We start from the raw sequence: 54,624 nt of genomic DNA on the forward strand, positions 1-54,624 counted from the left end.
GTGAACGCGCGGCCCGCGGCGTAGTAGTCCGACGCCGTCTTCGAGTTGCGGCTGGCCCGGAACACGACGAACAGCGTGACCACCACGAAGAGGCCGAAGATGGTGATGTTGAGTACGGGGCTGCTGCCCTCGACTCCGGCTGCGAGGGTCATTTGGTCTCACTCTCGAGGTCCGTGCGGATCTTCTCCGCGATGGGGTCGAGTTTCTTGTTCGCGTAGCGGACGTAGAGCCCGGTGATCACGAAGGTCGAAACGAACTGCAGCAGACCGAAGACCAGGCCGACGTTGATGTTGCCGACCAGCTTCGTGCTCATGAAGCCGTGCGCGTAGTCGGCGAGCAGCACGTAGAGCAGGTACCAGGCGAGGAACAGCACCGAGACCGGGAACACGAACCGGCGCAGCCGCGCACGCAACTCCTGGAACTCGGGGCTGTCGTGGGCTTTGTCCCAGTCCGTTTCAGGCGGACTGGGAGCGTTCGTTTCGGTACTCATCGTGCTCTCCTTGGGCCGCGAATGTGTTCCGCGACACGTTAAGGAGAGGTCAAGGCGACCGGAACCTTCAGCGGTTCAAACGTCTGCCGAGACGACGAACGGTCGACGAACGGTGGTCCGACCACGACGAAGGGGTTTCGGCTGTGCGATCGTCCAGATGCAGCCGCAACATGGCGGCCGTCGACCACGCGGGTGGCCTGCCCCGCAAGGAAACCACGATCATTACGCCGAATGCCAGCGGAACCGACCACGGCGCCGGCTGCGACACCAGGATCGCGGCCAGCCCGCTCAGGCTCGGGACGAACAGCGCCACCAGGATCGAGCCCGAAGACGCGACGAGCCCGGCGAGCACGCCACTGATCGCGCCCGCGGCGGTGAGCCGGTTCCACCAGATGCCGAGTACCAGCAACGGGCAGAACGTCGACGCGGCCACGGTGAAGCCCCAGGTGACGAGGACACCCGCGTCCAATCTGGCGGAGGGCAACGCGAGCAGGACCATCACCGCGGCCGCCCCGAGCACCGACCAGCGCAGTCTCCGCAGGCCGCCGGGAGCCAGGTCGTACGCGACCGCGCCGGAGATCACCAGCAGCAGCCCGAGCGAAGTCGCCAGGAACGCGGCGAACGCGCCCGCCGTCAGCAGCCCGGTGAACAGCGATCCGGCCCAGCCGTCGTCGACCTGCGCCGGCAGCGCGACGACGACGGTGTCCGTCGCGCCGGAGACGTACAGTTCGGGCACCAGCACCCGGCCGAGGACGCCGTAAACCCCTGGGAACAGGTAGAAGACGCCGAGCAGGGCGACGGTGATCGCCGCTGTCCGGCGCGCGGCGCGGCCGTCCGGGCTGGTGTGGAAGCGCATCAGGACATGCGGCAGGCCCATGGTGCCGAGCATGGTGGCGATCAGGATCGCCCACGTGCCGAGCAGCGGATAGCCATGGTCGCCGAGGTCGAGCAGCGGCCGTTGCCAGTCCGGGCCGCCCAGCGGCGCGCCGCCCCGGACGGCGGGAACCGGTGTGCCTTCGGCGAATTCCAGGGTCTGCCCGCTCCTGGCCACCAGTTCTCCCGGCGGCACGACGTGCTTTTCCGGGGTGAGCAGGGTGGTCGGCTCGCGCAGGGTCAGTGTCACGTCGATCTCGAAGGACAGCCGGGTGTCGCGGGCGAAGTGGGTGAATTCCACCGGGTGCGCCGAAGCCGACCGTTCCTCCGGGGAGACCTGGGAGACCAGCCAGATCGCGGGAATGAGGAACAGCAACAGTTTCAGCACGAACTGGAAGGCCTGGACGTAGGTCGCCGCGCGCATCCCGCCGAGCGCCAATGTCGCGCTGACGGCGGCGCCCGCGATCACGACCCCGACCCAGTACGGCGTGCCGCCGACAGCGGTCAGCACCAGCCCCGCGGTACGGAATTGCGGTACCAGGTAAAGGGTTCCGATCACGAGGACGACGACAGCGGCGAGGCGGCGCAGGGCGGGGGAGGCCAGCCGGGCTTCGGCGAAGTCCGGGACGGTGAGCGCGCCGGAGCGCCGCATCGGCGCCGCGACGAGCACCAGCATCGCGATGTAGCCGGCGGTGAACCCGACCGGGTACCAGAGCGCGCCGATGCCGTCCTTCACCACCAGCCCCGCCACCCCGAGGAACGACGCCGCGGACAGGTATTCACCGGAGACCGCGGCCGAGTTGACCAGCGGCGAGATCCGGCGCGAGGCGACGAGGAAGTCCGACGTCGTACGCATGGCCGCGACGCCGCGCAACCCGATCAGCAGGGTGATCAGCACGACCGGAGCCACCGCGAAAGCCGCGACCACTAGTCGTCCTCGATCTTTTCCGCGCGGCGCAACTGCCACCACGAAAGCAGCGCCATCGCCGGATACGGGAGGATCGCGATCATCAGCCAGGACAGCGGGATATCCAGTAGCCGCACCGAATCCAGCCCCGGGAACACCCCGAACACCAGCGGGAGCCCGAACACCAGCCCGAACATCCCGGCCAGCGCGGGGAGCCCGCGACGGCGCTGGGCGCGGTAGAGCGCGTCCGCGCGTTCGGCGTCGCCCGCGGCCAGCCGGGGGACCCGCCAGCGTCCGCGCGAACGGCGCCGCGAATGCGCGAGCCGGGTCTGCGGGCTGGTGACGGCGACCCGTTTGACGCGGCTCACCGGCGGCTTCCCCGGCCGAGTTCGCCGCGTTGCGCGGCGGCGAGCAGCCGGTCGCGCAGGTCACGCGCGTGGCGGCGGCTCACCGGCACGTCACCGGCCTCGGTATGCGCCAGCAAGCCGCCGGTGGTGTCGCTGCGCAGTTCGAGCACCGCGTCCACGGCGAGCAGGAAACCCCGGTGCACGCGGGTGAAACCCGTGCCCTCCCAATACTCTTCGAGCCGGGAGATGGGCATGCGCGTGACGTGGACGCCGGATTTCGTGTGCAGCCGGACGTAGTCGCCGTGCGCCTCGACGAACTGGACTTCGTCACGGCGGACGTATCGCGTGCGCCCGCCGGATTCCACCGGCAGCGCGGACATCGCGTCCGGCGCCGGTTTCGGCTCGCCGTCCTGGTCGCCCGCCATCCGGACCACTTTGGACAGTGCGGCGGACAGCCGTTCCGCGCGGACCGGTTTGAGCAGGTAGTCGACGGCGCCGATGCCGTACGCGGCCACGGCGTGACCGTCGTGCGCGGTGACGAACACGATCACCGGCGGCCGGTTGAGCCGCGCCAGCAGCGAGGCGAGTTCCAGCCCGTCGAGCCCCGGCATGGAGATGTCGAGGAAGACGGCGTCGAAATGGTCACCCTGCAACAGCTTGAGCGCGTTCAGCGCGTCACCGGCGGCGACCACCTCGGCGACTTCCGGTGCCTCGCGCAGCAGGCTGCACAGCTCGTCGAGGGCGGGCGGGACGTCGTCGACCGCCAGCACCCGCAGCCCGTTCGTCACGGCAGCACCCCCGGCTGGAATCGGGGCACCCGCACCACGACCTTGGTGCCCGCGCCGGTCTCGGTCTCGACCGTCAGTCCGTACCACGGCCCGTAGACGCTGCGCAGCCTTCTGTCCACATTGGCCAGTCCGACGCCGCCGTCTTCGCCGCGGCCCGCCAGGATCGCCGCCGCGCGTGCGGGGTCCATGCCGACACCGTCGTCCTCGACGCTGATCACGCAGTCGTTCCCTTCCGCCATTCCCTGAACCTGGATGAACCCCGCTTCGGCGCGTGGCTCGATCCCGTGCCGGATCGCGTTCTCCACCAACGGTTCCAGCACGAGGTACGGCACCGCGACGGCCAGCACCTCCGGCGCCACCCGCACCTGCACCCGGAGCCGCTCGCCGAGCACCGCGCGCTGCAGCGCCAGGTAGGTCTCGATGGCGCCGAACTCGTCGGCGAGCATCGTGTACTCGCCGTGCCGGGCGACGCTGTAGCGGGTGTACTCGGCGAAGTCGAGCATCAGATCACGGGCGCGATCGGGGTCGGAGCGGACCAGCGAGGAGATCACGGTGAGGGCGTTGTAGACGAAATGCGGGGAGATCTCGGCCCGCAGCGCGCGCAGTTCCGCCTCCGCGGCCTGCTCGGCGGAGGCCTCCAGCCTGCCGCGTTCGAGTGCGTGGACGACGAGTTCGGCGGCCTGGCGGGCGACGGCGGTCTTTCCTTCGATGACCAGGAGGACGCCGGCGAGTTCGTCGTGGACGTGGAGCGGCAGCGCCACCAGCCCGGGCCCGGACACCGGCGTCTCGGAGTGGAGCACCTCGTCGAGCGCCGAGACCACCACGTCGTCCGCCGCCGGGCGGCCGGACCAGATCAGCGAGCCGGAAAGGTCGGTCAGCGCGAGGCCGGGGACGCCGAACAAGCGGCGGAGGCCGTGCGTGGCGTGGCGCGCGCGGGGCCCGGCGAGGCCGTCCATGAGATCGTCGGAGACGCGCTGGGCGGCGGCGAGCACCGGCACCGGATCCGCGCTCGCGGCGGGACGCCAGGGCAGACGCGTGCTCATCGGCCACCTCCCTCCGCGACGTCGAGGACTGGATCCTAACGTCGGTGCGGGGTTTCGGCGGTTACGCTCCGGGCATGGTCACTGGGGATGCCGTGGTGCTCCGGCTGGACGTCGTGATGCGCCGGCTCGCGTGGGCGGGGTTCGTGGTGTTCGGCGGGGGCGGCGTGGTGGCCGTCGTTCTGTCATTGTTCTCCGGCTCGGTCTCCGGAGTGGTGTTCAGCCTGCTCAGCGTGGGTTTCGCGGGGTTGATCCTGCTCGCCCTGCGGCGCTCGGCCGCCTTCTTGACGGTGTCCGCTTCGGGCTTCGAGGTGGCGGGCCGGTTCGCCGTCGGGTGGACCGAGGTGCGGCGGCTGCGCGTGTGGCGGGAGAAGCGGCGGGTGGGGCGGTGGATGCACTGGTGGCACTACCGGCTGTCGTGGACCGGTTCCGGTCCGGAGAACCTTCTGGAGGACGGCGAGTACGTGTACGCGCTGGGTCACCTGGGTGGGGGCGCTGCGCTGTACGGAGCTCTCACGCGCTTCGCTCCGGCTGGGGTGCTCGAGTTCGCGGAGTGAGCGGGTTCCAACACGGCCCCTCGCGTGAGATGAAGGGGCCTTTCATAGCAAATTTTGCTATGAAAGGCCCCTTCATCTCACGCGGGGGAGGCTGGTCGAGCTGCGGGAGTGAGCGGGACCGCGGACGCCAGGAAAGGACCGTTCCTTGCAAATTTTGCAAGGAACGGTCCTTCCTGACAGTGCCGAAGCGCGTCAGCAGCTCTGCTTGTAGAAGTACTGCGCGTTCGCGTCCATGTTCGCCTTGGTGATGGAGTGCAGTGAAGCGGTCAGGTTGCGCGTCACCGGCTTGCCCTCCAGCGCCGCGATGGCCTGCTGCACGCCCTGCTGCCCGATGGCGGCCGGGTCCTGCGCGATGAGGCCCTGGTACTCGCCCTTCTTCAGGCCCTCGATCTCCGACGGCGACGCGTCGAAGCCGATCAGGTTGACCGCGCCGATCTTGCCCGCGTTCCGCAGGCCGGTCGCGGCACCCTCACCGGTGTTGAGGTTGGTCGCGAAGATGCCGATCAGGTCCGGGGTGGACGCCAGCGCGGCGGTCACCTTGGACGCGGCCTGGTCGGGCTCGTTCTGGGTGAACTGCACGCCCGCCGACTTCAGGTTCGGGTAGTTCTTCAGCTCGTCCTCGAAGCCCTTCGCGCGGGTGTTCGTGGTCGAGGTGCCCGCGATGGTGTCGAGCACCAGCACCGAACCGGTCTTGCCCGCGGCCAGTTCCGCCATCGTCTTGGCGGCGAGCTTGCCGCCCTCGGCGTTGTCCGAGGAGATCGACGACTCCGCCACGCTGGTGTCCTTCAGCGCGGTGTCGACCTCGATGATCTTCGCGCCGCGCGATTTGACCTGCTGGATCGGCGCGAGCATCGCCTGCGCGTCGGTCGGCGCGATGAGCAGCGCGGCGGGCGGGTTGGAGCCCAGCGCGTTGACCAGCTGGGTCTGCATGGCCGCGTCGAACTTCTGCGGGGCCTGCGTGGTGAGCTCGTAGCCCGCTTTCTTGGCCTCGGCCTCGGCGCCGCACTGCATCGAGATGTAGAACGGCTCGGCCTGCACGCCCGGGATGAGCGACAGCTTCTTGTTGTTGGTCTTGGCGCCGGAGTCACCGGAGGGCGACTCGCCGACCGTGCCACCGCCGCAAGCGGTTAGCAGGAGAGCGGCGGAGACGGCGACGAGCAGGGTCTTCTTCATGGGGGATAGCACCTCTTTGTGCGTAGGGATCAGCGAGAGTTGCGGCGACGACGGCGCCGCTGGTCGAACCAGACCGCGGCGATCAGCACCGCGCCGACCGCGATCATCTGCCAGAAGTCCTGGACCTGCGTGATGTTGAAGCCCTTCTTGAGCACGGCCGGGATGAACACGCCGATCACCGTGCCCAGCACCGAACCGACGCCGCCGAAGAGGCTCGTGCCGCCCATCACCGTGGCGGCGATGGCGTTGAGGTTGTCGGTGGTGTGCGCCGAAATGGTCGTCGACGCGTAGTACGCCAGCGACAGGAAACCGGCGACACCGGCGAGGAAACCGGTGAGCGTGTACACCTTCAGCAGGTGCGCGGTCACCCCGATGCCCGCGCGGCGCGCGCCCTCGGCGTTGGAGCCGACGGCGTAGGTGTAGCGGCCGAATTTGGTGGTGTGCAACAGCCAGGCGCCGATCAGCGTGATCACCACGGCCACCAGAACCAGATTCGGCACGCCACCGAACGACGTTCCGTAGCCGAGCGTCTTGTTGAGCTCGGTCGGCACGCTGCGCACGTCGGACCCGTTGTTCAGCAGGTACGCGGCGCCGAGCGCGGCACCCATCGTGCCGAGCGTGACGATCAGCGGCGGGATGTTGGCCACCGCGATCAGGAAACCGTTGATGAGCCCCCAGATCGTGCCCGCGACGACAGCCGCCACGAGCCCGGCGGTGATGACGCCCCACCCGGCTTTCGTCGCGTCACCGTCCGGGCTCAGCGCCTCCATCGTCTTGCCCGCCACCATGCCCGCGAAGATCAGCACCGAACCGACCGACAGGTCGATGCCGGAGGTGATGATCACGAACGTCATGCCGACCGAGAGCACCAGCAGCACCGACGTCTCGATGAGCAGCGTCTGGAAGGTGAACAGCGTCGCGAACTCGGCGGGCGCGATGGCGGTGAACACGATGATCAGCGCCAGCAGCACCAGCGCGATCCAGAACGTGTTCGCCCCGATCAGCCGCTGTCCCAGCGAACGCTTGCCGAAGCCACCGTCCACCGAGGTCTGGATTTCTGGGTCGTTCTTCGCCGGAGTGGACACGGTCATGCCGCCTCCTCTTGTACGAGGGCGCCCGTCATCGCGGCGACCAGGTCTTCCAGTTTCGTGTCGGAGCCGGTGAACCGGGCGACGCGCTTGCCGAGCCGCAGCACCTCGACGCGGTCGGCCACCGACAGCACCTCGGGCATGTTGTGGCTGATCAGCACGACGGCGATGCCCTTGTCCCGCACCTTCTTGATCACGTCGAGCACGCGTTCGCGCTGCACGACGCCGAGCGCGGCCGTCGGCTCGTCCATGAACACGACCTTCGAGGCCCAGACGACCGACCGGGCGACGGCGACGCTTTGCCGCTGCCCGCCCGAAAGCGAGCCGATCGGGACGTCGGTGCTCTGCAGGGTCACGCCGAGCCGCTGGAACTCCTCCACGGCTTGACGCTTCATCTCGGCCTTGTCCAGCATGCCGAGCTTGCCGAGGATCCCCTTGCGGTGGATCTCCCTGCCGAGGAACAGATTCGCGGCGGGGTCGAGTTCCGGTGCGACCGCGAGGTCCTGGTACACCGTCTCGATCCCCATCCGCCGCGCCGTGGTGGGGGATTCGAGCACCACCTCGGATCCGTCGAGCAGGATCTTGCCCGACGTCGGCTGTTCCGCGCCGGACAGGCATTTGACCAAAGTGGACTTCCCGGCGCCGTTGTCGCCGATCAGCGCGGTGACCTCACCGGCCCGCGCCTGGAACGAAGCGCCGCGCAGCGCCTCCACCGAGCCGTAGCGTTTGACCAGGTTCTGTGCGTCGAGCAGGAGTTCGCTCACGATCGCTCCCTCTTCTCGGGGGCGGGCGGACGGCAGCGGATGATCGTGACATCACCCTCTACAGTGGATTGCCCGGCGTCGTGCGGGACCACGTAGGTCTCGCCCTTGCGCAGGGCGTACTCGCCGCCGTGTTCGGTGCGGAGCGTGCCCGAACCGTCCATGACGACCAGCACCGCGAACGACGGATCGAGTGACAACGTTGTCGACCTACCGGAAACGGCGGGACGGAGCTGGTCGGCACGGAAGAACGCGTCACTGCCGTCGGCGAGGAGGTCCACAGTGGACGCTTCGTCGGCCGCGGTGCGCTTGACGATCGAGCCGAGCCGTTCTTCGTCCCAGCCCGAGGTGTCCAGGGTTTCGATGGCGGTCTCGAAGCCGATCCCGAGGTGTGCCTTCTCTGGGTTCGCCAGGAAGTCCCGCCATTCCAGGGTCAGCGAGAAGTCGGTCGGCTGCTGGAGCTCGACGACGAACACGCCTTCGCCGATCGCGTGCGGCAGGCCCGCCGGGATGTACACCGTGTCGCCGGGGGTGACCGCGACACTGTTCAGCGCTTCGAGCATGGCGGGCGCGTCCTGGCTGCGGGCCCATTCGTTGACCGTCGCCTTGTCGACGGTCTCCTTGAATCCCGGGTAGACGCGCGGGTCGTCGCCGTAGGTGCCGACCACGATCCACGCTTCGGTCTTGCCGAAGTGCGAGTCGAAGTGCCGCTTCGCGAACGAGTCCGACGGGTGAAAGTGCACCGGCAGGCGCTGGCCCGCGTCGAGCAGCTTCACCAGCAGGCCGGTCGAATCGCCGAGCGCCTCGACGTGTTTGGCGCCGAGCCACGCGGACGGGTTCTCGCGGACGGCGTCGCGCAGCCACACCCCGCTGGGCAGCTTGGTCAGGCCGTTGGTCTCCTGGCCGAACATCGTGGTGGCCGAGCCGACCCAGTCTTCGGGTCCGAATTTGGACTCCGACGGGGCGCCCCGCAACGCGGCGATGGCGTCGCCGCCGCGGTAGAACTGCGGCGGCTGGTTCGCCGGCAGGCGGATCGGTTCGAGGTGGCCGCTCATGAAGGGGCGACCTCCCCGGAACCGCGGGCTACGAGATGCACGGGCAGGACTACCTTTCTCGGTGCGGATTGATCTCCCTGGACCCTGGCGAACAGCAGTTCCGCGGCCGCCCGGCCCAGCGCGCTCACGTCGTGCGCGATCACGGAGACCGGCGGATCCAGCAGATCCGCCAGTTCGAAGTCGTCGAAGCTGATCATCGCGGGACGCCGCTCCGCGTGCGCCAGCGCGCGCAGCAGATGGACGGCGACCCGGTTGTTGCCCGCGATCACCGCGGTGGCCGGATTCGGCCCGGTGAGCAGCCGTCGCACGGCGTCGCCGACGCTCTCGGCGGTCGGCGTCCGCATCACGACGAGGTGCTCGTCGAAGGGGATCCCGTTGCGGACACAGCCTTCGCGGAAGCCGCGCAGGCGTTCTCCCGCGGTGAAGATGTCCGGGCTGTCGGCGAGGAACGCGATCCGGCGGTGGCCGTGTTTCGCGAGGTGGGCGACCGCTTCGACGGTGCCGCCGATGTTGTCGACCAGCACCGTGTCGGCCACGATGTCGCCGGCGGGCCGGTCGAGGAACACCACGGGCGTGCCCGCGCGCATCTCGGGGACCAGGTAGCCGTGCTGCATCCCGGCCGGGACGACGAGGATGCCGTCGACGCGACGGGAGCAGAACTCCAGGACGAGTTCGCGTTCGCGGTCGGAGTTCTCCTCCGACGAACCGGTCAGCACCTGGCGGCCGAACGAGGTCGCGATCCGTTCGACGGCCCGGTTGAGCTCGGAGTAGAAGGGGTTTCCGACGTCCTCGACGATCAGACCGATCGTCCCGGTCGTCGAGCCGCGCCGCAGGTTCCGCGCACCGAGGTTGCGCCGGAACCCGAGCTGCTCGATCGCCGCCATGACGCGCTCCGCGGTGTCCGGATGGACGGCGGGCTCGTCGTTCACTACCCGCGAGACGGTCTTGATGCTCACGCCCGCGAGGCGGGCCACGTCACTCATCGTGGCCCGTCGGCCGGTGGTGCGGTGGCCGCTGTCCGGTCCGCTGGAAGACAACGTTGTCATAGTGGCCGGAATTGAACGCCAGCGACGCGATGATGTCAATGCCCGATTCGCGTCACCCCGGTTTTCCGAGGTCGAACCGTTACGAGTCGGGTGCCGACAGGTCGCTGTCCGGAATCGGACAGGGTTTGGCGGACCTCTTGACCAACCGGTCCGTTCTTGTCGAAGGTGGGCAGGCAGCGACAACGTTGTCAGGAGGCGGCCTTTCCCATGCCTGCACGCACTTCGACCCCGCGTCGCCGGGTTGCTCACCGCGCTCGTCGTTCCCGCCGGGCTGGTCACGCCCGTCGCGGCGGCGGCACCCGGTGGCGACCCCGTGGACGCGGTCAACACCTTCATCGGCACCAAGGACGACGGCAACACCTTCCCCGGCGCCTCGGCCCCTTTCGGGATGACGCAGGTCAGCCCGATCTCGTCGCATTACGCCGGCTACCGTTACGACGACACCGCGATCCGCGGCTTCGGGCATTTCTTCCTGTCCGGCGCGGGCTGCTGGGAGCAGGGCGGCCTCGTGTCGTCGCTGCCCACCGCCGGCGCCGTCGGCCCGGGCGCGGCGTTCGACACCGCCAAGCCCGAGACGTTCGACCACAAGAAGTACGCCTCGCCGTACACGCACGAGGGCGAGGTCGGGAAACCCGGCTACTACAAGGTGCGGCTCACCGGCTACGGCGGCGTCGACGCGGAGACCACCGCGACCACGCGGACCGGTGTCGAGCGGTACACCTTCGCGAAATCGGGTGACGCAAACGTTTTCGTCAACGTCGGGCAAGCCAACGACAAGGAACCCGTGACGGCGAGCCAGATCCGCGTCGTCGGGGACCGGACGGTCGAAGGCATGGTGGAGTCGCAGGCTTTCTGCGGCGGCAAACCGTACAAGACCTGGTTCACCACGACGTTCGACAAGCCGTTCAAGTCGTTCGGCACCTGGTCGCCGACGGGTGGTACGCCGGGCTCGAAGGAGTCCGCGGGCGGTGAGGGCCTTCGTGGCGCTTGGCTGACCTTCGGCGTCGGACAGGTCACCGCGACGACGGCGATCTCCCATGTGGACGCTTCCGGCGCCCGGCTCAACCTGGCGGCCGAGAAGGGCCGCTCGTTCGACGCGGTCCGCGACGGCGCACAGCGCGCCTGGCGCAAGGAACTGTCCTCAGTGGACATCAAGGGCGCGTCGAAGGACGACCGCACGGTGTTCTACACCTCGCTCTACCACGCGCTGCTCCAGCCGCTGACCGGCAACGACGCCGACGGCCGCTACCGCGGTTTCGACGACAAGATCCACCGCGCGCTGGGCTGGACCTATTACGAGTTCTTCTCGTTGTGGGACACCTATCGCACGCAGAACCAGCTGCTCGCCCTCTTGCGACCGGCTCGGGCGAAGGACGTCGCGAAGTCCGTGCTCGCCATCCACGACCAGGGCGGCTGGCTGCCGCGCTGGGCGTACGCGAACCAGGAGACGAACACGATGACCGGCGATCCGGTCACCCCGTTCCTGGTCGACCTGTGGCGGTTCGGCGCGCTGTCCGGACAGGAACTCAAGGCGTACCAGGCGCTTCTGCGAAACTCGCGGGAGATCCCGCCCGCGTCCTCGCCGTTCCAGGGCCGCTCGGGGAACGCGAGCTACCAGAAGGACGGATTCGTCCAATACGACAAGGACTTCCCGAAGAAGGGGCAGGACACCGATCCGAACCACGGCGCTTCGGCCACGTTGGAATACGCGCTCGCGGACTGCTCACTGTCCATCATGGCCGCCGGGCTCGGCAAGAAGGACGACGCGAAGGCCTTGGCGGACAAGGGACGCGGCTATCGCACGCTGTGGGATTCCTCGGTGACCGACCGCGGCTTCACCGGCTTCTACCGGCCCAAGCTCGAAGGCGGCGAATGGTTCAGCCCGGCGGGCAAGCCGTTCGATCCGCAGAGCCAGGACGGGTTCCACGAGGGCACGTCGTGGCAGTACCAGTGGCTGACCCAGCAGGACGTTCCCGGGCTGGTCGAACGCATGGGCGGCAAGGAGAACGTCGGCAAGCGGCTCGACGACTTCTTCGCATACGGGGATCTGGTCAAGGACCCGGCGAAAACCGTGCGCGAGGAATGGGTCGTCGGTCCGTACAACTACTACAACCAGTTCCGCTACAACCCGAACAACGAGCCCGACCTCCACTCGCCGTGGATGTACACGCTGACCGGGCAGCCGTGGAAGACCTCGGCCGTGGTGCGCGCGGCGCACACGCTGTTCACCGACGCGCCGAACGGTGTCACCGGCAACGACGACCTCGGGACCATGTCCGCGTGGTACGTCTTCAGCGCGCTGGGGCTGTACCCGGCGGTGCCGGGCACCGGGCAGTTCGTGCTCAACGCGCCGCGGTTCGAGAAGTCGGTGGTGCATCTGGAGAACGGCCGTGACATCACGATCAAGGCCCACGGCGCCGACGCGTCGAAGCTCCAGTACGTCCAAGGAATGGGATCCGGCTCGCAGAAGGCCTACGTCGGCTTGGAACAGTTGACGCGGGGGACCACTTTGGACTTCAAGCTCACGGACAACGCCGCCGAGGCGACGTGGGCGACAGGGCCCGAAGGGGCGCCGAAATCACCCTGCGCCGGGTGACCCGAGTGGTTTAGACCGGTTCGTTCCGGGGGTCGTGAGGAGCATCACGGCCCCCGGTGTTCCGGTGAGGGCCGTCACGCCTCACACTGGTATTACCACGTCCGACAGCGCTGTTGACGTTCTTGGCGAGTCCGCCTTGGACAGTGCTCGTCGGACGTAGTCATGTGCACACACGTAGTGGTGAGACCCCACAGGAGGAGAAAGTGTCCAGCAAGGCCGCTCTAGTATTCCGCGTGGCCGCGGTAGCCGAAGCCCTCTCCTGGGCCGGGCTGCTGGTCGGGATGTTCCTCAAGTACGCCGTCAAGCTCGGCGAGGGCGGCGTTCCCGTCCTCGGCATGGTGCACGGCGTCGTGTTCGTCCTCTACGTGCTGGTCTCCCTGTCCGTGGCGAAGCCGCTCGGCTGGCGCCCGAAGACCCTGATCCTCGCGCTGCTCTCCAGCATCCCGCCGCTGTTCACGTGGCTGTTCGAGTCCTGGGCGCTGCGCAACGGCAAGCTCGACGGCCCGCAGCGGCTCACGCACGGTGGTGTCGGCCTGTTCGACCGCACTCCGGAAACCGCCGCCGTCTGATCTTCGGCAAGTACATGAAGGGTCCCTTCATTGCGTCTAGCGCAATGAAGGGGCCCTTCATGTACTTGCGGGTTTATTCGGTGAAGTCGCCGGTGGCCTTGCGGACCTTGGTGAGCAGGTCGGTCAGCTGCTCGGTCTGCTTGCCGGTGAGCCCGGTCAGCCCGAAGTCGATTTCGGTGACCGCCTTCGTGGCCTCTTCGCGCCGTGCGCGGCCTTCGTCGGTGATCTCGACCAGCGTGGTCCGGCGGTCGGTCGGATGCGGCACACGCTTGACCAGGCCGTCCTTCTCGAGCCTGTCGACGATGTTGGTGACACTCGTCGGATGCAGCTGGAGCCGCTCGCCCATCACCCGCATCGGCAGGTGCGACGCGCGGGCGAAGGTCAGCAGGACCAGCGCCTCGTACCGGGCGAAGGTCAGCCCGTGCGGTTTGAGCGCACCGTCCACCGCGGACTGGATGATCTGTTGCACGCGCATGATCCCGGTCACCGCGGCCATGGTTTCGGACGGCCCGATACGGGCCTCCCACAGCTGCGCCGCGCGGGCGATCGGGTCGAACGGCAACGGACGGCTCATGGCGGTCGAAGTTACCAGCGGGTACCCGTGCCACGCCGCACGACCGGGTGTTATGCGTGGGAAAAGTGTCTGAACGAGGAGCAGAAGATGATCGTGGCCTTCAGTGTCAGCCCGTCCGCGGCCGAGGAAGACGGCGGGGTCAGCGAGGCCGTCGCCCGCGCGGTGAAAGTGGTGCGCGAGTCCGGCCTGCCGAATTCGACCAACGCCATGTTCACCAACATCGAGGGCTCGTGGGACGAAGTGATGGACGTCGTCAAACGCGCCGTCGAGGCCGCGGGCGAGGGCTCGTCACGGGTCGGGCTGGTACTCAAGGCCGACATCCGGCCGGGTTACGAAGGCCAGCTGACCGCGAAGGTGGAACGCGTCGAGAAGCACCTGAGCGAGTAGGTCAGGGGAGCGGCGGGGTGAAGGACACCAGCCACAGCTCGCCCTTGACCGCGATGGCCACCGCGTAACCGAACGCGCTGCCGTCGGCCAGTTTCCCGCTGACGGTCGCCGAAGTCGGCGCGAGATCGTCCGGCGCGAACTTCACCGTGACGTCATGGGCGCCGCGGCCGGCCAGCGCGTCGATATAGGACTTCGCGAAGTCGCCCGCCGACGCGGGCGGATAGTCGATGAGTTCGGAGAGGGCCTCGACGTCGCGCTCGTTGAGTGCGGCGGTGAGGCCGTCCCGGAGTTGTCGCGGGCTGCCGACGCCGGGGTCGGGTTGATGGGCGATCAGCACCGTGATCACGCTCACCCAGACGATGGCGACGGCGATCGCGACGGCCACCGTCGCGGTCCTGCGGGTCGGAATGTCGATCACCCCCTCGTGGCGAGCCTGCCGGAACGGAACCGTCCTGCCAAGCGGGCAGCCGGGGGCATGCGGTGAAACCCTCGGGGATGCGTGCCAGGATGGAACCGTGACACACCCACGCGGATCAGCATCGAAGACGGCGGCCCTTTCCGCCGCGCTTTCCGGCGCGGTCGACCTTTCCGCGCTCAAGGCGCGTGCCGAAGCGCCGCAGAAACAGCCCCCGGCCCCTCCGCGCCCGGCGGACGGTGCCGCACCCGGCGCCCCCGCCGCGGGTGGCGCCGTGATCGACGTCACCGAAGCGACCTTCCAGTCCGAAGTCGTCGAACGATCCATGCGGCAGCTGGTGGTCGTCGACCTGTGGGCCGAATGGTGCGGCCCCTGCAAACAGCTCAGCCCCGTGCTGGAGCGCCTCGCCGCCGAGTCCGGTGGCGCCTGGGTGCTCGCGAAGGTGGACGTCGACGCGAACCCGCGTATCGCGCAGCTCTTCGGCGCGCAGTCGATCCCGACGGTCATCGCCATCGGCGGCGGCCAGCCGGTCGACGCGTTCTCGGGCGCGCTGCCCGAACCCGAGATCCGCAAGTGGCTCGGTTCGCTGCTCGACGCGCTGCGCGACCGCCTCCCCGGCATCAAGGCCGCCGAGGAGAACGGCGGCGGCGTCGAGGTGCCCGAGGACCCGCGGTTCACCGAGGCCGAAGAGGCCTTCGAACGCGGTGACTTCGAGGCGGCACAGGCGGCCTACGAGCGCATCCTCGACGTCGAGCCCGCGAACGAGGAGGCCAAGACCGCGCTCGCGCAGGTCAAGTTCACCGCCCGCGCCGAGGCCGCCGGCCCGGACGCCATCGCGAAGGCCGACGCGAACCCGGCCGACCTCGACGCCCAGCTCGCCGCCGCCGACCTCGAGGTCGCCGGGCAGCAGCCCGAGGCGGGCTTCGCGAGGCTGATCGCCGTCGTACGGCGCACCGCGGGCGACGAGCGCAACAAGGCGCGCGAACACCTGGTGGCGCTGTTCGACCTGTTCGACTCGGCGGACGAGCGCGTCATGAAGGCGCGACGGGATCTGGCGAGCGCCCTGTACTGAGGTCGGGGTGGTCGGCCAAGTGTCAGGAAGGGTCGTTCAGGACGAAAAGTGTCCTGAACGACCCTTTCCTGACACTCCACGCTCAGGGGCGGGCCGGTCGTGCCCGGCTCGGGATCCGCAACCCCCGAACGACATGAAAGGCCCCTTCATTGCGAAATTTGCAATGAAGGGGCCTTTCATCTCACTTCAGGGGCCCGTGACCGGACCGATCAGCCGTACTGCGTCGAGCACACCGAGGAGCTCTCCAGGTAGCCCTTCCGCAGCGCCTCGACCCGCTCGAAACCGTTGTCCACGCGCTTGCCGTTGACGTCGGCGGAGACCAGGCTCTCCGGGCTCAGCAGATCCGAGATGGCCTCGTCGAGGTCACCGGCGGAGAGCCGCAGCGTCGCGCCGGGCACGGTGCTGGCCTTCGCCCACGCGCCGACCAGGCAGGCGGTGCGCAGTCCCGCGTTCGCGTTGTCGATCGACGCGCCGACACCCTTCTGGATGCCCATCGCGTACCGGGACGCGATTTCCGAGAACGCGGCGAAGTCGCCCTTGCCCTCGCTGTGCCCGCTTTCCCATTCCGCCTGCTGGTCGACCGGCTGGGCGAGTTCACGCAGCTTGGCCATGTCGATGCTGACGGTGTTGTTCGACGGGCAGTACGACGCGGGCGGGGTGCTCGGGCCGCCGGGGCAGCTGCCGTTGCCGTCCTCGGTGATCTCCGGGCCCGGGACACCGGCGCCCTCGAAGGCCTTGTCGAGGCTCTTCTTCAGGATCCCGATGACCTCGGCGTCGAGCTTCTCGTCGCCCTTGCCCTTGTCACCCTTGTCGAACGGGCGCTCGGTGATCCGCGCCTTGATGTTCTCCTCGTTCATCGCCGCGCATTCCTTCGGGCCCTTCTCGAACCCGACCTGGAACGCGTACGTGCGGTCGAACGCCGTGCCGTGCGCGCCCTGTTTGGTCGCGCTGGTGCCCGCCTGGTCGCGGATCAGGAACAGCGACGCCATGACCTGGTTGAGGCCTTCGGAGGTGGAGACGCGGTAGAACTTGCTCTTGTCTTCGGCGACCCAGCGGAAGTAGCCGCCGGCGAAGCAGTCGGCCTGCTGCTCCTTGACGATCGACGGGGTGTTCTTCTTGATGTTGGCCTTCTCGGCGAGCCGGTACTGCACGGCGTGCCCGAGTTCGTGCGCGAGCACGACGGCGCCCGCCATCTTCCCGAACCGTTCGCGCAGCATGGGCAGCAGCACGCCGCGGTCCCACGCCACCAGGTCACCCGGCGGGCAGTAGAACGCGTTGACGAGCTTCTTGACGCTGCCGCATTCGGTCTCTTCGTCGTCGGTCTTCGCGCTGTAGGACAGCAGTGACTTCAGCGGCTCGTACGGCTGGCCGAAGTCACGCGGCATGACCTCGGTCCAGTAGGCCTGCGCGTCGGCGATCGCGGCGATGGCGAGCTGGTCGTCCTCGGAGCCGTCCTCGTTGCGGACCTGCAGATCCGGTTTGGGCGCGCCGGGCTTCAGGCCGCTTTCGAAATGCGTGACCGGCAGGCCGGCGATGTCACCGGCGCCCGGCTGGCTGCCTTCCTTGCCGGTCGAGCTCCCCTTGTCGCTGCAGGCGCTCAGCCCGAGGGCCAGCACCGTCACGACCGCGATCAGAGCCGGGCGTCGATAGCCCCGCGCTCCCCCTTGGATCATGTTCACTCGCTTGTCGTCAGGGCCCCGACCGGGCCGCGTACTCCGGCAAGCAGGGACCCTACCCAGCGCTTATGGCCCGCGTGCAGGTAATCCCCGAAGTGGGTCTTGAGCGGGGCGGGGACCGTGGCGATATGGTCGCTCCTCATGAGAGCAGTCCGCCGGTTCACCGTCCGCGCGAGCCTGCCGGAGTCGCTCTCCGGCCTCGGTGACCTCGCCACGAATCTGCGCTGGACCTGGCATCCGCCCACACGAGACCTGTTCGCGTCGATGGACGCGGAGCTGTTCAACCGCGTCCGCGATCCGCTGCGGATGCTCACCGCGCTGCCACCGGCCCGGCTCGACGAACTCGCCGTCGACGACGCCTTCCTCGCCCACGCGCGCGGGGCGGTCGCCGATCTGGACCGGTACCTCGCCGAGCCGCGCTGGTACCAGAAGCAGGACGACGCCGACCTTCCGCCGGCCGTCGCGTACTTCTCGATGGAGTTCGGCGTCACCGAGGCACTGCCGAACTACTCCGGCGGCCTCGGCGTGCTCGCCGGCGACCACCTCAAGGCGGCTTCGGACCTCGGCGTGCCGATGGTCGGCGTGGGGCTGCTCTACCGCGCCGGGTACTTCCGGCAGGCGCTGTCGCTCGACGGCTGGCAGGTCGAGCACTACCCGGTCATCGACCCCAACGCCTTCCCGCTGGAACTGCTGACCGACGGCGGCAAGCCGGTGCTGGTCGAGGTCGCGATGCCCGCCGGGCGCACACTGCACGCGCAGATCTGGAAGGCCCGCGTCGGCCGGATCCCGCTGCTGCTGCTGGACACCGACACCGAGGCCAACGACGAGGACCTGCGCGCGGTCACCGATCGGCTGTACGGCGGCGACGCCGACCATCGCATCCGGCAGGAGATCCTGGCCGGGATCGGCGGTTTCCGCGCCGTGCGGCGGTACTGCGAGCTGACCGGGCATCCGCAGCCGAAGGTGTTCCACACCAACGAAGGCCACGCCGGTTTCCTCGGGCTCGAACGGGCCCGGGAGATCATCCAGGCCGACGGGCTGGCGTTCGACGAGGCGCTGCCCGCCGTCCGCGCCGGCACCGTGTTCACCACGCACACCCCGGTCAGCGCCGGCATCGACCGGTTCCCCGTCGACCTCGTGCAGCGGTACTTCACCGACGGCAGGCTGGTGCCGGACGTCGACCCGCGCCGTGTCCTCGCGCTCGGCGCGGAGGACAACCCCGGCCTGTTCAACATGGCGCATATGGGACTGCGGCTCGCGCAGCGCGCGAACGGCGTCTCGGCGCTGCACGGCCGGGTGTCGCGGCGGATGTTCTCCCGGCTGTGGCCCGGGTTCGACTTCGACGAGGTGCCCGTCTCCTCGGTCACCAACGGTGTCCACGGGCCGACCTGGGTGGCGCGTGAGCTGAGCGCGCTGCTCGGGCGCAACCACGAGGAGCTGGGCCTCGACGGCGTTCCTGGCAGGCCGCTGCGGGACGGCGTCAGCGACGAGCAGCTGTGGGCGTTGCGTCGTGAGCTGCGCGAGAAGCTGGTCGCCGAGGTGCGGCGCCGGGTGCGGGCCGCGTGGATGCAGCGGGGCGCTTCCGCGCTCGAACTCGGGTGGACCGACACGGTCTTCGACCCGGACGTGCTGACCGTCGGCTTCGCGCGCCGCGTGCCGACGTACAAGCGGCTGACGCTCATGTTGCGCGACCCGGAGCGCCTGCGCGCGCTGCTGCTGGACGAGCGGCGCCCGATCCAGCTCGTCGTCGCGGGCAAATCGCATCCGGCCGACGAGGGCGGCAAGCAGCTGATCCAGCAGATCGTCCGGTTCGTCGACGATCCCGAGGTCCGGCGCCGCATCGTCTTCCTGCCGGACTACGACATGTCCATGGCGCGCTACCTCTACCGCGGCTGCGACGTCTGGCTGAACACGCCGGTACGGCAGCTGGAGGCGTGCGGCACCTCGGGGATGAAGTCCGCGCTCAACGGCGGCCTCAACCTGTCCATCCGCGACGGCTGGTGGGACGAGTGCTACGACGGCAGCAACGGCTGGGCGATCCCGACCGCGGACGGCGTCACCGATCCGCTGCGCCGCGACGAACTGGAGGCCGCGGCGCTCTACGACCTGCTCGGCCACCAGATCGCGCCGTTGTTCTACGACCGTGACGCGGGTGGTGTGCCCGGCGGCTGGCTGTCGATGGTGTGGCACACGCTGGAGACCCTCGGGCCGCGCGTGCAGGCCTCGCGGATGGTGCGGGAGTACGTCGAATCGGGTTATCTGCCCGCTTCACGGATGGTCGCGGAGGCCACGGACGACGGCTATCGCGGCGCGTTGTCGCTGGCCGACTACCGGACCAAACTCGACGTCTCGTGGCCACGGGTGCGGATCTTCGACACCGAACTGCTCGTCGAGGACGCCGCGCCGATGGTCACCGGCACCGAGGTGACCATCCGGGCCCGGATCGACCTCGCCGGCCTCGAACCGTCCGAAGTGGACGTGCAGGCCGTCGTCGGGAAGGTGGGCGACGGGGACGAACTGAGCGATCCCGTCACGGTTCCGATGTCGGGCGACGGGATCGGCGCGTTCGCGGCGCGGCTGAAACTGCCGCATCCGGGCTCGATCGGCTATACCGTTCGCGTGCTGCCGAAACACCGTCTGCTGGCGACGCCGGCGGAACTGGCCAAGGTCGTCCACGCGTAAGCCCTCGTCAAGCCGGTACCGAACAAAAGAAACCGCCGATTCTCGATTTCCGCCGAACAATACGGAGCGGCCCGGTGAAATAGACTTTGCCGGGCCGATCCTGAATGGCGGAGGAATGGTGGCTTCGGCTAAGGAAACGAGAACGTCGCGCAGGGCCAAGGACCGGCTGCACCATATCCACGCCCGCGCCGGGATCCGGCAGGACGAGCTCGGCCGCGCGCTGGGCCCGGAACTGCGGGAGATCTGGGGCATCGCCGAGGACGCCGAGCCCGGCAGGGTGCGCGAGATCGTCCTTCTGCGGCTGAACCGCGTTCTCGAACGGTTCGCCGATCCGCTCATGCCCGAGATCGTCTGGACCGCCTACAACCTCGGCGTGGATCCGGTGGACGGCGGGGCGGGGATGGTCGGCCGGATCAGGACGATGGTCGGCAGCGGCCGCGTCGCGGTCTCCGAGCGGACCTGCACCCGGCGGTTCTACGACTTCCTGGGGAGCGTCAAGAACAGCCTGGACGGTTTCCAGGAAGACCTCACCGGCGAAGACTTCCGGCTCGCTTCACGGTGGATCGCCGGGAACGTCCGGCCGGAACGGGAGCAAGCCGACGGCGGTCTGCGCGACCCCGTCCCCTCGGTCCTGCGGATGTTCCTCGACGGGACGGTGTGCGGCCCGGCCGACGAGGCGGGCGCCCCGGTCCCGGCCCGCCTCGGCGCGCACGGCGACTGGTTCTGCGTCTTCACCGACGAGCGTCTGCTGGCCGAGTACCGCGCGGTCACCGGCGCGGGCTGGTCCCGGATCCGGCACCGGACCGGCCGCGATGTCGTGCTCGCGGCCGCCGGCCGTGACGTGGCGACCGGGGTGCTGGTCAATCCCAGGCCCACGCGATCCGCCGGGATCCACGCCGCGCTCCCGCTCTCCCCGGACTCGATCGCCCGGCTGGCGATCCGCCGTTAGGGAACGGCGGGCGTGCCGCCTTCCCGGATCGGGAGGCCCGCCGAACGCCAGGCACGGAACCCGCCTTCGAGATCGGTGGCGCCCGGCAGGCCGAGCCGCCGCAGATCGGCGGCGGCCAGGCTCGACGAGTACCCCTCGTTGCACACGACGATCACCGTCGAGTCCGGTTTCACCTGCGGCAGCCGCCACTCGCTGTCCGGCGCGAGCCGCCACTCGAGGTGGATGCGCTCGACGACCACCGAGTCCGGGATCTCGCCCTCTTCGGCCCGGTTGACGTGCGGGCGGATGTCCACGATCAGGGCGCCGTCCCGTTGCAGCCGCAGTGCCTGCTCGGGTGCCGCCCGGTCCAGGCCGGACCGGGCGGCGGCCAGCAAGCTGTCGATTGCGCTCATGCCTGCTCCTCGTAGTGGGTCGCTTTGCGTCGCATGAGCAGGCGCACTGTGTTGATCGATTCGCTCGCAGGCTCGCTCATCGGCCCAGTATCGGGGCCAGCGAGGGGATCTCGGCGGGGACTTCGGCGAGCGTGCCGTATTCGCGGGTCGCGACCAGCGGCGGCGAGTAGGCGTGGACGCTGGCGGCGGGCTCGGAGCCGATGCCGGTCACCTGGTGCGCGCGCCCCGCGCCGAAGCCGATGCCCTCGCCCGCGACGTGGGTGCGGCGCCGGATCGGGCCGCCGGGATAGCGGTATTCCTCGCCGATCTCGCCCTGCAGCACGGTGAACGAGCCGGACGCGCCGCCGTGGTCGTGCGGTTTGGTCCGCTGACCGGGCAGCCACGACAGCAGCCACAGTTCGACGCCGTCGGTCAGCGCGAGCCGCGCCCACCAGCGCTGATCCTCGTCGAAGCGCAGCAGGCCGCGCAGGCCCGAGGTCAGCTCGGTGGTGACCGTGGAGGTCAGCTCGGCCAGTTCACGGGGTGTCCAGAGCAGGCGCTCGGGATGCAGTAGTTCCGGTAGCAGCGGGTCGATCAGCTGCGGGTGGATCTCGAAGTCCTGGTCGGGAGTGATGGACGTGGTCACGGTGAGGCTCCTCGTGGGATTCGCGGGCGCGGAAGCAGGGCCGGGCGCGGCGCGACACGGGGTGCCGTCGGAAGAGGGGACTCAGCCGTGTCGCGCGGCGGTACACCCGCACGAGGCGACGAGGAGCAGGTCGATGGCCCGGCGGCGCCAGAAAGAGCCCCCGATGACGGGGAAGGCGGCGGACTCGGACCTGATCACGCCGCCGATGGTGCCACAGCCGCCGATCCCAAGGCGCTTCGTCCCACTTCCTGGACCAGCCGCTTTCTCCCGACCGGCGGCCCGGTGCACACGCGCGCGCGTGTGCGGACACAATGGGCGCGTGAGCGAGCCGATCCAGCCCAGCGAACTTGACGACCTCGTGGTGAGGATGACCGGTGTCGGGGTCCGCCGAACAGGCAACGACCTCCTCGCCGACCTCGACTGGACCGTGGAACTGGACGAACGCTGGGTGGTGCTCGGCCCGAACGGCGCGGGCAAGACCACCCTGCTCCGGCTGGCCGCGGCCGAACTCCACCCGACCTCGGGAACGGTCGACCTGCTCGGCGACCGCATCGGCAAGGTCAACATCTTCGAGCTGCGCCCGCGGATCGGGTTCACCTCGGCCGCGATCGCGCAGCGTGTGCCGGGCGAGGAACGTGTCGTCGACGTCGTGGTGAGCGCCGGTTACGCCGTCGTCGGCCGCTGGCGTGAGGAATACGACAGCCTCGACACCGACCGCGCCCTGGAGCTCCTCGGCGCCCTCGGCATCGCGCACCTGGCCGACCGCACCTTCGGGACGCTGTCGGAGGGCGAGCGCAAACGGACGCTGATCGCCCGGTCGCTGATGACCGACCCGGAGATGCTGCTGCTCGACGAGCCCGCCGCCGGACTCGACCTCGGCGGCCGCGAGGACCTCGTCGCCCGCCTTTCGGAGCTGGCCCTCGACCCCGAGGCCCCGGCCATGGTGCTCGTCACCCATCACGTGGAAGAAATCCCGCCGGGATTCACCCACGCGCTGCTGCTGCGCGACGGCCGCGCGGTCGCCTCCGGTCTCGTGGACGACGTCGTGACCAGCGACAATCTGTCCAAGACGTTCGATCAGGACCTGCTGCTCGAACGGTCCGGTGATCGCTTCTTCGCCCGTCGCCGCTGACGGGTCGTACTGACCGGTAGCCTGCAATCTGTCTTGGACGGTTAAGGAGGACGGCGTGGGAGAGTTCGTAAGTCTCGAGGTCGAAGGCGGGGTCGGCACGATCCGGCTGGACCGCCCGCCGGTCAACGCGCTGAACAACCAGGTGCAGGCCGAGCTGGCCGAAGCGGCCCGTGAGGCCTCCGAGCGCGACGACGTGCGTGCCGTGATCCTTTACGGCGGTGAGAAGACCTTCGCGGGCGGCGCGGACATCAAGGAGATGGCCGAGCGCACCTACCCGGAGATCGCGAAGTTCGGCGCGGCGCTGACGGCATCGCTGGCCACCATCGCGAACATCCCGAAGCCGGTCGTCGCGGCCATCACCGGCTACGCCCTGGGCGGCGGGCTCGAACTCGCGCTGACCGCCGACCGCCGGATCGCCGGCGACAACGTCAAGGTCGGCCAGCCGGAGATCCAGCTCGGTGTCATCCCCGGCGCCGGCGGCACGCAGCGCCTGGCGCGGCTCATCGGCCCGAGCAAGACCAAGGACCTCGTGTTCACCGGCCGTTTCGTGAAGGCCGAGGAGGCACTCGCGCTGGGCATCCTCGACGAGGTCGTCGCGCCGGACGACGTCTACGCCGCCGCGCACAAGTGGGCCTCGCAGTTCGCGAACGGCCCCGCTGTGGCGCTGCGCGCCGCGAAGGCCGCCATCGACGGCGGTCTCGACACCGACCTGGCGAACGGTCTCAAGCTCGAATCCCACCTCTTCGCCGCGCTCTGGGCGACCGAGGACCAGCGCAACGGCATGAAGTCGTTCATCGAAAACGGCCCTGGCAAGGCCACCTTCGAGGGGAAGTAAGCGCGATGACGCAGGTGAACGATCCGGCGCCGAATCCGCACGCCACCGCCGAAGAGGTCAAGGCCGCCTTCGGCGACCCCAAGCTCGCCAACGTGCTCTACCACGACTGGGAAGCCGGGACCTACGACGAGAAGTGGTCCATCTCCTACGACGAGCGCTGCATCACCTACGCGACGGACGTGTTCAACGCCGTCGCCGGTGAAGACGGCCAGCCGTACCCGACCGCGATGGAACTGGGCAGCGGCACCGGTTTCTTCCTGCTGAACCTGATGCAGGGCGGGGTGATCAAGAAGGGTTCGGTCACCGACCTCTCGCCCGGTATGGTCCAGGTCGCGCTGCGCAACGCCGAGAACCTCGGCCTCGACGTCGACGGCCGGGTCGCCGACGCGGAGCGGATCCCGTACGAGGACAACAGTTTCGACCTCGTCGTCGGGCACGCCGTGCTGCACCACATCCCGGACGTCCGCGCGGCGTTCGCCGAAGTGCTGCGGGTGCTGAAGCCGGGCGGGCGGTTCGTCTTCGCGGGCGAGCCGACGAAGGTCGGCGACTTCTACGCGCGCAAGCTCGGCCAGTTCACGTGGTACCTCACCACCAACCTGACCAAGCTCCCGGCACTGAACGGCTGGCGTCGCCCGCAGGAGGAACTCGACGAGTCCTCCCGCGCGGCCGCGCTGGAGGCCGTGGTCGACATCCACACCTTCGACCCGTCCGACCTCGAGTCGATGGCCCGCGGCGCGGGCGCGCAGGACGTCCGCGCGGTGACCGAGGAGTTCGCCGCCGCGCTGGCGGGCTGGCCGATCCGGACCTTCGAAGCCGCCGTGCCGCAGGAGAAACTGACCCTGCGCTGGCGTCTGTTCGCGTACCGGCTCTGGCTGCGACTGTCCGCTTTGGACAAGAAGCTGCTCGCCAAGGTGCTGCCGCGCGAACTGTTCTACAACGTGATGATCACCGGTACCAAGCGATCGTAGGTTGCCGTACCAGTTCACCCTCGACGACGTCGCCTTCCTGCGCTCCGGCGCGGGAAGCGCGGCGCTCGCCGAATGCTCTTCCCTGCCGCTGACCGACAAGACCCGCATCGCCGACGTCGCCGCCGTGCGCCGGATCGCCCCGGAGCACGCGGCCGCGGTACTGGAAACGGTGGTGCTGAGGCGCAAGTCGTCGGCCAAACTGGACTCCGCGGACTCGTGGCTCTTCACCGGTGACGCCCTTCAGCAGGCCAGCGCCACACTGGTCGCCCGGCACCGGGCTTCGCGGCTCGCCGGTCGTGACGTCCACGACGTGACGTGTTCCCTGGGCGCGGACCTGATCGAGATCGCCCGCGTCGCCTCCCGGGCACTGGGCTCGGATCTGGACGAGGTCCGGCTGGCGATGGCGCGGTACAACGCCGCCGAGGCCGAGGTCTCGGTGGGCTTGCTCAGGGCCGACGCGTTGCGGCCGGTCAGCCGCGATTCGGTCGTCGTCGCCGATCCCGCCCGCCGCGACTCCGCCGGACGCCGGGCGTGGAAGCCCGCCGATTTCCTGCCGCCGTTGGACGGACTGGTCGAGTCGTACGCGGGCCGCGAGCTTTCGGTGAAATGCGCGCCGGGTCTCGATTTCTCCATCGCGCCGTGGGCGGACGAGGTCGAACTGGTCTCTTTGGACGGTCAGGTTCGCGAGGCCTGCCTGTGGCGCGGCGTGGGCTCGACGGTGTCGCGCCGCGCTACGGTGTTGCGTTCGGACGGTACACAGTGGACGGTCACCGACGCGGATCCCGACGAAATCCCCCTGCGTGAGCCGGGTGAATGGATCGTCGACCCCGACGGCGCCGTCGTCCGGGCCGGACTCGTGCGGCATTACGCGGCGCGACACGGCCTGTGGCAACTCGACGAACGCATCGCGTACCTGACCGGCGACGTCCCGCCGCCGGGAATCCGGGCGTTCCGGGTGTTCGAGCACGGACCGTACAGCGAGAAGAATCTGCGCGCAGTACTGAAAAAGCACGATATCGGTCGATTGGAAATCCTCGTCCGCGGTCTCGACATAGACCCGGATGCGTTGCGGCGCAAGCTGAAACCTCGCGGTGGCGAAGAAGCGACTTTGGTACTGACCAGAATCGGTCGTTCCGGAGTAGCGTTCCTTTGCCGCGCACAGCTGACGTGAGGAGCATTTCCATGAGCCGGTTCACCGGTCTGCTGGAACTGGCCGCCGCCGCGGCCGCCGGGGCCGTTCTCGCCGGCGACGCCACCGCCGTCGCGAACACCGGCGACGTCGTCGGCAGCGACGGCAAGCACCGGTACTCCGACGGCAGCCGGTTCGTCTCCGACACCGAACGTCAGGTCGAGGACGCCAAGCGCTACCTCACGCGCAGGCTGGACCGCGGCGTCGAGAAGCCCGCCGTCGTGTTCGACGTCGACGACACCGCCGAGGTCACTTACGGCTGGGAAGCCGACGACGACTTCGGCTTCGACCCGGTGAAGCAGCAGGAAGCGATCGACAAGGGCACGTTCGTCGCGAACAAGCCTGTGCTGGAACTGGCGAACTGGGCGGCGCAGCGCGGCGTGAAGATCTACTTCCTGACCGGGCGCGACGAATTCCAGGGTCCGCAGTCGCTCAAGAACCTCGCGAACGAGGGCTACCCGGCGCCGGCGGGGGCGTTCTTCAAACCGACGACCACCGCGCCGGACTACCTGCCGTGCGGCCTGACCTGCACCACCGTCCAGTACAAGGCTGGCACGCGGAAACACATCGCCTCGACCGGCGCGACCATCCTCGCCGACTTCGGCGACCAGTTCAGCGACCTCGAAGGCCTGCCCTGAGGGGAATATCCGCGCGGGCGGCGTCGCTGTGCCCGGTATGTCTGACAAGAAGGTGTTGAAGCCCAGCGCGGCCCACCCGATCACGGTGGAGCCGAACAAGGCGCGCGTGGTCGTCACGGCCGGCGGGAAGGTCGTGGCGGACAGCGCGAACGCGCTCACGCTGCGGGAGGCGAACTACCCGCCCGCGCAGTACATCCCGCGTGCCGACGTCGACTTCGGCGTGCTGGAGCGGACGGACCACTCGACGTACTGCCCGTTCAAGGGCGACGCGGCGTATTACAGCGTCCGCACCGGCGACGGCGTCGCCGAGAACGCCGTCTGGACCTACGAGGCGCCGCACGACGCGGTCGCCGAGATCAAGGACCACGTCGCGTTCTACCCGTCGAAGGTGGACGCGATCGAAGAGCGCTGAGCCGCTTCACGGCAGCTGGTTGATCCGGTCCCCGTCGGCCGCGAGCGAGGTGTCGGATTCGATCCGCCAGACCTCCAGCCCCGGTGCCTTGACCAGGGCGTCGACGAGGGCCTCCTCGCCCGCGACGACGGTCGAATCGAAGTCGACCTCGGTGGCCACGCACCAGGCGCGGTCGTCCGGCCAGAACAGGTTGGGCGACTGCGCCTCGAACCAGTTCGGCCGTGGCCGCCAGCCGAGTTCCGCCGCGGACGCCAGCGGTCCCTGGAAGAGCAGGTAGTCCCGGCCGGCGTGCCGCACGCGCGGCGCGTCGAGATGCTCGCGGGACAACGTCGCCTCGTCGGCCCAGCCGTAGCCGTCCCAAAGGCAGAACCAGGCGTCCGAAGTGGCTGTGTGATCGCCGAGAACGGCCAGCAGCGCGGTGAGGCTGTGTGAAGGCAGCGTGCCGCGTCCCGGTGGGGAGCCGCGCCAGCGCGAGCCGGTGAGATTCACCGGATCCGGGGAGCCGACCAGCGCGTGCCACTGCATGGCGCCATGGACGCGCCGTCCCGTTTCGGCCGCGGCTTCGCTCCAGCTCGACCAGCCGCCGCGGTCACGCTCCGCGGGGTGGCAGACGCGGGCGTAGGCGGCGTAGCCATGGGGGACCGCGCGGCCGGCCGCGCCGAACGCGCCGCCGAGCCTGGAGAGGATCCAGTCGGCGGGGGACGGGTCGAGTACCGGTCGCAGCACGGCGGCAAGTCTCCAGCAAGATCATGTGCGGCGCATCTTGTCGGTGGGCGGGGGCATACTGCCGGACGTGGGTGTTCCGCTGCGTCGCCGTTCTGGTCGTTCGGTGTACCGCGAAAGCACGCCGGCCGCGGTCGTGGCCGGCGTGGTCGAGAGCGTCTGGACGGGCGTGGTGGGCGGTAGCCGTCCGCTGAGGGTGTTCCCGGACGGCTGCGTGGACCTCGTCTGGGACGGGCGAAGGCTCGACGCGGTCACCACCGTGCGCGGAGTGCTGCGGCACGAGCTGCCTTCGGCGGACTGGACCGCCGGGCTCCGCCTGCGATGCGGTGCCGGCGGCGCGGTGCTGGGCCTGCCGATGACGGAGCTGGCGGCGGGTGCCACCCCGTTGCGCGACCTATGGCCCGCTAGGGCGCGCCGCGCGGAATCCAGGCTGGCCGAGTGCGGGACACCCGGCGAGGCGCGGGCGGTGCTGGAAGCACTGGTCGCCGACAGACTGAGGGACATCGAGCCGGACGGGCTGTCCGTCGCGGCCGCCCGCGCGTTGCGTGCGCCAGGCGCTCGCGCCGACAAGGTGGCCGTGAAACTGGGAGTGAGCGAGCGCGGCCTCCGGCGGCATGTGCGGCACGACGTCGGCGTCGGCCCGAAGGAACTGCAGCGGGTGCTGCGGTTCCATCGGTTTCTCACGCGGCTCGAGGCCGTCGTACGGCACGGCTCCTCGCTTGCCGACGTCGCCGCCGAGGTGGGTTACGCGGATCAGTCCCATCTGGGGCGGGAGTGCCGCCGGCTGTCCGGCGTTTCGCCCGGCGCGCTCGTACGATCCTGGACTGGCCGAAACGTTCCAGACTGAGACGGCCCGGCGAGGCGAAGATCGGGAAGTGCTCGAACCTTTCCGCGTCACCATCGACATCCGCACGGACGACCTCGACCTCAACGGGCATGTCCGCGGCCCCGCTTATCTCGCGTACGCCGATCACGCGCGCTGGGAATGCGTGTGGGCGGCAGGCGTGGACCCGTTGGCGCTCAAGGCCGGGAACCTCGGCCCGGTCAACCTCGAAACGACGATCCGGTTCCGCCGTGAGCTCCGTGCCCGCGCGCGGATCGACGTCCTGACCCGGTTCACCTGGGAGCCGGGCAAGGTGTCACGGGTCGTCCAGGAATTCGTGTCGCCGGACGGCGCCGTGGTGGCGGAGGTGGAAAGCCTTTCCGGCCTGCTGGATCTCGAACGGCGGCGGCTGGTCCCGGATCCTGGATCGCACTGGCGGAAGTACGCGGCGCGACCGGAAATCCTCGGCCTGCCTTGATCAGCCGGCCGCCCGCTTTTCGTAGAGGCTGGTCGGCCATTTCGCCTCGGGCGGGTCGGCCACGTGCTCGAAGCCCGCGCGCTCGTAGAGCCCGCGCAAGGCCGGATTGTCCCTCGTGGTCGCCACGCGGACGAACGCTTTGCCCCGTGCCACGGCCTTCTCGCCGACCCAGTCGATGATCCGGAACCCGAGCCCGGCTCCGGCCGCCTCCCGCGCGACCGCGAGGCGGCCCGCGTAGTAGGCCGGTTCCGTGGTCTCGCCCCAGAGTTCAGGCTCCGCCTCGGTCACCACGCAGGTCGCGATCGGCTTGCCGAGTCCGATGACCAGCAACGCTTCGCCCGCCTCGATCTGGCCACGCACCGATTCCCGCGGGAAGCGTGGTGGCCATTGACGGATTCCGCGTCCCGCCAGCCAGGCGGCGGCCTCGGCCAGAAGGTCGAGTACGACGTCCTCCTCACCCGGGCGGGCCGGGCGGATGGTGATGCCCGGCGTGAGTGGCTCGGGGCCGGTGATGATCGGCATGCCTCGATGATGCCCTGGCGATGGTCGGAGGAGGAAGGTGCTTACGGCCTGCCGGCTCATAGGGTGCCCGCGTTTCCGTTGCGGTGGCCCGTATCCGGCGGAATGGGATGCTCCCAATGTGGCATTGGGGACGCTCACCGTCCCCAATGCCACATTGGGAGCACTGCTGAGAAAGCAGCGAAGCGCTGTGCTAACGTCGTCTTCGAGCCCCGTATGGGCCTACGCACGGAGGTAGCGGCTACTCAGCCACCAGAGATCGGCACACACCGTCTCTCGCATTCAGTTCATCCCCGCGTCGTGGGATGACGCCTCCATGCGGTGCGCTCCAAAACCGGGCGTGCCAAGGCTCGTGTGCTCTTCTTCCGGTACTGGTTCCGCGCCTCCTGTCGACACATCGACGGGAAAGGACCGCATTGACCGGCTTCAACGACCAGGTGATCGAGGAATTCAGGCGTGACAAGGGAAAGCTCGGCGGCATGTTCGAGGGGTGGAAGCTGATCCTGCTCACCACCACGGGCGCCAAGAGCGGTAAGCGGCGGACGAATCCGTTGGGGTACCTCGAAATCGACGGCAAGACCGTCGTGGTCGCCTCCAATATGGGATCTCCGGCCCATCCCGCGTGGTATCACAACATCCGTCGCGACCATCGGGTCACGATCGAGACGGGTGCCGAGACCTACGAGGCGATCGCGGCCGTTCCGGCGGCGGCGGAACGTGACGCGTTGTTCGCGCGGGTCGTCGCCGAGGAGCCGGGTTTCGCCGAGTATCAGGCGAAAACGTCGCGCGAGCTGCCGGTCGTGATCCTGCACCGGATCGACGACCGGGTGCGGGGGATGGGGGACTTCCTGGTGGAGGTCCACGACTGGCTGCGCGAGGAGCTCAAGACGCTGCGCGCCGGGGTGGACGACCTCGTGGCCGGCCGCGCGGAGTCGCTCACCATGGAGGAATCCTTGCGGGCGCACTGTGTTTCGTTCTGCGAGGCGCTGACCAAACATCATACCGGCGAGGACATGGGAGCGTTTCCCATGCTGGCCCAACGGTTTCCCGCGCTCGCGCCGACGCTGACGAAGCTCGGGGAAGACCATGCCGTCGTCGCGGCCTTGCAGAAGCGGATCCGCGAGCTCGTGGAGGGCTACGTCCACGGTGAGAGTGACCCCGTTCGCCTGCGCGACGACTTCGACGAGCTCGCGGGGAGGCTCGAAGCGCATTTCGCTCACGAAGAGCGAACGGTCGTGACGGCACTCAACGTGACGGCGCCCGGCTGATCGATGCGGACGCCCTGGGGTTTCGGCCCCGGGGCGTGTATCGTAGTAGGTGGCGGCGCCTTCACAGCGCGACGCCGATCCGGCACGAGGCGGGTGGAATTCGCCCCCGGCCTCGCCGAAGACCGCGAACCAGCGGTCCCTCCGAAAGGTTTCACAGTCAAAACTCACAGCACCGACAGTGCGCTGTTCAGCCACCCGCTCGACACCGAGGTCGAGCGGCAGGACCCCGCGACCCCTCAAGGGGAGCGATACATGGATCTTTTTCGCGAACCTTCTTATCCCACACCGGAACCTTCGGCCGACGCCGTTCGTTGACGGAGCAGACCAACGTTTTGGGTGTCGTGTTGTCCAAGCACGCTCGCACAGAATTCGTCGCGGGCGTCGCCTTCTCTGCGTCGCGCCGTGACACCGGCTGACACAGCCGGTACCAATCCTGGCACTCGACAAGAAGCGACGATATGACTTCAGTTCTCAACCCCCCGGACAGCGCAGAGCGGCAGGCGCCACAGCCCCTGTTGTCCGGGGAGCAGAGCAACACCGAAAACTTTCTCGTCAAGCTGTTCGCGGTGGTGCCCCTGCTGGCACTGGCCGCTTCCGTCCCGTTCGCGTGGGGCTGGGGGCTCGGCTGGGTGGACCTCGGCCTGGCCGCCGGGTTCTACTTCCTCACCGGCCTCGGCGTGACCATCGGTTTCCACCGCTACTTCACCCACGGCGCCTTCAAGGCCAACCGCGGCCTGCGGATCGCCCTCGCGGTCGCCGGCAGCATGGCCATGCAGGGCCCGGTCATCGGCTGGGTCGCCGACCACAGGCGCCATCACGCCTTCGCCGACCGCGAGGGCGACCCGCACTCCCCGTGGCGGTTCGGCACCACCCCGGCCGCGCTGGCCCGCGGCTTCTGGCACGCCCACATGGGCTGGCTGTTCGACCGTGAGAAGACCAACGCGCAGCGGTTCGCCCCCGACCTGCTCGCCGACCGTGACATCGCCCGGATCGATCGCCTGTTCCCGCTGCTCACCGTCGTGACGCTGCTCGCGCCCGCCGTCCTCGGCGGCGTGATCACGATGTCGTGGTGGGGCGCGGTCACCGCGTTCTTCTGGGCGAGCCTGGTCCGCGTGGCGCTGCTGCACCACGTCACCTGGTCGGTGAACTCGCTGTGTCACATGATCGGCGACCGCCCGTTCGCCGCTCGCGACAAATCCGCGAACTTCTGGCCGCTCGCCATCGCCTCGATGGGTGAGTCCTGGCACAACTCCCACCACGCCGACCCCACCGGCGCCCGGCACGGTGTCCGCCGGGGTCAGCTCGACATCTCGGCGCGGCTGATCTGGCTGTTCGAGAAGGCGGGCTGGGCGACGGACGTCCGCTGGCCGAAGGCCGATCGACTCGGCCGCAAACTCAACCCCGGCCACTCCCTGTCACTGCGCAGGTCCCCGAAGCGGGCCTGAGCCCGTCAGCGGATGGCGCCCGTGATGGCGTCGATCAGTTCCGGCCCGTCGGACAACGCCGGGTCGTTGTGATCGGCGCCGGGGACTTCGACCGTCCTCGCGCCGGCGGCCCGTGCCACGTCACGGCTCTGCTGTGCCGGGACGATCGAGTCCACGGCGCCGAAGACGACGGTCACCGGCGCCTTCACGCGCGCGACGTTGTCCCTGGTCGGGAACTCGTCCCGCAGCAGCCACCGGACCGGCAGGAACGGATAGTGCAGCTGTCCGACCGACGCGAGGTCGACGAACGGCGAGCGCAGCACGAGCGCGGACGGCGGACGTTCGACGGCCAGTTCGGTGACGACCGCGGAGCCCAGGCTCTCGCCGAAGTAGATCAGCGGCACACCGGCCTCGCGGACCAGGAAGTCCTGTGCGGCGCGGACGTCCAGCTTGAGCCCGTCCTCGGACGGCTCGCCGGGATTGCCTCCGTAGCCGCGATACTCCAGTAGCAGCACCGAGAGCCCGCGTGCGGTCAGCGCGCGGGCCATCGGCGCGCGGTACGCCCGGTTCCCGGCGTTGCCCGGTGCGACCAGCACGGCCGCCTTCGCGCCGTCGACCGGGAAGTACCAGCTCGCGAGGCTCAGTCCGTCCGAGGTGGTGAGCGTGACGTCCCTGCCGCCGGGCAGGACGCCGGCGGCGCCGAGGGGCGGACCTGCCTCGGGGAGGTAGATCAGCTTGCGCTGGAAGGCGAACATGCCACCGAAGACCACGCCGACGAGGGTGACGGCCACCGCCAGCGCGAGCAACACCTTTCCCCGTGCGGTACTCAGGGCTTCGCCGGGGGGAGGCCGAATTTCGCGAACAGGTCCGCGTCGATGAACGAGGTGATCTCGCGGATCCGATCGCCGCGGAGGGACAGCACGTTGATCGACCAGCCATGGTGGACGGCGTCGGGTGCTTCGCCGAGGTAGCAGGCGACGGCGGGCTGCCCGTTGGCGGTGACGACCTCGGTGCGCCAGCTCGGGCACCGGCCGATCGGGACCTCGACGGCGAAGCGGGACACGGCCTCGATGCCGCGGTACCAGTGCGCGAACGGCGGCATGGACCAGGTGACGTCCTCGGTCAGCAACGCCACGAGCGCGTCGGCGTCGCCGCGGTCCAGCGCGGAGGCGAAGCCCGCGGCGATCTCGCGGACCCGGGGATCGTCGAGCTTCCGCAGGGTCTGCTGCCGGTCGGACGGCGGGACCTTCTCGGCGACGATCGCCCGCGCGCGTTGCAGCGCGCTGGTCACCGCCGCCACCGAAGTGTCCATTGTGGACGCGATTTCGGCGGCGGAGAAGCCGAGGACGTCGAAGAGCAGCAGGGCCGCCCGCTGGTTGCCAGGCAGATGCTGCAGTGCGGCGACGAACGCCAGCTCGACGGCCTCGCGTTGCTCGTACCGGACGTCCGGCCCGCTCCCGCCGGGATACGGGCCGAGCCACGCCACTTCGGTCACCGGGGCCTCTTCGAACACCACTCGCTCGCTTGACGGGCCGAGGTCCATCGGCAGGGCCCGCTTCCCGCGCGCGGCCGCGACGTCGAGGCAGGTGCGGGTGGCGACGGTGTAGAGCCAGGTCCGCATCGAGCTGCGCCCCTCGAAGCGTGCCAACCCCCGCCAAGCCCGCAGAAGCGCGTCCTGCACCGCGTCGTCGGCGTCGTGGGTCGAGCCGAGCATGCGGTAGCAGTGGGCATGCAGTTCGCGGCGCAGCGGTTCCACCACGCGGTTGAACTCCGCCTCGCCGGTGCGCAGGACGTCTTCACTCACAGTCGACGATTGTGCCCTTTACTTGGCGCGAAGCGCGCTGACGGCAGGGGTGAACATCGTCGTCTTGATCGCGGACAACGTGCCGCGGTCCTTCCCGGCCAGCGGGCGGACGAGATCCGTCGCGTACTCCAGCAGCATGGGCTTCTCGGCGACGGCGTCCACGAGACCCAGGTCGCGCGCGTCCGTGCCGCCGAACCGCCGTCCCGTGGTCATCGACGCGATCGCGGCGGCGGGGGTGAGCTTGCCCTGGATCAACGCCGCCATCCCCGGCGTGAACGGGATGTTGATATCCGCTTCGGGGAAGCAGAAGTACCCGCGGTCGGCGCGCATCACCCGGAAGTCGTGCGCCATCGCGAGCATGGCCCCGGCGCCGAAGGCGTGCCCGTTGATCGCGGCGACCGTGTGCACGCCGAGGGTGAGCACACGGGCCAGCAGTTCGTGGACGTCGGCGACGTACTGCGCCGCCTGGGTGGGGTTGCTGGTGAGCCATTCGAGGTCGAGGCCGTTCGAGTAGAACTTGCCCGACCCCACGGTGACCAGCACCGCCGGATCCGGATAGGCGACGACGGTGTCGAGCTGGGAATGGACGGTTTCCAGCCAGGACGGCGAGAACCGGTTCTCGTCGTCTCCGAGGTCCAGCAGGAACACCGGGGCGTCTTGACGCAGCGTGGGCATGTCAGTCCTTCCGTGGGGGTGGGAGCAGGAGTATGGCGCGGACCGCGGCGGCCAGCCGGGCCCGGGCGTCTTCGGAGATCGGTTCGCCCGCGGTGAACGCGCGGCGGAACAGGGCGGTCGGCAGATCGACGACACAGGTCGTCAGCACTTCGACGGCCTGCGCGTCGCGCCGGTCCCAGAGCCGGGCGGCCAGCCGGACCAGGAAGGCGATCAGGCGTTTGTCGAGGGCCAGGAAGTCGGCGGCGAGGTTTTCGGGGACCTGCGGGCCGAGGACCTGGTCCTTCTTGACGGTGATGAGCAGGCGGGCCGCCTCCGGCCGGCGGTCGGCGAACGCGGCCGGGGTGTCCGCCGCGGCCACGACCGCCGCGACCGGGTCTTCCGCCTCGTCCGCGAGAGCGGTCTGGAGGTCGAGGAACTCGCCCGCCGCGCGGAGCCAGACGTGGGCCAGCAAGGCGCCGAGCGAGCCGAAAGCGTGGTAGATCGTCCCGTTGGACACGCCCGCGGCGGCCGCGAGGGAGCGGACGGTGACGCCATGGGCGCCCGTCTCGACGACGAGGCGTTCGGCCGCGTCGAGCAGCCTTTCCAAGTCGTGCACACGGGGGCGGGGCATGGGGCGACGGTAACAGAGCACGTGCTCTAAAACAATAAGAGAGCAGCTGCTCCACTATGTCGGATGCGGTCTGTGACGTGGTTCACGAACGTCTTCGCCCCGAAGGTGTCACATCGGCCCGGCGGCCGGGGTCAACCGGTCGAATCACCGAAAAGCCGAGGAGAAACCGAAAATGACCACCGCCTATGTCATCGTCACCGTCGTCGGAGCGTTCATGGCCGCCTACTCGGCCGCCTCGATCTTCTTCCGCGCCAAGTGGGTCGTTAAGCCGCTGGCCGACTACGGCGTCCCCCGTGGCTGGTGGACGCCGCTCGGCGTCGCCAAGGCCGCGGGCGCGCTCGGCCTGATCGCCGGCCTGTGGGTGCCCGCGCTCGGCGTCGCGGCCGGGATCGGACTGGTGCTCTACTTCACCGGTGCCGTGATCACCGTGCTCCGCGCGCGCTGGCTGTCGCACGTCGCGTTCCCGCTGATGTACCTGGCGCCCGTCGCCGCCTCCTTGGTGCTGGGATTCGCCGCCTGAAGTCAGGAATCCGGGGTCCACACCGCGAGTTCGGCGCCGCCGGGCTCGCGGAAGTGGAACCGGCTCGAGTCCGCGGCCGAGCCGGACGGGGACTCGGCGAAGTCGATTTCGTACCTGGACCGGGAAGCTACTCCGGACCACCGACAGGAATCGCTCAGACGCTGCGCAGCACGGAAACCACGACGCCCAGCACGGTCGCGCGGTCCCCGTCGATGACGTCGTAGGCGGGGTTGCGCGGTTCGAGGTACACGTGGCCGTCGCGGCGGCGGTACACCTTGACCGTGGCCTCCTCGTCGATCATCGCGGCGACGATCTGGCCGGAGTGCGCTTCCTGTTGCTGCTTCACCACGACGATGTCGCCGTCGCAGATCGCCGCGTCGATCATCGAGTCACCGCGCACCCGCAGGCCGAAGACGTTGCCCCGGCCGGTGAGTTCACGCGGAAGGGTCATCACGTCGTCGACGTGCTCGACGGCCGAGATCGGCGTTCCCGCGGCGATGTCACCGACGACGGGGACCGGCACCGAGTCCTCTGTGGATTCCCGCGACGTGGTGCCGTGCAGGAACGCGCGGACGTCCATGGGCCGGGAAATCGAGCTGCTGCGGCGAAGGAAACCCTTTTCCTCCAAGGCCGCCAGATGCTTCGACACCGAGGACGTCGAGCGCAGCCCGACCGCTTCACCGATCTCGCGCGTGCTCGGCGAGTACCCGTGCTCCACCACCCATTCGCGGATGGTCAGCAGGATCTTCTGCTGGCGCTCCGGCAGGGAAGCGGCTTCCTCGAACAGCTCAAGATCGTGGTAGGCGGTCATCAGCGGAATGGTAGTTCGTGCAGGCCGCCGCGATCGCCGCGGTGTCCCAGTAGAACGGCCGCACCTCGGTGATGCGCCCGTCCTCGACGGTGATCGTCTGCAGGATCGGGAAATCCAGCTCGCGTCCGGTGGTCCTCGCGCGGACGTGCACCTGGGTCAGGACGACCAGTGGGCTGGTCTCGCTCAGGAAGCTTTGCTCCACCATGTCGAAGACCGCCCAGGTGTCGCCCATGGCGGCGAAGAACCGTTCCAGGCCTTCGTGGCCGCGCCAGATTCCGCTGTAGGGCAGGGCATCCGCCTGGTGCAGCACCACGTCGGGGGAGAAGAACGGGGCGAGCGGCGCGAAGGTCGCCTTGCCGGGGCCGCCCGCCGCGAAGTAGCCGGCTTCGGCCGCGTACATGCCTTTGAGTACGGACAAGGCGTCCGTTGTCGCTGTCACGACGACCACTGTGGTGCGCGGCGGGTCCGGGCGCCGGCGGTTATCCGTCGTCGAGATCGGCCGGATGGCGGCCCGGCCGGACCGAAAGTCCGATCCCGTACGCGGTTCCGCGAGGTTGACTCGATCGTATGAACACGAAGATCACCGCGGCGGTTCTCGCCGCCGCGACGGCCACGGTCACCCTCACCGGTTGCGGTCTCAGGGAAGGCTTGACCGAAAAGGCGAACGGGCACGTCAAAACGGTCGGCTACGCGACCGGCGCGGAAGGCAAGCGCGACACGGACGCCCGGCTGCCGGAGTGGGTGCCGGACGGGGCGGCTGCGGTCACCGAGGTCATCCGGACGACGGGTTCGGAGCGGCTCCTGCGGTTCACCGGCGGGACGCTGCCCGCCGTTTGCGTGCCGGGACCTGCCGCGACACAGGCCGCCACCCTCGCCGCGCACTGGTGGCCGCGCGGACAGGAAAGCAGGACGGACAAGGTCTGCGGTGAATGGCATGTGCTCGTCCAAGGCGTCGACGTGTTCGCGTTCAAACCGGAAACCCTGGTGAGCACGAGGTCCTGAGTCACTCGGAGAGCGCGTCCGCGCAGGTGGCGAGATCGCGCAACAGCCGCTCCTGTTCAGCCGTCGAAAACGGTTCGAGCATCCGGTCCTGGACGGCGCGCACGACACCGCTGGCGGCGCGGAGCTGGGCCTTTCCGGCGGGGGTCAGGGTGCTGGGCAGGGCGCGGCCCTGCGGCGCCGTCGTCGGACGGGTGACCAGGCCGCGGTCCTGCAGGCCGCGCAGCACCAGGTTCATCGACTGCCGGGTGACGAACACCGCCCTGGCGAGTTCCGCGTTCGACAGCCCCGGTCGCTGCGAGAGTACTTCGAGGCAGGAGTACTGCGGAACGGTGAGGTCGAGCGGGCGCAAAGCGGTGTCCATCGCCATCCGGAGCGCCGTCGCCGCTCGTTTCAGCATGTACCCCACCGCCAGGTCCAGTGGTCCGACCGGCTCGCCTCGGCTCATGTCAGCATCATGACACGCCTCTTCGGCTGACAGCGCCTGCCAGGCCGGTGCCAGCGTCGTGTGCGCCGCCTGGCAGCGGGCCCCGGCACTCTCTGGAATGTCATTCCAGAAGCGATCCGAGGGGTCACCATGTACACACCTGTCACGATCATCGGCGCCGGGCTCGGCGGGCTCACGCTGGCCAGGGTCCTGCACGTCCACGGCATCCCGTCCGCGGTGTACGAGGCCGAGGCCTCGCCGTCGGCGCGGACGCAGGGCGGGATGCTCGACATCCACGACTACAACGGCCAGCTCGCCCTCGAGGCGGCCGGGCTGCTGGACGAGTTCCGCGGCATCGTCCTGGAGGGCCGCCAGGCGATGCGGGTTCTCGACTCGGACGGGTCGGTCCTGTTCGAGCGGGCCGACGACGGCACGGGCGGCCGCCCGGAGGCGCAGCGCGGCGACCTGCGCCGGATGCTGCTCGATTCGCTCCCCGACGGCACCGTCCACTGGGGACACAAGCTCGTCGCCGCCCGTACCCTCGGCGACGGCCGCCACGAGGTGACGTTCGAGGGCGGCGCCACCGTCGTCACCGGTCTCCTGGCCGGCGCGGACGGCGCGTGGTCACGGGTCCGGCCGCTGCTCACCGGCGTCGGCCCGGACTACAGCGGCACGTCGATCGTCGAGACCTACCTGTACGACGCGCTCACCCGGCATCCCGCCGCGGCGAAGACGGTCGGCGGCGGATCGATGGTCGGGGTCGGGGCCACGCCGGGTATGAGCATCAACGGCCACCGCGAGAGCGGCGACACCTTGCACGGCTACGTGGAACTCACGAAGCCGCTGGAGTGGTTCGGCGACATCGACTTCGGCGACGCCGAAGCGGCCAAGGCGCGGATCGCGGCGGAGTTCCGCGACTGGTCGCCGGAGCTCACCGCGCTGATCACCGAAAGCGACGTCGCGCCGATCCATCGTCCTGCCTACGCCTTGCCGTCCGGGCTGCGATGGGCCCGCGTTCCGGGCGTGACCCTGCTCGGCGACGCCGCGCACCTCGCGCTGGCGAACGGTGAGGGCGCCAACCTGGCGATGCTCGACGGCGCCGAACTCGGCAAGGCCCTCGCCGCTCGTCCGGACGACGTCGAGACCGCACTCGCCGAGTACGAACAGGCCATGTTCGTGCGTAGTGAAACGCCCATGGAGGAGGACTTCCTGCTCGAAAGCGTCTTCGGTGAGGACATCCCCGAGCGTCTGCTCGCCCTGTTCGGGATGGAGCAGCGGAAGGCCTGAGTCGGTCGCTCACTCGGGCGATCGCGCCCCCGCGTACGGCTTCAGGGTGATGGAGTTGGCCGCTTTCTGGATCCCGCCCAGCATCTTGCCGCCGCCGGGCAGGTGCGGAAGCAGCCGCATGAACCGGTTGCGCAGCCGGATCCCGCGGCGGGTGCGCGGGGCGAAACCGCCGGCACCACCGGGCGGCCGCTTCATGTTCATCGCCACGTATTCGCGCATTTCGCTGTCATACCGGGGAAACGCGACACGGTGGTCGCCCTCGGCCGCGGCGAGCTCACCCGCGAGCACGTACGCGCCGACCAGCGCCATGCTCGTGCCCATCCCCAGTGAGCCGCCGAAGGCCGAGTCGCCGAGCAGCACGGTGCGGCCGCGATACCAGTGATCGACCCGGACCTCCCCGACCCGCGCGAAGTACAGGTCGTCGGTCTGCCGCAGCTGATCGAGCAGCGCGGGGAGTTCCCAGCCCGCCCCGGCGAACACGTCGGCCAGCAACTTCTTCTGAGCCCGCAGGTCCCGCCGGTCATAGGCCAGCTCCGGCGAAACGAACCCGAGGAGCGCCCGGACCTCCCCGGTGTTCCCCAGCGGGTACAGCAACGCGACCCGGCCGTCGACGCCGTTGCCCGCGGGCAGGTTGTACATCACCTCCCAGCCGTCCAGGTCGAGTTCGGTACGGGCGGGGAAGTACGAGGTGTAGTAGCCGAGGTCCCGGACGAATTCCTTGTCCTGCCCGAAGGTCAGCGTTCGCACGCCGGAACGCAGCCCGTCCGCGCCGACCACGAGGTCGAAGGAGCGCGGTGGCGCGTTGTCGAAGGTGACCTTGACGCCTTCGGCACTCTCGGCGATCTCGGTGATCACGGTGTCGTACAGGATTTCCAGGTCCGTGCCCGCCGCCTCGTGCAGGATCCGCACGAGGTCGCCGCGCAGGATCTCGATCTCGGCGACGATCCCGCCCGAATCGCCGAAGTCGTCACCGCCCATGGCCGCCACGCGGTTCCCTTGCTCGTCGAGCCAGGCGATTCCGTGTGTGCCGGTGTGATGGGCCTTGACGGCGTCCATGATGCCCATCCGCTCGACGGCGTCACGGGCCGCGCCGCGGATGTCGATCGCCTGCCCGCCGGATCGCAGGGCGGGGGAGCGTTCGACCAAGGTGGTTCGGAAGCCGTAGCGGCGTAACCAGTACGCCAGGGAAAGTCCGGCGATACTCGCGCCGGAGACCAGGACAGTGCGCATGACGGCAAAGTACAGCCGGTTCGGTACGGTGTATATTTGCTCTAGTGCGCTGCTGCTCATGGCAAAGGTCGTGGCTTGAGCGCACTAGTACGCTGGGAGGCTTGGTGGACAGCGGGGACAGCGGGGCGCCCTACCGGAGGATCGCCGCGGAGATCCGCGACAACATCACGAGCGGACGGCTGCGCCCGGGCGACCGGATCCCGCCCACCCGGCAGATCACCCGGGAATGGGGAGTCGCGATGGCCACCGCGAGCAAGGTGATCGCCGTCCTGCGCGACGAAGGCCTGGTGGACACCAAACCGGGCTCCGGAACGGTCGTGCGGTCACGGGATCGTGCGTACACCCCGGCGGCTTCCCGCCGTCAGGAGCTGGACCGGGACCGGATCGTCCGCACGGCGATAGCGATCGCCGACGCGGAAGGCATGGCCGCGGTGTCGATGCGCCGGGTGGCCACCGACCTCGGCGTGGCGACCATGTCGCTGTACCGCCACGTGTCCGGCAAGGACGATCTGATGCTGTACATGGTGGACAAGGTGACCGCCGAGAAGACCGCGCACGCCCGGCCTCCGGCGCACTGGCGCGAACGACTGGAGTTCTCGTCCCGTCTACTGTGGACGGTCTGCCGCCGTCATCCCTGGGTGGCCGAGGTGCTGTCCATGACCAGGCCCCGGGCCATCACCCCGAACCTGATGTTCTACGCCGAATGGGTGCTGACCGCGTTGCGCGGTCTGGGGCTGGGCATGGACGACATGATGTACATCCACCTGAACCTCTTCAGCCACATCCGCGGCCTGGCCCTGTCCCTCCAGTCGGAGGCACGGGCCCGGCAGGACACCGGCATGACCAGCGACGAATGGATGGACACCCAGGTGGCGGAGTTCCGGGAAGTCGTCGCCACCGGCCGGTACCCGACCATGGAATACGTGGTGACACAGGAATTCGAGCAGGACATGGACACGATGTTCGAATACGGCCTGCGGCTGTTGCTCGACGGGGTCGAGCGGCGGCTCGCGCGCGGTCAGGCCGTCGGGCGGCCCGCCCCGGCGTAGTCGTCGCCCTGCTTCCGGTAGGTGTGCACCTGCACCGCCTGCCCGGTCTGCGGGGCGTCGATCATCTGCTGGTTCCCGATGTACAGCCCGACGTGGTGGATCTTCGTGTTCGGCTCGCCGTAGAAGATCAGGTCGCCCAGCTGGGGATCGGTCACCTTGTCCACGCTGTGGTACTGCGTGTGGGCGGTGCGCATGAGCTTGACGCCGGCGCTGGCGTACGCGGCTGTCGTCAGGCCCGAGCAGTCGAAGCCGGGGTCGCCGCCGCCGGTGCCGTTGCCGCCCCAGACGTAGGGCAGCCCGATCTTGTCGATGGCGAAGTTGACCGCACTCAGCGCGGCCGCGTTCGGCGGCTGCGGGCTCTGGCCGACCGTGCCGTACACGTTCACGGTCGCGAGCGTGCGGTGCATCAGCAGCGGCGCGGGCTGCAACGTGCTCACCGCGTTCCACCACGTCTGGCCCTGGCCGAGGTCACGCCCGCCCGCGCACAGGGCGCGTCCGGCGGTGAGCGTGGCGTCGTCGATGTTCTGCGGATTCGGTTTCCCGCCGGTGGCCGAGGCCTGGAACTGGTTCCACACCGACGGTGTCAGCTGCAACGGGCCGCTGGCGTTCGCGGACGAGACGACCTTGTTGTAGAAGTCGCGGACCTCGACCGCGCCGAGCGGCACGGTCATCACGCCGTCGGCGTTCAGGCTCGAACCGGTGGCGCGGCCGTGGTCCGAAGCGATCTTCCCGAGCGCGGCCAGCGTCACCCAGGAAAGGCGGCAGCCCGGCGTTTCCTTGCTCAGCGCCACGGTGGTCTTCGCGTAGCCGGTCATCGCCCGCAGCGGGATGTCGAGCCAGCCGCTGGTCTTCGACACCCAGGCGTCGAACTCCTGCCCCATCTGCTGCGGCACCTTCGGCTGTTCCTTCGGCATCTCCGCGGGGGCGGACGACGACGCGGGCGGCGCGGGCGGGGCCGAAGACTGGACGGCGGCGGCTTCCGGCTTCGGCTCGTCCCTGGGCGCGAAGGTGATGGCGGCGACCAAGGCGGCGCCCGCGACGACGACGGCGGCGACGATCACCGGAAGTCTGCGGCGGCGGGAAGTCTGCTGCTCCATCAGAGCCCTCCGACGATGCGGCTCAGGACGAACTCGCGGAAGGCGTCGACATCGGTGGTCAGCGCGACGTCGATGGTGCGGCCCGGCACGGCCTGCGGATCGGTGCTTCGCAGCCTTCGCCGGTCTACGAGAGTCGCGCCACGCGCGGGGCCGAAGCCACACTCGACGTCCACGGGGTAGGACTCGACGTCGAGGATGCCCGGCCGGATCGCCTCGGCCACGGCGACCGCGTCGTGCATGACCATCCCGGGGAAACCGAGGATCGGGGTGTAGTGCTCGACGTAGGTGGGTGTCAGCGCTTCGAGCGCCGCGCCGAGCGGGCCGGAGGCGGCGAGCTTGCCGAGCCACGTCGTGTCGACCGAGCACTGGTGCGTGATGTCCAACGGGACCAGCACCGTCGGGATGTCCTCGTCGACCAGCACCCGGCGCGCGGCCTCGGGGTCGCTCCAGATGTTGAACTCCGCCGCGGTGGTGGAGTTCCCCTTGGTCACCCCGCCGCCCATGATGACGATCCGGCCGATCTTCTCGCGGATGTCCGGATGGGCCGCCAGCAGCAGTGCGATATTCGTGAGCGGGCCGATCGGGGCGATGGTCACCGGCTCGTCGGCGGCCTCCAGCAGATCCACCAGCAGGCGGACGGCATCGCGTTCGTCGAGCGGGCGCTTCGCCTCCGGCAGCGTCCCGGCGTGGCCGGAAAGACCGTCCTGGCCGTGGACGAACCCGGCGGTCCTGGCGTTGCCGTACACCAGCGGCCGCGCGGCACCCGCCGCGACAGGAACGTCGTCACGGCCGAAAAGCTGCAGCAGGCGGCGCGCGTTGGCGGTGGTGTGGCTCAGCGGCACGTTGCCGAACACCGTGGTCACGCCGAGCAGTTCGACGTCCTCGCACTGTGAGGCCAGCGCCAGCGCGAAGGCGTCGTCGACCCCCGGGTCGGTGTCGATGATCAGCTTGGTGCCCATGCGCGTGCTCCCCTTTGCGGTCGACGGCCTGATCACAGGTTACGGTCACCGGTATGACGTCCATGTGGGGTGCGCCCGCGCTGTCGCGGCTCCGCGCTTGGGGCCAGGCCCGTCGTGATCCGCGTCAGGCGAAGTTCCTGACCAAGGATTCGCTGCGCTGGGTGCTCCGGAACCGCGCGTACAGCCCTTGGTACCTGGTCCGATACTGGCGGCTGCTGAAGTTCCGCGTCGCGAACCCGCACATCATCCTGCGGGGAATGGTGTTCCTCGGCAAGGACGTCGAGATCCACTGCCGCCCGGGTTACGGGCGGCTGGAGATCGGCCGCTGGGTGCACATCGGCGACGGCAACGCGATCCGCTGCCACGAGGGTTCGCTGCGCATCGGCGACAAGGCGGTGTTCGGGCGGCAGAACGTCCTCAACGGCTACCTCGACATCGAACTCGGCGCGGCCACCCTCGTCGCGGACTGGGTGTACATCTGCGACTTCGACCACGTCACCACCGACATCACCGTCCCGATCAAGGATCAGGGCATCGTGAAGTCGCCGGTGCGGATCGGGCCGGACACCTGGATCGGCACCAAGGTCTCCGTGCTCAAGGGCACCCGGGTCGGCCGCGGCTGCGTCCTCGGCGCGCACGCCGTGGTGCGGGGCGAGATCCCGGACTACTCGATCGCCGTCGGCTCGCCGGCACGCGTGGTGCGGAACCGGCAGGACGACTACGCCGCCGACGCCGCCCGCCGCGAGGCTGTCGCGGACATGGCGCGCAAGGCGAACAAGGCACTCCAGAAAACCCTGGGCGTCGACTCCTGACTCACGTGTCGTCCGCTGGATCACAGGTGTCGTCCATCTGATCACGCGTGTCGTCCGTTAAAACACACATGCCGTCCGTCTGATCACGCCCACTAGCCCGGTCAGCCAGACAGCGTGGGGATGCCGTCCGGTGGATCCGATCCAGGCGGTGGTACTCAACGGACGACACGCGTGATCCAGCGGACGACTCGCGTGATCAGGTGGACGACACCCAGCGAACGGGAACTAGCCGCGCAGCTGTTCCCGGACCTCCATGAGCGCGAAGCCCAGCAGGTTCTGCCCGCGCCAGTAGTCGGGGCGAGTGGCGTTCTTGTCGTCGCGGGCGACGCCGCTGCCCCAGACCAGGTCCATCCTCGACGCCTCGACGATCACCTTGTCGCCCGTGGCCAGCAGGAACTCGCGCTCCTCGGCGTGCTGGCGGAATTTCTCCAGGTTGCCGTCGATGACGATGTCGAAGCGGTGCCGCTCCCACAGTTCGGCGTCGAAACCGGAGACCTCGCGGCCGAGGATCTTGGCGGTCTTCGGGTCCGGCGCCTGACGGATGGCCACCGCGGCCTCGTGATCGCCGAACAGTTCCGCCTTGTTCGCCATCATGTAGTGCTCGGCCGTCGGGTACTGCTCGCCGCCCGCGACGAACGGCGCGTGCCACCACTGGCTCAGGCAGGCCGCGTTGACCCGGCCGCTCTTGAGCGGGGTGTGGCCGTAGAAGAGCTGGTACTCGGGCTCCGCGCCGCTGTGGACCAGCTCGCGCAACGCATCGAGACTCCGGACTCCGTCGACCTTGCTCACCATGGCGACCAGTGGACCACAGACCACCGACAACCGGTGAACTGGATCGGACCACTCTCCGTCGTGACCGGAGGCGGTCAGTACATTCAGCATTCGTGCAACGGATCGAAACGGTGAGCGCCCGAACGGTCGAAGAGGCCGCCAAGCGATTGGCCGGGGTGGTGACCCGGACGCCGCTCGAACCGAACGAACGGCTTTCGGCCCGGGTCGACGCCCGGGTCTGGCTCAAACGCGAAGACCTCCAGACCGTGCGCTCGTACAAGATCCGCGGTGCCTACAACTTCATCGTCCAGCTCGACGCGGAGCACCGGGAGCGCGGTGTCGTCTGCGCGAGCGCGGGCAACCACGCGCAGGGTGTCGCGTACGCGTGCCGCCGCCTCGGCGCGAACGGCCGGGTCTACGTTCCCGGCACGACCCCCCGGCAGAAGCGCGAGCGGATCGCGACGCTGGGCGGCTCGCATATCGAGGTCATCGTCGTCGGCGAGACCTACGAAGACGCCTTCAGTGCCGCGAAGCACGACGCGGAGACCACCGGCGCGACGCTGGTTCCCGCGTTCGACGCGCCGGAGACGGTCGCCGGACAAGGCACGGTCGCGATGGAGGTCGTCGCGCAACTCGGGTTCATCCCGGACGTCATGGTGGTGCCGGTCGGCGGTGGCGGCCTGCTCGCGGGCATCGCCGCGTGGGCCGCGGAACGGGCGCCGGAGATGCGGATCGTCGGCGTCGAACCGGCGGGTGCGACCTGCATGGCGGCCGCGCTGGCCGCCGGTGAGCCGGTGCGGCTCGAAACCGTCGACACCTTCGTCGACGGCGCGGCGGTCGCGCTGGCCGGATCGGTGACGTATCCGCTGGTCCGCGACGGCGGCGTCGAACTCACCGAAGTCGCCGAGGGCGCGATCTGCACGGAAATGCTCGCGATGTACCAGTCCGACGGCGTCATCGCCGAACCCGCGGGCGCGCTTGCGACCGCGGCGCTGGGCACGACGGTGAAGATCGACCCCGGCCAGATCGTGGTGTGCGTCGTCTCCGGCGGCAACAACGACGTCAGCCGCTACGGCGAAGTGCTCGAACGGTCGCTGGTCCACGAAGGACTGAAGCACTACTTCCTGGTGGGGTTCCCGCAGGAGCCCGGCGCGCTGCGGCGGTTCCTCGACGAGGTCCTCGGGCCGGACGACGACATCACGCGGTTCGAGTACGTGAAGCGCAACAGCCGAGAGACCGGTCCGGCGCTGATCGGCGTCGAACTCGCGCGCGCCGGTGACCTGGAAGGCCTGCTGCACCGGATGGACGTGAGCCCGCTGCAGGTCGAGCGGGTGGAGCCGGGCAGCCCGCTCTTCCACTTCCTGGTCTGACACCCCCGCAATTCGTCACCTGCTTGCGACGTCCGGACCCCGCAAGTAGGTGACGAATTGCGGGGTGGGGTCAAGGCGCCTTCGGCACCGCCGGGTAGGGGACGAAGGTGCTGGTGTTCTCGTCCACGGTCAGCTGTTTGCCGATCGTGGGGAACGCGCGCTGTGAGCAGGCCGGGCGTTCGCAGACTTTGCAACCCATGCCGATCGGGGTGGCCGCGGCGCGGTCGTCGAGATCGAGCCCGGTCGAATAGATGAGCCGTTTCGCGTGCCGGAGTTCGCAGCCGAGGCCGACGGTGAACGTCTTGCCGGGGCTGCCGTAGCCGCCGATGTTGCGTGACACCGTCCGCGCGACCCAGAAGTAGCTCTTGCCGTCGGGCAGGGTGGCGATCTGGGTGAGGATCTTGCCGGGCTGGGTGAACGCCTCGTAGATGTTCCACAGCGGACACGCGCCGCCGACGCGGGAGAAGTGGAAACCGGCCGCGGACTGGCGTTTCGACATGTTCCCCGCCCGGTCGACCCGGACGAACGAGAACGGCACGCCGCGGTTCTTGGGGCGCTGCAACGTCGAGAGCCGGTGGCAGACCGTCTCGAACCCCACGCCGAAGTGGTCGCAGAGCCGCTCGATGTCGTAGCGGAACCGTTCCGCACAGGCCAGGAACGGCCCATAGGGCAGGATCAGCGCGCCCGCGAAGTAGTTCGCGAGCCCGACCCTGGCCAGCGAACGCGCGGCGGGGCCCGAGAACGCCCACGAGTCGGCGAGTTCGGTGATCAGGTCGTCGTATTCCAGCAGCGCGATCTGCGAAGCCATCCGGAACGCCTGCTGCCCGACGCGCAGGCTCGGCGCCAGCCGCAGCACACGCGGCCCGGGTTCGTACCGGTGCTGTTCGCCGTTGGACTCGTCGATGCCCTCGTTGGTGACGTCGACGCCGTAGCGCTGGATCAGGCTTTCCTTCAGGGCGGCGAGCACCTGACCGCGTTGCAGCGGCAGGTCGTGCGCCATCCGTTCGGCGCGTTCGTCCAGTTCGGCGACGTAGTTCTCCCGCTCGTAGAAGAAGTCGCGGACCTCTTCGTGCGGCAACGAACCCGCCGCGCTGCCGTGCATGCCCAGCCCGTTTTCCGTGGTCAGCGCGGCGGTGTTCTCGACCGCGTTGCGGTAGCTGCGGTGCAGTTTGACCAGGGCCTGGGCGATCGTCGGCAGGTTCGTGGCGAGGTCGTTGAGCTCACTGGTGGTGACGTCCACGCCGACGACCTCGTCGAGCAGGGCTTCCTTCACGTCCGCGACGAGCCGGGCGGTGTCGTTGTTCGCGAAGAACTCGGTGTCCACTCCGAACGCTTGCGTGATGCGAAGGAGCACCGGGACGGTCAGCGGACGCGAGTTGTGCTCGATCTGGTTGAGATAACTGGGTGAGATCTCCAGCACACGAGCGAGATCCGCTTGGCTCATCGACCGGCTTTCGCGCAGATGCCGCAGCTTCGCTCCGGCGAAGGTTTTGTCCACTGAGGCCTCTCTGTCCGCAAGGTTTCCGGGCCTGAACGATTCAGTGAACGGTCAAGCCCGTGGATTTTGCCTTTGCTTGCGAACCTGCGATTCGCAACCTTTGCAAGATGCTACGGAAGCTTCGCAGAAATTGGCAAATTGGCGGTCTGGATCCGATTTCCCCTGTCGTGTCAGGGTCGAGTCAGGAAAGGCGATCACTCGCAAACTTCGCAACACCGGGAGAATCCGATGACTCAGCACGCGCAGCAGCTGGAGCAGGCGGCCGCCGAACTGGCCAAGCAGTGGGAGACCGACCCCCGCTGGGCGGGCGTGAAGCGGTCGTACTCCGCGGCTGACGTGGTCAAGCTGCGCGGCAGCGTGGTCGAGGAGCACACGCTCGCTCGCCGCGGCGCCGAGAAGCTTTGGGACCTCCTGCACAACGAGGACTACGTTCACTCGCTGGGCGCACTGACCGGTAACCAGGCGGTGCAGCAGGTCCGCGCCGGCCTCAAGGCCATCTACCTGTCCGGCTGGCAGGTCGCCGCCGACGCCAACCTCTCCGGCCAGACCTACCCGGACCAGAGCCTCTACCCGGCCAACTCGGTGCCTGCCGTCGTCCGCCGCATCAACAACGCGCTGGGCCGCGCCGACCAGATCAACTGGGCCGAGGGCAACACCGACATCGACTGGTACGCCCCGATCGTCGCCGACGCCGAGGCGGGCTTCGGTGGCCCGCTCAACGCCTTCGAGCTGATGAAGGGCATGATCGCCGCCGGTGCCGCGGGTGTGCACTGGGAGGACCAGCTCGCTTCCGAGAAGAAGTGCGGTCACCTCGGTGGCAAGGTGCTCATCCCGACCAAGCAGCACGAGCGCACGCTGAACGCCGCCCGCCTCGCCGCGGACGTGCTGAACGTGCCGTCGCTGATCGTCGCCCGCACCGACGCGCAGGCCGCCACGCTGATCACCAGCGACGTCGACGAGCGTGACCGCAAGTACGTCACCGGCGAGCGCACCGCCGAGGGCTTCTACAACGTCACCAACGGCATCGACCCCTGCATCGACCGCGGTCTCGCCTACGCCGAGTACGCCGACCTGCTGTGGATGGAGACCTCCAAGCCGGACCTCGAGGTCGCCCGCCAGTTCGCCGAGGCGATCAAGGCCAAGTACCCGGACCAGATGCTGGCCTACAACTGCTCGCCGTCGTTCAACTGGAAGAAGCACCTGGACGACGCGACGATCGCGAAGTTCCAGCGCGAACTCGGCCACATGGGCTACAAGTTCCAGTTCATCACCCTGGCCGGCTTCCACGCCCTGAACTACTCGATGTTCGACCTGGCGCACGGTTACGCCCGCGAGGGCATGACCGCCTACGTCGACCTGCAGGAGCGCGAGTTCGCTTCGGAGGACCGCGGTTACACCGCCACGAAGCACCAGCGCGAGGTCGGCACCGGCTGGTTCGACAACGTCGCGACCGCGCTGAACCCGGAGAGCTCGACCACCGCGCTCGCCGGCTCCACCGAGGCCGAGCAGTTCTGATTTCCCGCAATTAGGTGCCAGGTGGCGGTCTCTCGACTCCCAGGGGAGACCGCCACCGCCCCCCTTCTATCCCTCGCGAAGCCCAGCGGAGGCACACCATGGTTGAGAAGCTGAACTACCGGATCGACGTCTGCGGACCTGCCGGTGACCGGTTCGACGAGATCCTCACCCCGGCCGCACTGGACTTCGTGGCCAAACTGGACAACGCGTTCGCCGGCCGCCGCCGCGAGCTGCTCGACGCCCGCCGTCTGCGCCGCGAGAAGCTCCAGTCCGGCGAGGAGCCGCTGGGCTTCCTGCCCGAGACGCATTCCGTCCGCGACGACAGCAGCTGGTCGGTCGCCCCGGCCGCGCCCGGTCTCGAAGACCGCCGCGTCGAGATCACCGGCCCGACCGACCGCAAGATGACGGTCAACGCGCTGAACTCCGGCGCGAAGGTCTGGCTCGCCGACTTCGAGGACGCGACCTCGCCGACCTGGCACAACGTGATCGACGGCCAGATCAACCTGTTCGACGCGATCCGCCGCAACATCGACTTCACCACCGAGGCGGGCAAGCGCTACACGATCGGCGAAGAGCCCGCGACGATCGTCGCCCGCCCCCGCGGCTGGCACCTGGTGGAGAAGCACATCCGCATCGACGGCCGCCCGGTTTCGGCGAGCCTGGTCGACTTCGGCCTCTACTTCTTCCACAACGCGCGCCAGCTGCTGGCCCGCGGCAGCGGCCCGTACTTCTACCTGCCGAAGCTCGAGAACCACCTCGAAGCGCGGCTGTGGAACGACGTCTTCCTGCTGGCGCAACGGGAACTCGGCATCCCGCGCGGCTCCGTCCGGGCCACCGTGCTGATCGAGACGATCACCGCCGCGTTCGAGATGGAGGAGATCCTCTACGAACTGCGCGAGCACGTCTCCGGGCTGAACGCCGGCCGCTGGGACTACATCTTCAGCGTCATCAAGAACTTCTCCTCGCACGGCGCGGACTTCGTGCTGCCGGACCGCGCACAGGTGACGATGACCGTCCCGTTCATGCGGGCCTACACCGAACTGCTGGTGCGCACCTGCCACAAGCGCGGGGCGCACGCCATCGGCGGTATGGCCGCGTTCATCCCGAGCAAGGACCCGGAGATCAACGCGACCGCGCTCGAAAAGGTCCGGCAGGACAAGGAACGCGAGGCGAACGACGGCTTCGACGGCTCGTGGGTCGCGCACCCCGGCCTCGTCCCGGTCTGCCGCGAGGTGTTCGACGGCGTGCTCGGCGGCTGGCCCAACCAGCTCGGCAAGCTCCGTGAAGACGTCGTCGTCACCGCCGAGGATCTGCTCGACGTCGCCAGCGCCGGCGGCGAGGTCACCGAAGCGGGTGTCCGCGCCAACATCAACGTCGCGCTGCGCTACATCGACGCGTGGCTGCGCGGCACCGGCGCGGCGGCGATCCACAACCTGATGGAGGACGCCGCCACCGCCGAGATCGCCCGCTGCCAGGTGTGGCAGTGGATCCGCAACGGCACGAAGCTCGAAGACGGCACCGCGCTCACCCACGAACTCGCCGTGTCCTATTTGGACGAAGAGCTGGCGTCGGTGCGTGCCGAACTCGGCGAGGGCAACCGTCTCGGCGACGCCTACGAGATCTTCACCGAGACCGCGCTGGGCGAGAAGCTGCCGAGCTTCCTCACCACCGGCGCGTACGCGCGGTACCTGACCGCGCGGTGACGCAGGCTCCGGCCGCCCCTACCTGACGCGGGGCGGCCGGGTTCCACACCGGTTTGGGACGGTGTGGCCCAACGGGTCCGGTGGCGGAGGCTCCCCGCCACCGGACCCGCTTCACGCGCGCGCCCCTCCGGTAGCGCCTGTCGGGCGTGCGCCTCGCCGCGGAGACCCCGCTCACCTCCCACACCGCGGTGGGCGGGGTCTCCGCGGCTTTCTTCTACGGAACTCGCGTGATCGAAGGCGTAACACGATGATGCGGCGGGAAACACGCGAGTCACGCCTCCAGACACGCGAGTTACGGCTCTGATCACACTCACGGGACCGGACGAATCGGTCACGGACCGCGAATAGGTAGGGATACCTACTGAAGCCCCCGTTGTTTCGGCGGCGGGGCGCGCGGATGCTCGGCGCCGGGTGGGAATTCCGCCCGTTTCCCCGAGGAGCCACCATGAAGAAGCAGTTGAGGACCCTCTTGGCCGCGACCTTCGCCGTCCTCGCCGTCGCTCTCGCCGCCCCCGCGGTGTCCGCTTCGGCCGGGGTTACGGTGCAGCCGGACTGTGTCCGGCCCTGCCACTTCTGATCTTCGTCACCTAGAGCAGCCCCGGGGGTCGCGCCCCTCGCGACCCGCGACGCTCGTGGAGGGCGGACCCGGGTTCCCCGACATCCCGGGTCTTCCCTCCGCCCACCGCCGAGTGTCATGAAAGGGTCGTTCAGGACGAAAAATGTCCTGAACGACCCTTTCATGACACTTGGGCGAGTTAGATCAGGGCTCGAAGGCGTTGCCCGTCGCGATCTTCGGGCGGCCCAGTTCCACGGGCTCCCCGACGCGGGCCCGCCGGTAGACGGCGACGGTCGCTTCGGCGATGCGGCCCCAGTCGAAGTCCGCGGCCAGGCGTGACTGCGCGGTCAGCGCCCGCCGCGCCGCGGCGACCTCGTCGTCCAGCACCGCTTCGACGGCGTCCCCGAGGGCGTCGACGTCGCCGGGGCTGAACGCCAGGCCGGTCTCGCCGTCGACGACGACCTCGCCGAGTCCGCCGGCGGTCGAAGCGACCAGCGGCGCCTTCGCGGCGGCCGCTTCCAGCGCGACGATCCCGAACGGTTCGTACCGGCTGGGCAGCACGACCGCGTCGGCCGCGGCCAGCACGGCGCGCAGTTCGCGGTCGGAGAGATGCCCGACGAAGTCCACCGCGCGGCGCACGCGCAGCTTGCGTGCCTGCTCGACCAGCTCCTCCAGATGCCGTCCCTTGCCGGCGATGACCAGCCGCGTCCCCGGTTTGGCGCGGCGGATCCGGGGGAGCGCGGCGAGCAGGTCCTGCACGCCCTTCTCCCATTCCAGCCGTCCGAAGTAGAGCAGCAGTGGCGCCCCGGAGGGGCTGTAGACCTCGCGAGCGTGCGCGACCTCGTCCGCGGGCACCTGCCAGGTGCGTTCCTCGATGCCGTTGTGGATCACGGTGACCGCGTCGCCGTCGACCTCGAACAGCTGCGCCACCTCGCGGCGCATGGCCTGGGAGCAGGTGATCAGCGCGTCCGAGCGGTTCGCGAGCCACCATTCGACCGAGTGAACCTGCTGGTTCAGCGGATGCGAGAGCCAGCCGGAGTGCCGCCCGGCCTCGGTGGCGTGGATCGTGCCGACCAGCGGCACCCGCGCGGCCTCCGCGATCGCGATCGCGGGATGGGTGACCAGCCAGTCGTGCGCGTGGACGACGTCCGGCTGCCAGCCGCGCAGCAGGTCGGTGGCGGCGCGGACCATCGCGTGCCCCATGGCCAGCGTCCACGCGACGAGGTCCCGTTCGAAGGTCACGTGCATCGGGTCTTCGGCGACCCGGATGATCCGGACGCCTTCGACCACGCGGTCGGTCCTCGGATGGGTCTCGGCGTCGGTGCCCGCCGTGTGGCGGCACAGGACGACCACGTCGTGCCCCTGCCCGGCGAGGTGTCTGGCCAGGGCGTGGACGTGCCGTGCGAGTCCGCCGACGACCACGGGTGGGTACTCCCACGACAACATCAGCACGCGCATGGGTGGAGGTTACTCGTGAGTCGGTCGTCACCGGGACGGGGCGATCACCCCCACAGGTGAAGCCGATGGCGGACGACAGGGGCGGCGATCTTTGCCACCATCGGGTTGATGACGTCCTCGGTGAACGCGGCCGAACCGGCCTTCAAGCCCGTCGAACCGGTGCTGTCGACCCCGTGGTCCGCGCAGGTCGGACCCGGCAACGCGCTGCCGGAGTACCCGCGCCCGCGGCTGGTCCGGCGGCGCTGGCTGAACCTCAACGGAGTGTGGGAGTACGCGGGCAGCGGCACGCCGGGCCGGACCGGGTACGGCGAGCGGATCCTGGTGCCGTACCCGCCGGAGTCGGCGCTCTCCGGTATCGGGCGGCGCGACGAAACCCTGTGGTACCGCAAGGTGTTCCGGGTGCCGTCCGAATGGGACGGTCAGCGGGTGCTGCTCCATTTCGGCGCCGTCGACCAGTCCGCGACGGTCTGGGTCAACAACCAGGAGGTCGCCGTCCACGAAGGCGGGTACACGGCCTTCAGCGCGGACATCACCGACGTCCTGCGCCCGTCGGGATCGCAGGAACTGACCGTCCGCGCGACGGACCGGACCGACGCCTCGACGCACACCGTCGGCAAGCAGCGGAACGACGCGAAAGGGATCTTCTACACCGCCGCGTCGGGCATCTGGCAGACCGTCTGGCTGGAGCCGGTGCCGTCCGCGTACGTCCGGGATCTCCAGGTGACGCCGGACCTCGGCGGGGTGACGGTTGTGCCGAAGGTCACAGGCGGCGCCCGGGTGGAAGCGATCGTCAGTGAGCCCGGTGGCGCGGAGGTGGCACGCGTTCTAGGGGATGCGGGACGGCGATTGCGCGCGGAGGTGCCTTCGCCGCGGTTGTGGACACCGGACGATCCGTATCTCTACGACCTCGAGGTCCGCTTGCTCGACGAGAGCGGCAACGTGCTCGACACCGTCGAGTCCTACACCGGGCTCCGCACGATCGGGACGGTCACCGACGCCGAG

58 protein-coding genes (2 of these 58 cut by a window edge) are annotated in these 54,624 nt (G+C 69.2%); 27 read left to right on the forward strand and 31 right to left on the reverse strand.

Going from position 1 to position 54,624, the window contains the following annotated elements; all coding sequences use genetic code 11:
• The 6 genes from ACIHAO_RS30925 to ACIHAO_RS30950 form a co-directional block, all read right to left on the reverse strand.
• Positions 1 to 152 carry the 5' end (the start) of a cation acetate symporter gene (locus ACIHAO_RS30925; RefSeq protein WP_396563752.1) on the reverse strand. 1,477 nt of this gene lie to the left of the window's left edge, so the window shows 152 of its 1,629 coding nt (coding positions 1-152); the start codon lies at positions 150 to 152; its stop codon lies off the left edge, out of view.
• On the reverse strand, positions 149 to 490 hold the full coding sequence (locus ACIHAO_RS30930; protein ID WP_396563754.1) for a DUF485 domain-containing protein: 342 nt from the start codon (positions 488 to 490) through the stop codon (positions 149 to 151). Before ACIHAO_RS30930 ends, ACIHAO_RS30925 begins: the two co-directional genes overlap by 4 nt.
• A 67-nt stretch (positions 491 to 557) precedes the next feature.
• Positions 558 to 2,291 (reverse strand): cation acetate symporter, encoded by a 1,734-nt coding sequence (locus tag ACIHAO_RS30935; protein WP_396563756.1) that lies wholly within the window; start codon positions 2,289 to 2,291, stop codon positions 558 to 560.
• On the reverse strand, positions 2,291 to 2,638 hold the full coding sequence (locus tag ACIHAO_RS30940; protein WP_396563758.1) for a hypothetical protein: 348 nt from the start codon (positions 2,636 to 2,638) through the stop codon (positions 2,291 to 2,293). Before ACIHAO_RS30940 ends, ACIHAO_RS30935 begins: the two co-directional genes overlap by 1 nt.
• Positions 2,635 to 3,405, reverse strand: a complete 771-nt coding sequence (locus ACIHAO_RS30945; protein WP_396563760.1) for a LytR/AlgR family response regulator transcription factor — start codon at positions 3,403 to 3,405, stop codon at positions 2,635 to 2,637. Before ACIHAO_RS30945 ends, ACIHAO_RS30940 begins: the two co-directional genes overlap by 4 nt.
• Positions 3,402 to 4,448, reverse strand: a complete 1,047-nt coding sequence (locus tag ACIHAO_RS30950) for a histidine kinase (RefSeq protein ID WP_396563762.1) — start codon at positions 4,446 to 4,448, stop codon at positions 3,402 to 3,404. The genes ACIHAO_RS30945 and ACIHAO_RS30950 overlap by 4 nt, the downstream gene beginning before the upstream one ends.
• A 74-nt stretch (positions 4,449 to 4,522) precedes the next feature.
• Between ACIHAO_RS30950 and ACIHAO_RS30955 the strand changes: the two genes are divergently transcribed.
• Positions 4,523 to 5,002 carry a hypothetical protein gene (locus tag ACIHAO_RS30955; RefSeq protein ID WP_396563764.1) on the forward strand — a complete coding sequence of 160 codons (480 nt, stop codon included), beginning with the start codon at positions 4,523 to 4,525 and terminating at the stop codon, positions 5,000 to 5,002.
• Between the two features lie 192 nt (positions 5,003 to 5,194).
• Here the strand turns inward: ACIHAO_RS30955 and ACIHAO_RS30960 are convergent, their stop codons facing one another.
• The 5 genes from ACIHAO_RS30960 to ACIHAO_RS30980 are packed head-to-tail and all read right to left on the reverse strand — an operon-like array spanning position 5,195 to position 10,062.
• Positions 5,195 to 6,175, reverse strand: coding sequence for an ABC transporter substrate-binding protein (locus tag ACIHAO_RS30960; protein ID WP_396563766.1), 981 nt, complete (start codon positions 6,173 to 6,175; stop codon positions 5,195 to 5,197).
• A gap of 29 nt (positions 6,176 to 6,204) precedes the next feature.
• Positions 6,205 to 7,266 (reverse strand): ABC transporter permease, encoded by a 1,062-nt coding sequence (locus tag ACIHAO_RS30965; protein WP_396563768.1) that lies wholly within the window; start codon positions 7,264 to 7,266, stop codon positions 6,205 to 6,207.
• A complete protein-coding gene (locus ACIHAO_RS30970) occupies positions 7,263 to 8,027 on the reverse strand; it encodes an ATP-binding cassette domain-containing protein (protein ID WP_125786857.1) in 765 nt (254 codons plus the stop codon). The genes ACIHAO_RS30965 and ACIHAO_RS30970 overlap by 4 nt, the downstream gene beginning before the upstream one ends.
• Positions 8,024 to 9,079, reverse strand: coding sequence for a class I mannose-6-phosphate isomerase (locus tag ACIHAO_RS30975; RefSeq protein ID WP_396563770.1), 1,056 nt, complete (start codon positions 9,077 to 9,079; stop codon positions 8,024 to 8,026). The genes ACIHAO_RS30970 and ACIHAO_RS30975 overlap by 4 nt, the downstream gene beginning before the upstream one ends.
• On the reverse strand, positions 9,076 to 10,062 hold the full coding sequence (locus ACIHAO_RS30980; RefSeq protein WP_125673576.1) for a LacI family DNA-binding transcriptional regulator: 987 nt from the start codon (positions 10,060 to 10,062) through the stop codon (positions 9,076 to 9,078). Before ACIHAO_RS30980 ends, ACIHAO_RS30975 begins: the two co-directional genes overlap by 4 nt.
• 304 nt (positions 10,063 to 10,366) lie before the next feature.
• On the opposite strand from ACIHAO_RS30980, the gene ACIHAO_RS30985 reads away from it, so the two are divergent.
• Positions 10,367 to 12,721 (forward strand): GH92 family glycosyl hydrolase, encoded by a 2,355-nt coding sequence (locus ACIHAO_RS30985; protein ID WP_396563773.1) that lies wholly within the window; start codon positions 10,367 to 10,369, stop codon positions 12,719 to 12,721.
• Between the two features lie 203 nt (positions 12,722 to 12,924).
• Entirely contained in the window at positions 12,925 to 13,290 is a 366-nt protein-coding gene (locus tag ACIHAO_RS30990; RefSeq protein WP_125792382.1) for a DUF3817 domain-containing protein, read from the forward strand.
• 73 nt (positions 13,291 to 13,363) lie between these two features.
• Here the strand turns inward: ACIHAO_RS30990 and ACIHAO_RS30995 are convergent, their stop codons facing one another.
• A complete protein-coding gene (locus ACIHAO_RS30995; RefSeq protein WP_037341773.1) occupies positions 13,364 to 13,864 on the reverse strand; it encodes a MarR family winged helix-turn-helix transcriptional regulator in 501 nt (166 codons plus the stop codon).
• An 87-nt stretch (positions 13,865 to 13,951) separates the two neighbouring features.
• Here ACIHAO_RS30995 and ACIHAO_RS31000 point away from each other — a divergent pair, with 87 nt between their 5' ends.
• Entirely contained in the window at positions 13,952 to 14,251 is a 300-nt protein-coding gene (locus ACIHAO_RS31000; protein WP_005167823.1) for a thiamine-binding protein, read from the forward strand.
• A 1-nt stretch (position 14,252) separates the two neighbouring features.
• Here the strand turns inward: ACIHAO_RS31000 and ACIHAO_RS31005 are convergent, their stop codons facing one another.
• Complete coding sequence (locus tag ACIHAO_RS31005) at positions 14,253 to 14,669, reverse strand: hypothetical protein (protein WP_396563776.1); 417 nt, start codon at positions 14,667 to 14,669, stop codon at positions 14,253 to 14,255.
• Between the two features lie 97 nt (positions 14,670 to 14,766).
• Here ACIHAO_RS31005 and ACIHAO_RS31010 point away from each other — a divergent pair, with 97 nt between their 5' ends.
• Positions 14,767 to 15,738, forward strand: coding sequence for a tetratricopeptide repeat protein (locus ACIHAO_RS31010; protein WP_396563778.1), 972 nt, complete (start codon positions 14,767 to 14,769; stop codon positions 15,736 to 15,738).
• 209 nt (positions 15,739 to 15,947) lie between these two features.
• Here the strand turns inward: ACIHAO_RS31010 and ACIHAO_RS31015 are convergent, their stop codons facing one another.
• Positions 15,948 to 17,417: a neutral zinc metallopeptidase gene (locus tag ACIHAO_RS31015; RefSeq protein WP_396563780.1), complete on the reverse strand. Its 1,470-nt coding sequence runs from the start codon at positions 17,415 to 17,417 to the stop codon at positions 15,948 to 15,950.
• 138 nt (positions 17,418 to 17,555) lie between these two features.
• Here ACIHAO_RS31015 and glgP point away from each other — a divergent pair, with 138 nt between their 5' ends.
• The gene (gene glgP / locus ACIHAO_RS31020) at positions 17,556 to 20,096 is read left to right on the forward strand and encodes an alpha-glucan family phosphorylase (RefSeq protein WP_396563782.1); all 2,541 of its coding nucleotides are present in this window, start codon (positions 17,556 to 17,558) and stop codon (positions 20,094 to 20,096) included.
• A 115-nt stretch (positions 20,097 to 20,211) separates the two neighbouring features.
• Positions 20,212 to 21,045, forward strand: coding sequence for a hypothetical protein (locus ACIHAO_RS31025; protein ID WP_396563784.1), 834 nt, complete (start codon positions 20,212 to 20,214; stop codon positions 21,043 to 21,045).
• Here ACIHAO_RS31025 and ACIHAO_RS31030 read toward each other — a convergent pair.
• Entirely contained in the window at positions 21,042 to 21,437 is a 396-nt protein-coding gene (locus ACIHAO_RS31030; protein ID WP_396563786.1) for a rhodanese-like domain-containing protein, read from the reverse strand. The genes ACIHAO_RS31025 and ACIHAO_RS31030 overlap by 4 nt on opposite strands.
• Before the next feature lie 76 nt (positions 21,438 to 21,513).
• Positions 21,514 to 22,062, reverse strand: coding sequence for a cysteine dioxygenase (locus tag ACIHAO_RS31035; RefSeq protein WP_396563788.1), 549 nt, complete (start codon positions 22,060 to 22,062; stop codon positions 21,514 to 21,516).
• 319 nt (positions 22,063 to 22,381) lie between these two features.
• On the opposite strand from ACIHAO_RS31035, the gene ACIHAO_RS31040 reads away from it, so the two are divergent.
• From ACIHAO_RS31040 to ACIHAO_RS31065, 6 genes are read left to right on the forward strand one after another with little or no spacing between them, the layout of a single operon-like run.
• Positions 22,382 to 23,194: an ABC transporter ATP-binding protein gene (locus tag ACIHAO_RS31040; protein ID WP_125786841.1), complete on the forward strand. Its 813-nt coding sequence runs from the start codon at positions 22,382 to 22,384 to the stop codon at positions 23,192 to 23,194.
• 55 nt (positions 23,195 to 23,249) lie between these two features.
• Positions 23,250 to 24,029 (forward strand): enoyl-CoA hydratase/isomerase family protein, encoded by a 780-nt coding sequence (locus ACIHAO_RS31045; protein ID WP_037304671.1) that lies wholly within the window; start codon positions 23,250 to 23,252, stop codon positions 24,027 to 24,029.
• Between the two features lie 5 nt (positions 24,030 to 24,034).
• Complete coding sequence (locus ACIHAO_RS31050) at positions 24,035 to 24,997, forward strand: class I SAM-dependent methyltransferase (protein ID WP_396563791.1); 963 nt, start codon at positions 24,035 to 24,037, stop codon at positions 24,995 to 24,997.
• A gap of 1 nt (position 24,998) precedes the next feature.
• Positions 24,999 to 26,168, forward strand: a complete 1,170-nt coding sequence (locus tag ACIHAO_RS31055; RefSeq protein WP_396563793.1) for a class I SAM-dependent methyltransferase — start codon at positions 24,999 to 25,001, stop codon at positions 26,166 to 26,168.
• An 11-nt stretch (positions 26,169 to 26,179) separates the two neighbouring features.
• Complete coding sequence (locus ACIHAO_RS31060; RefSeq protein WP_396563795.1) at positions 26,180 to 26,824, forward strand: HAD family acid phosphatase; 645 nt, start codon at positions 26,180 to 26,182, stop codon at positions 26,822 to 26,824.
• Between the two features lie 37 nt (positions 26,825 to 26,861).
• A complete protein-coding gene (locus tag ACIHAO_RS31065; protein WP_396563797.1) occupies positions 26,862 to 27,236 on the forward strand; it encodes a DUF427 domain-containing protein in 375 nt (124 codons plus the stop codon).
• A gap of 6 nt (positions 27,237 to 27,242) precedes the next feature.
• Here the strand turns inward: ACIHAO_RS31065 and ACIHAO_RS31070 are convergent, their stop codons facing one another.
• Positions 27,243 to 27,962 (reverse strand): hypothetical protein, encoded by a 720-nt coding sequence (locus ACIHAO_RS31070; protein ID WP_396563799.1) that lies wholly within the window; start codon positions 27,960 to 27,962, stop codon positions 27,243 to 27,245.
• 67 nt (positions 27,963 to 28,029) lie between these two features.
• Between ACIHAO_RS31070 and ACIHAO_RS31075 the strand changes: the two genes are divergently transcribed.
• Entirely contained in the window at positions 28,030 to 28,806 is a 777-nt protein-coding gene (locus ACIHAO_RS31075; RefSeq protein WP_396563801.1) for a helix-turn-helix domain-containing protein, read from the forward strand.
• Between the two features lie 28 nt (positions 28,807 to 28,834).
• Positions 28,835 to 29,260, forward strand: coding sequence for an acyl-CoA thioesterase (locus ACIHAO_RS31080; RefSeq protein WP_396563803.1), 426 nt, complete (start codon positions 28,835 to 28,837; stop codon positions 29,258 to 29,260).
• On the opposite strand, the gene ACIHAO_RS31085 is transcribed toward ACIHAO_RS31080, so the two are convergent.
• Positions 29,261 to 29,782, reverse strand: coding sequence for a GNAT family N-acetyltransferase (locus ACIHAO_RS31085; RefSeq protein ID WP_396563805.1), 522 nt, complete (start codon positions 29,780 to 29,782; stop codon positions 29,261 to 29,263).
• Between the two features lie 413 nt (positions 29,783 to 30,195).
• Between ACIHAO_RS31085 and ACIHAO_RS31090 the strand changes: the two genes are divergently transcribed.
• Both ACIHAO_RS31090 and ACIHAO_RS31095 read left to right on the forward strand, forming a co-directional pair.
• Positions 30,196 to 31,047 (forward strand): nitroreductase/quinone reductase family protein, encoded by an 852-nt coding sequence (locus ACIHAO_RS31090; protein WP_396563807.1) that lies wholly within the window; start codon positions 30,196 to 30,198, stop codon positions 31,045 to 31,047.
• Between the two features lie 458 nt (positions 31,048 to 31,505).
• Positions 31,506 to 32,492, forward strand: coding sequence for an acyl-CoA desaturase (locus ACIHAO_RS31095; protein WP_396563809.1), 987 nt, complete (start codon positions 31,506 to 31,508; stop codon positions 32,490 to 32,492).
• A gap of 5 nt (positions 32,493 to 32,497) precedes the next feature.
• Here the strand turns inward: ACIHAO_RS31095 and ACIHAO_RS31100 are convergent, their stop codons facing one another.
• From ACIHAO_RS31100 to ACIHAO_RS31115, 4 genes are read right to left on the reverse strand one after another with little or no spacing between them, the layout of a single operon-like run.
• Positions 32,498 to 33,280 (reverse strand): alpha/beta hydrolase, encoded by a 783-nt coding sequence (locus tag ACIHAO_RS31100; RefSeq protein WP_396563811.1) that lies wholly within the window; start codon positions 33,278 to 33,280, stop codon positions 32,498 to 32,500.
• A 17-nt stretch (positions 33,281 to 33,297) separates the two neighbouring features.
• Positions 33,298 to 34,275 (reverse strand): sigma-70 family RNA polymerase sigma factor, encoded by a 978-nt coding sequence (locus tag ACIHAO_RS31105; RefSeq protein ID WP_396563813.1) that lies wholly within the window; start codon positions 34,273 to 34,275, stop codon positions 33,298 to 33,300.
• An 18-nt stretch (positions 34,276 to 34,293) separates the two neighbouring features.
• Complete coding sequence (locus ACIHAO_RS31110) at positions 34,294 to 34,950, reverse strand: enoyl-CoA hydratase-related protein (RefSeq protein WP_396563815.1); 657 nt, start codon at positions 34,948 to 34,950, stop codon at positions 34,294 to 34,296.
• A 1-nt stretch (position 34,951) separates the two neighbouring features.
• On the reverse strand, positions 34,952 to 35,560 hold the full coding sequence (locus ACIHAO_RS31115) for a TetR/AcrR family transcriptional regulator (RefSeq protein WP_396563817.1): 609 nt from the start codon (positions 35,558 to 35,560) through the stop codon (positions 34,952 to 34,954).
• A 172-nt stretch (positions 35,561 to 35,732) separates the two neighbouring features.
• Here ACIHAO_RS31115 and ACIHAO_RS31120 point away from each other — a divergent pair, with 172 nt between their 5' ends.
• Complete coding sequence (locus ACIHAO_RS31120) at positions 35,733 to 36,080, forward strand: DoxX family protein (protein ID WP_396563819.1); 348 nt, start codon at positions 35,733 to 35,735, stop codon at positions 36,078 to 36,080.
• A gap of 154 nt (positions 36,081 to 36,234) precedes the next feature.
• Here the strand turns inward: ACIHAO_RS31120 and lexA are convergent, their stop codons facing one another.
• Both lexA and ACIHAO_RS31130 read right to left on the reverse strand, forming a co-directional pair.
• Positions 36,235 to 36,891 carry a transcriptional repressor LexA gene (gene lexA / locus ACIHAO_RS31125; protein ID WP_396563821.1) on the reverse strand — a complete coding sequence of 219 codons (657 nt, stop codon included), beginning with the start codon at positions 36,889 to 36,891 and terminating at the stop codon, positions 36,235 to 36,237.
• Positions 36,869 to 37,330 carry a nuclear transport factor 2 family protein gene (locus ACIHAO_RS31130; RefSeq protein WP_396563823.1) on the reverse strand — a complete coding sequence of 154 codons (462 nt, stop codon included), beginning with the start codon at positions 37,328 to 37,330 and terminating at the stop codon, positions 36,869 to 36,871. The genes lexA and ACIHAO_RS31130 overlap by 23 nt, the downstream gene beginning before the upstream one ends.
• Positions 37,331 to 37,458: 128 nt before the next feature.
• Between ACIHAO_RS31130 and ACIHAO_RS31135 the strand changes: the two genes are divergently transcribed.
• Positions 37,459 to 37,893: a hypothetical protein gene (locus ACIHAO_RS31135; protein WP_396563825.1), complete on the forward strand. Its 435-nt coding sequence runs from the start codon at positions 37,459 to 37,461 to the stop codon at positions 37,891 to 37,893.
• A gap of 1 nt (position 37,894) precedes the next feature.
• Here the strand turns inward: ACIHAO_RS31135 and ACIHAO_RS31140 are convergent, their stop codons facing one another.
• Positions 37,895 to 38,338: a MarR family winged helix-turn-helix transcriptional regulator gene (locus ACIHAO_RS31140; RefSeq protein ID WP_396563827.1), complete on the reverse strand. Its 444-nt coding sequence runs from the start codon at positions 38,336 to 38,338 to the stop codon at positions 37,895 to 37,897.
• Between the two features lie 129 nt (positions 38,339 to 38,467).
• On the opposite strand from ACIHAO_RS31140, the gene ACIHAO_RS31145 reads away from it, so the two are divergent.
• Entirely contained in the window at positions 38,468 to 39,604 is a 1,137-nt protein-coding gene (locus ACIHAO_RS31145; RefSeq protein ID WP_396563829.1) for an FAD-dependent oxidoreductase, read from the forward strand.
• A 9-nt stretch (positions 39,605 to 39,613) separates the two neighbouring features.
• Here the strand turns inward: ACIHAO_RS31145 and ACIHAO_RS31150 are convergent, their stop codons facing one another.
• The gene (locus ACIHAO_RS31150) at positions 39,614 to 40,834 is read right to left on the reverse strand and encodes an FAD-dependent monooxygenase (RefSeq protein ID WP_396563831.1); all 1,221 of its coding nucleotides are present in this window, start codon (positions 40,832 to 40,834) and stop codon (positions 39,614 to 39,616) included.
• 104 nt (positions 40,835 to 40,938) lie between these two features.
• Between ACIHAO_RS31150 and ACIHAO_RS31155 the strand changes: the two genes are divergently transcribed.
• Positions 40,939 to 41,883, forward strand: coding sequence for a TetR/AcrR family transcriptional regulator C-terminal domain-containing protein (locus ACIHAO_RS31155; RefSeq protein WP_396563910.1), 945 nt, complete (start codon positions 40,939 to 40,941; stop codon positions 41,881 to 41,883).
• Here the strand turns inward: ACIHAO_RS31155 and ACIHAO_RS31160 are convergent.
• The gene (locus tag ACIHAO_RS31160) at positions 41,853 to 42,980 is read right to left on the reverse strand and encodes an NlpC/P60 family protein (protein ID WP_396563833.1); all 1,128 of its coding nucleotides are present in this window, start codon (positions 42,978 to 42,980) and stop codon (positions 41,853 to 41,855) included. The two genes, ACIHAO_RS31155 and ACIHAO_RS31160, sit on opposite strands and share 31 nt — an antisense overlap.
• Positions 42,980 to 43,939 (reverse strand): nucleoside hydrolase, encoded by a 960-nt coding sequence (locus ACIHAO_RS31165; RefSeq protein WP_396563835.1) that lies wholly within the window; start codon positions 43,937 to 43,939, stop codon positions 42,980 to 42,982. Before ACIHAO_RS31165 ends, ACIHAO_RS31160 begins: the two co-directional genes overlap by 1 nt.
• A gap of 53 nt (positions 43,940 to 43,992) precedes the next feature.
• On the opposite strand from ACIHAO_RS31165, the gene ACIHAO_RS31170 reads away from it, so the two are divergent.
• Complete coding sequence (locus ACIHAO_RS31170) at positions 43,993 to 44,751, forward strand: acyltransferase (RefSeq protein WP_125792411.1); 759 nt, start codon at positions 43,993 to 43,995, stop codon at positions 44,749 to 44,751.
• A gap of 225 nt (positions 44,752 to 44,976) precedes the next feature.
• On the opposite strand, the gene ACIHAO_RS31175 is transcribed toward ACIHAO_RS31170, so the two are convergent.
• Positions 44,977 to 45,543 (reverse strand): NADAR family protein, encoded by a 567-nt coding sequence (locus ACIHAO_RS31175; RefSeq protein WP_396563912.1) that lies wholly within the window; start codon positions 45,541 to 45,543, stop codon positions 44,977 to 44,979.
• Between the two features lie 92 nt (positions 45,544 to 45,635).
• Between ACIHAO_RS31175 and ilvA the strand changes: the two genes are divergently transcribed.
• Positions 45,636 to 46,892: a threonine ammonia-lyase IlvA gene (ilvA, locus tag ACIHAO_RS31180; protein ID WP_125792412.1), complete on the forward strand. Its 1,257-nt coding sequence runs from the start codon at positions 45,636 to 45,638 to the stop codon at positions 46,890 to 46,892.
• 70 nt (positions 46,893 to 46,962) lie between these two features.
• Here ilvA and ACIHAO_RS31185 read toward each other — a convergent pair whose 3' ends face one another.
• Entirely contained in the window at positions 46,963 to 48,390 is a 1,428-nt protein-coding gene (locus tag ACIHAO_RS31185; protein WP_396563838.1) for a short-chain fatty acyl-CoA regulator family protein, read from the reverse strand.
• 228 nt (positions 48,391 to 48,618) lie between these two features.
• Between ACIHAO_RS31185 and aceA the strand changes: the two genes are divergently transcribed.
• The 3 genes from aceA (at position 48,619) to ACIHAO_RS31200 (ending at position 52,185) form a co-directional block, all read left to right on the forward strand.
• Positions 48,619 to 49,905 (forward strand): isocitrate lyase, encoded by a 1,287-nt coding sequence (aceA, locus tag ACIHAO_RS31190; protein ID WP_072030536.1) that lies wholly within the window; start codon positions 48,619 to 48,621, stop codon positions 49,903 to 49,905.
• A gap of 98 nt (positions 49,906 to 50,003) precedes the next feature.
• Complete coding sequence (gene aceB / locus ACIHAO_RS31195) at positions 50,004 to 51,608, forward strand: malate synthase A (protein WP_396563841.1); 1,605 nt, start codon at positions 50,004 to 50,006, stop codon at positions 51,606 to 51,608.
• Between the two features lie 445 nt (positions 51,609 to 52,053).
• Entirely contained in the window at positions 52,054 to 52,185 is a 132-nt protein-coding gene (locus ACIHAO_RS31200; RefSeq protein ID WP_396563843.1) for a hypothetical protein, read from the forward strand.
• Positions 52,186 to 52,368: 183 nt separating this feature from the next.
• Here ACIHAO_RS31200 and ACIHAO_RS31205 read toward each other — a convergent pair whose 3' ends face one another.
• Positions 52,369 to 53,622 carry a glycosyltransferase family 4 protein gene (locus ACIHAO_RS31205; protein ID WP_396563845.1) on the reverse strand — a complete coding sequence of 418 codons (1,254 nt, stop codon included), beginning with the start codon at positions 53,620 to 53,622 and terminating at the stop codon, positions 52,369 to 52,371.
• A 108-nt stretch (positions 53,623 to 53,730) separates the two neighbouring features.
• Here ACIHAO_RS31205 and ACIHAO_RS31210 point away from each other — a divergent pair, with 108 nt between their 5' ends.
• Positions 53,731 to 54,624: the 5' portion of a glycoside hydrolase family 2 protein gene (locus ACIHAO_RS31210; RefSeq protein ID WP_396563847.1), read on the forward strand. The gene runs 873 nt beyond the window's last position; the window shows 894 of its 1,767 coding nt (coding positions 1-894); the start codon lies at positions 53,731 to 53,733; its stop codon lies off the right edge, out of view.

The sequence above is a fragment of the Amycolatopsis sp. NPDC052450 genome, assembly GCF_044547565.1.
Classification (GTDB): Bacteria; Actinomycetota; Actinomycetes; order Mycobacteriales; family Pseudonocardiaceae; genus Amycolatopsis.

What these genes read in the sequence shown, in the direction of transcription:
- ACIHAO_RS31135 (WP_396563825.1), top strand. Translation starts at nt 37,459, where the DNA reads ATGAACACGAAGATCACCGCGGCGGTTCTCGCCGCCGCGACGGCCACG.
- ACIHAO_RS31175 (WP_396563912.1), bottom strand. Translation starts at nt 45,543, where the DNA reads ATGGTGAGCAAGGTCGACGGAGTCCGGAGTCTCGATGCGTTGCGCGAG.
- ACIHAO_RS30950 (WP_396563762.1), bottom strand. Translation starts at nt 4,448, where the DNA reads ATGAGCACGCGTCTGCCCTGGCGTCCCGCCGCGAGCGCGGATCCGGTG.
- ACIHAO_RS30995 (WP_037341773.1), bottom strand. Translation starts at nt 13,864, where the DNA reads ATGAGCCGTCCGTTGCCGTTCGACCCGATCGCCCGCGCGGCGCAGCTG.
- ACIHAO_RS31140 (WP_396563827.1), bottom strand. Translation starts at nt 38,338, where the DNA reads ATGAGCCGAGGCGAGCCGGTCGGACCACTGGACCTGGCGGTGGGGTAC.
- ACIHAO_RS31030 (WP_396563786.1), bottom strand. Translation starts at nt 21,437, where the DNA reads ATGAGCGCAATCGACAGCTTGCTGGCCGCCGCCCGGTCCGGCCTGGAC.
- ACIHAO_RS31025 (WP_396563784.1), top strand. Translation starts at nt 20,212, where the DNA reads ATGGTGGCTTCGGCTAAGGAAACGAGAACGTCGCGCAGGGCCAAGGAC.
- ACIHAO_RS30975 (WP_396563770.1), bottom strand. Translation starts at nt 9,079, where the DNA reads ATGAGCGGCCACCTCGAACCGATCCGCCTGCCGGCGAACCAGCCGCCG.
- ACIHAO_RS31110 (WP_396563815.1), bottom strand. Translation starts at nt 34,950, where the DNA reads ATGCCCACGCTGCGTCAAGACGCCCCGGTGTTCCTGCTGGACCTCGGA.
- aceA (WP_072030536.1), top strand. Translation starts at nt 48,619, where the DNA reads ATGACTCAGCACGCGCAGCAGCTGGAGCAGGCGGCCGCCGAACTGGCC.
- ACIHAO_RS31095 (WP_396563809.1), top strand. Translation starts at nt 31,506, where the DNA reads ATGACTTCAGTTCTCAACCCCCCGGACAGCGCAGAGCGGCAGGCGCCA.
- ACIHAO_RS30965 (WP_396563768.1), bottom strand. Translation starts at nt 7,266, where the DNA reads ATGACCGTGTCCACTCCGGCGAAGAACGACCCAGAAATCCAGACCTCG.
- ACIHAO_RS31170 (WP_125792411.1), top strand. Translation starts at nt 43,993, where the DNA reads ATGACGTCCATGTGGGGTGCGCCCGCGCTGTCGCGGCTCCGCGCTTGG.
- ACIHAO_RS30930 (WP_396563754.1), bottom strand. Translation starts at nt 490, where the DNA reads ATGAGTACCGAAACGAACGCTCCCAGTCCGCCTGAAACGGACTGGGAC.
- ACIHAO_RS31085 (WP_396563805.1), bottom strand. Translation starts at nt 29,782, where the DNA reads ATGCCGATCATCACCGGCCCCGAGCCACTCACGCCGGGCATCACCATC.
- aceB (WP_396563841.1), top strand. Translation starts at nt 50,004, where the DNA reads ATGGTTGAGAAGCTGAACTACCGGATCGACGTCTGCGGACCTGCCGGT.
- ACIHAO_RS31150 (WP_396563831.1), bottom strand. Translation starts at nt 40,834, where the DNA reads ATGCGCACTGTCCTGGTCTCCGGCGCGAGTATCGCCGGACTTTCCCTG.
- ACIHAO_RS31065 (WP_396563797.1), top strand. Translation starts at nt 26,862, where the DNA reads ATGTCTGACAAGAAGGTGTTGAAGCCCAGCGCGGCCCACCCGATCACG.
- ACIHAO_RS31165 (WP_396563835.1), bottom strand. Translation starts at nt 43,939, where the DNA reads ATGGGCACCAAGCTGATCATCGACACCGACCCGGGGGTCGACGACGCC.
- ACIHAO_RS31145 (WP_396563829.1), top strand. Translation starts at nt 38,468, where the DNA reads ATGTACACACCTGTCACGATCATCGGCGCCGGGCTCGGCGGGCTCACG.
- ACIHAO_RS31115 (WP_396563817.1), bottom strand. Translation starts at nt 35,560, where the DNA reads ATGCCCCGCCCCCGTGTGCACGACTTGGAAAGGCTGCTCGACGCGGCC.
- glgP (WP_396563782.1), top strand. Translation starts at nt 17,556, where the DNA reads ATGAGAGCAGTCCGCCGGTTCACCGTCCGCGCGAGCCTGCCGGAGTCG.
- ACIHAO_RS31060 (WP_396563795.1), top strand. Translation starts at nt 26,180, where the DNA reads ATGAGCCGGTTCACCGGTCTGCTGGAACTGGCCGCCGCCGCGGCCGCC.
- ACIHAO_RS31205 (WP_396563845.1), bottom strand. Translation starts at nt 53,622, where the DNA reads ATGCGCGTGCTGATGTTGTCGTGGGAGTACCCACCCGTGGTCGTCGGC.
- lexA (WP_396563821.1), bottom strand. Translation starts at nt 36,891, where the DNA reads ATGACCGCCTACCACGATCTTGAGCTGTTCGAGGAAGCCGCTTCCCTG.
- ACIHAO_RS31050 (WP_396563791.1), top strand. Translation starts at nt 24,035, where the DNA reads ATGACGCAGGTGAACGATCCGGCGCCGAATCCGCACGCCACCGCCGAA.
- ACIHAO_RS30960 (WP_396563766.1), bottom strand. Translation starts at nt 6,175, where the DNA reads ATGAAGAAGACCCTGCTCGTCGCCGTCTCCGCCGCTCTCCTGCTAACC.
- ACIHAO_RS30980 (WP_125673576.1), bottom strand. Translation starts at nt 10,062, where the DNA reads ATGAGTGACGTGGCCCGCCTCGCGGGCGTGAGCATCAAGACCGTCTCG.
- ACIHAO_RS31000 (WP_005167823.1), top strand. Translation starts at nt 13,952, where the DNA reads ATGATCGTGGCCTTCAGTGTCAGCCCGTCCGCGGCCGAGGAAGACGGC.
- ACIHAO_RS31200 (WP_396563843.1), top strand. Translation starts at nt 52,054, where the DNA reads ATGAAGAAGCAGTTGAGGACCCTCTTGGCCGCGACCTTCGCCGTCCTC.
- ACIHAO_RS31120 (WP_396563819.1), top strand. Translation starts at nt 35,733, where the DNA reads ATGACCACCGCCTATGTCATCGTCACCGTCGTCGGAGCGTTCATGGCC.
- ACIHAO_RS30955 (WP_396563764.1), top strand. Translation starts at nt 4,523, where the DNA reads ATGGTCACTGGGGATGCCGTGGTGCTCCGGCTGGACGTCGTGATGCGC.
- ACIHAO_RS31160 (WP_396563833.1), bottom strand. Translation starts at nt 42,980, where the DNA reads ATGGAGCAGCAGACTTCCCGCCGCCGCAGACTTCCGGTGATCGTCGCC.